General features: G+C 69.1%; 42 protein-coding genes and 2 pseudogenes (2 of these 44 cut by a window edge). 29 read left to right on the forward strand and 15 right to left on the reverse strand.

What is annotated here, in order from left to right; all coding sequences use genetic code 11:
- Together ACFXJL_RS09075 and ACFXJL_RS09080 are read right to left on the reverse strand one after the other, a co-directional pair.
- A protein-coding gene (locus tag ACFXJL_RS09075; protein WP_358877496.1) for an acyl-CoA dehydrogenase family protein crosses the window boundary here: on the reverse strand, positions 1–948 show its 5' portion. 210 nt of this gene lie to the left of the window's left edge; the window shows 948 of its 1,158 coding nt (coding positions 1–948); the start codon lies at positions 946–948; its stop codon lies beyond the left edge, outside the window.
- Between the two features lie 310 nt (positions 949–1,258).
- Entirely contained in the window at positions 1,259–1,729 is a 471-nt protein-coding gene (locus ACFXJL_RS09080) for an ArsI/CadI family heavy metal resistance metalloenzyme (RefSeq protein WP_384690629.1), read from the reverse strand.
- Positions 1,730–1,807: 78 nt separating this feature from the next.
- On the opposite strand from ACFXJL_RS09080, the gene ACFXJL_RS09085 reads away from it, so the two are divergent.
- The 5 genes from ACFXJL_RS09085 to ACFXJL_RS09105 all read left to right on the forward strand — a co-directional run bounded on the left by ACFXJL_RS09085 (position 1,808) and on the right by ACFXJL_RS09105 (position 6,684).
- Positions 1,808–2,206 carry an ArsR/SmtB family transcription factor gene (locus ACFXJL_RS09085; RefSeq protein ID WP_384690632.1) on the forward strand — a complete coding sequence of 133 codons (399 nt, stop codon included), beginning with the start codon at positions 1,808–1,810 and terminating at the stop codon, positions 2,204–2,206.
- Positions 2,203–3,300 carry an ACR3 family arsenite efflux transporter gene (gene arsB, locus ACFXJL_RS09090; RefSeq protein WP_358877499.1) on the forward strand — a complete coding sequence of 366 codons (1,098 nt, stop codon included), beginning with the start codon at positions 2,203–2,205 and terminating at the stop codon, positions 3,298–3,300. Before ACFXJL_RS09085 ends, arsB begins: the two co-directional genes overlap by 4 nt.
- Entirely contained in the window at positions 3,293–3,697 is a 405-nt protein-coding gene (locus ACFXJL_RS09095; RefSeq protein WP_384690635.1) for an arsenate reductase ArsC, read from the forward strand. The genes arsB and ACFXJL_RS09095 overlap by 8 nt, the downstream gene beginning before the upstream one ends.
- A gap of 333 nt (positions 3,698–4,030) precedes the next feature.
- Positions 4,031–5,005 (forward strand): agmatinase, encoded by a 975-nt coding sequence (speB, locus tag ACFXJL_RS09100; protein ID WP_329019256.1) that lies wholly within the window; start codon positions 4,031–4,033, stop codon positions 5,003–5,005.
- Complete coding sequence (locus tag ACFXJL_RS09105) at positions 5,002–6,684, forward strand: thiamine pyrophosphate-binding protein (protein ID WP_384690638.1); 1,683 nt, start codon at positions 5,002–5,004, stop codon at positions 6,682–6,684. The genes speB and ACFXJL_RS09105 overlap by 4 nt, the downstream gene beginning before the upstream one ends.
- A 372-nt stretch (positions 6,685–7,056) precedes the next feature.
- Here the strand turns inward: ACFXJL_RS09105 and ACFXJL_RS09110 are convergent, their stop codons facing one another.
- A complete protein-coding gene (locus ACFXJL_RS09110; RefSeq protein ID WP_384632142.1) occupies positions 7,057–7,707 on the reverse strand; it encodes a response regulator in 651 nt (216 codons plus the stop codon).
- Positions 7,708–7,925: 218 nt separating this feature from the next.
- Positions 7,926–9,113, reverse strand: coding sequence for a sensor histidine kinase (locus ACFXJL_RS09115; protein ID WP_384690641.1), 1,188 nt, complete (start codon positions 9,111–9,113; stop codon positions 7,926–7,928).
- A gap of 108 nt (positions 9,114–9,221) precedes the next feature.
- Between ACFXJL_RS09115 and ACFXJL_RS09120 the strand changes: the two genes are divergently transcribed.
- The 6 genes from ACFXJL_RS09120 (at position 9,222) to ACFXJL_RS09145 (ending at position 18,732) form a co-directional block, all read left to right on the forward strand.
- Positions 9,222–10,151, forward strand: coding sequence for an ABC transporter ATP-binding protein (locus ACFXJL_RS09120; protein ID WP_384690644.1), 930 nt, complete (start codon positions 9,222–9,224; stop codon positions 10,149–10,151).
- A gap of 2 nt (positions 10,152–10,153) precedes the next feature.
- The gene (locus tag ACFXJL_RS09125; protein WP_358877506.1) at positions 10,154–10,933 is read left to right on the forward strand and encodes an ABC transporter permease; all 780 of its coding nucleotides are present in this window, start codon (positions 10,154–10,156) and stop codon (positions 10,931–10,933) included.
- Positions 10,934–11,170: 237 nt separating this feature from the next.
- Positions 11,171–12,136, forward strand: coding sequence for a serine hydrolase (locus ACFXJL_RS09130; RefSeq protein ID WP_384632151.1), 966 nt, complete (start codon positions 11,171–11,173; stop codon positions 12,134–12,136).
- Between the two features lie 190 nt (positions 12,137–12,326).
- Positions 12,327–16,076, forward strand: a complete 3,750-nt coding sequence (locus tag ACFXJL_RS09135; RefSeq protein WP_384690648.1) for an ABC transporter ATP-binding protein — start codon at positions 12,327–12,329, stop codon at positions 16,074–16,076.
- A gap of 287 nt (positions 16,077–16,363) precedes the next feature.
- Positions 16,364–16,879, forward strand: a complete 516-nt coding sequence (locus tag ACFXJL_RS09140; protein ID WP_384690651.1) for a hypothetical protein — start codon at positions 16,364–16,366, stop codon at positions 16,877–16,879.
- A 398-nt stretch (positions 16,880–17,277) separates the two neighbouring features.
- Positions 17,278–18,732 (forward strand): S28 family serine protease, encoded by a 1,455-nt coding sequence (locus tag ACFXJL_RS09145; protein ID WP_384690654.1) that lies wholly within the window; start codon positions 17,278–17,280, stop codon positions 18,730–18,732.
- Between the two features lie 98 nt (positions 18,733–18,830).
- On the opposite strand, the gene ACFXJL_RS09150 is transcribed toward ACFXJL_RS09145, so the two are convergent.
- The 3 genes from ACFXJL_RS09150 to ACFXJL_RS09160 form a co-directional block, all read right to left on the reverse strand.
- Positions 18,831–19,463, reverse strand: a complete 633-nt coding sequence (locus tag ACFXJL_RS09150) for a hypothetical protein (protein WP_384690657.1) — start codon at positions 19,461–19,463, stop codon at positions 18,831–18,833.
- Positions 19,464–19,598: 135 nt separating this feature from the next.
- The gene (locus ACFXJL_RS09155) at positions 19,599–21,446 is read right to left on the reverse strand and encodes a glycoside hydrolase family 3 protein (protein ID WP_358877512.1); all 1,848 of its coding nucleotides are present in this window, start codon (positions 21,444–21,446) and stop codon (positions 19,599–19,601) included.
- Positions 21,447–22,146: 700 nt separating this feature from the next.
- The gene (locus ACFXJL_RS09160) at positions 22,147–23,049 is read right to left on the reverse strand and encodes a LysR substrate-binding domain-containing protein (protein ID WP_384690661.1); all 903 of its coding nucleotides are present in this window, start codon (positions 23,047–23,049) and stop codon (positions 22,147–22,149) included.
- A gap of 134 nt (positions 23,050–23,183) precedes the next feature.
- On the opposite strand from ACFXJL_RS09160, the pseudogene ACFXJL_RS09165 reads away from it, so the two are divergent.
- Positions 23,184–24,125, forward strand: a pseudogene (locus ACFXJL_RS09165) (EamA family transporter); the annotation flags it as partial.
- Here the strand turns inward: ACFXJL_RS09165 and ACFXJL_RS09170 are convergent.
- Together ACFXJL_RS09170 and ACFXJL_RS09175 are read right to left on the reverse strand one after the other, a co-directional pair.
- On the reverse strand, positions 24,016–24,831 hold the full coding sequence (locus ACFXJL_RS09170) for a sugar phosphate isomerase/epimerase family protein (protein ID WP_384690664.1): 816 nt from the start codon (positions 24,829–24,831) through the stop codon (positions 24,016–24,018). The pseudogene ACFXJL_RS09165 and the gene ACFXJL_RS09170 sit on opposite strands and share 110 nt — an antisense overlap.
- A gap of 229 nt (positions 24,832–25,060) precedes the next feature.
- Positions 25,061–26,137, reverse strand: coding sequence for a LacI family DNA-binding transcriptional regulator (locus ACFXJL_RS09175; protein WP_384632162.1), 1,077 nt, complete (start codon positions 26,135–26,137; stop codon positions 25,061–25,063).
- A gap of 307 nt (positions 26,138–26,444) precedes the next feature.
- Between ACFXJL_RS09175 and ACFXJL_RS09180 the strand changes: the two genes are divergently transcribed.
- From ACFXJL_RS09180 to ACFXJL_RS09200, 5 genes are all read left to right on the forward strand, one after another.
- Positions 26,445–27,605 carry a Gfo/Idh/MocA family protein gene (locus ACFXJL_RS09180; RefSeq protein WP_384690667.1) on the forward strand — a complete coding sequence of 387 codons (1,161 nt, stop codon included), beginning with the start codon at positions 26,445–26,447 and terminating at the stop codon, positions 27,603–27,605.
- Complete coding sequence (locus tag ACFXJL_RS09185; RefSeq protein WP_384690670.1) at positions 27,602–28,765, forward strand: dihydrodipicolinate synthase family protein; 1,164 nt, start codon at positions 27,602–27,604, stop codon at positions 28,763–28,765. The genes ACFXJL_RS09180 and ACFXJL_RS09185 overlap by 4 nt, the downstream gene beginning before the upstream one ends.
- 44 nt (positions 28,766–28,809) lie before the next feature.
- Positions 28,810–29,607 (forward strand): sugar phosphate isomerase/epimerase family protein, encoded by a 798-nt coding sequence (locus ACFXJL_RS09190; RefSeq protein ID WP_384690673.1) that lies wholly within the window; start codon positions 28,810–28,812, stop codon positions 29,605–29,607.
- 433 nt (positions 29,608–30,040) lie between these two features.
- A complete protein-coding gene (locus ACFXJL_RS09195; RefSeq protein WP_384690676.1) occupies positions 30,041–32,263 on the forward strand; it encodes an ATP-dependent RecD-like DNA helicase in 2,223 nt (740 codons plus the stop codon).
- A 229-nt stretch (positions 32,264–32,492) separates the two neighbouring features.
- The gene (locus ACFXJL_RS09200) at positions 32,493–33,782 is read left to right on the forward strand and encodes a citrate synthase (protein ID WP_329019206.1); all 1,290 of its coding nucleotides are present in this window, start codon (positions 32,493–32,495) and stop codon (positions 33,780–33,782) included.
- Positions 33,783–35,402: 1,620 nt separating this feature from the next.
- Here ACFXJL_RS09200 and ACFXJL_RS09205 read toward each other — a convergent pair.
- From ACFXJL_RS09205 to ACFXJL_RS09215, 3 genes and pseudogenes are all read right to left on the reverse strand, one after another.
- A pseudogene (locus ACFXJL_RS09205) lies at positions 35,403–35,702 on the reverse strand (heavy metal translocating P-type ATPase); the annotation flags it as partial.
- 1,139 nt (positions 35,703–36,841) lie between these two features.
- A complete protein-coding gene (locus tag ACFXJL_RS09210) occupies positions 36,842–37,159 on the reverse strand; it encodes a cation transporter (RefSeq protein WP_358877520.1) in 318 nt (105 codons plus the stop codon).
- A 181-nt stretch (positions 37,160–37,340) separates the two neighbouring features.
- Complete coding sequence (locus ACFXJL_RS09215) at positions 37,341–38,066, reverse strand: TetR family transcriptional regulator (RefSeq protein ID WP_384691351.1); 726 nt, start codon at positions 38,064–38,066, stop codon at positions 37,341–37,343.
- Between the two features lie 157 nt (positions 38,067–38,223).
- Here ACFXJL_RS09215 and ACFXJL_RS09220 point away from each other — a divergent pair, with 157 nt between their 5' ends.
- Entirely contained in the window at positions 38,224–40,851 is a 2,628-nt protein-coding gene (locus ACFXJL_RS09220; RefSeq protein ID WP_384690679.1) for an MMPL family transporter, read from the forward strand.
- Between the two features lie 150 nt (positions 40,852–41,001).
- Here the strand turns inward: ACFXJL_RS09220 and ACFXJL_RS09225 are convergent, their stop codons facing one another.
- On the reverse strand, positions 41,002–41,199 hold the full coding sequence (locus ACFXJL_RS09225) for a MarR family transcriptional regulator (RefSeq protein ID WP_329019195.1): 198 nt from the start codon (positions 41,197–41,199) through the stop codon (positions 41,002–41,004).
- Positions 41,200–41,408: 209 nt separating this feature from the next.
- Positions 41,409–42,320: a sugar phosphate isomerase/epimerase family protein gene (locus tag ACFXJL_RS09230; protein ID WP_384690682.1), complete on the reverse strand. Its 912-nt coding sequence runs from the start codon at positions 42,318–42,320 to the stop codon at positions 41,409–41,411.
- 130 nt (positions 42,321–42,450) lie between these two features.
- On the opposite strand from ACFXJL_RS09230, the gene iolC reads away from it, so the two are divergent.
- The 11 genes from iolC to ACFXJL_RS09285 all read left to right on the forward strand — a co-directional run bounded on the left by iolC (position 42,451) and on the right by ACFXJL_RS09285 (position 57,419).
- Entirely contained in the window at positions 42,451–43,692 is a 1,242-nt protein-coding gene (gene iolC, locus ACFXJL_RS09235) for a 5-dehydro-2-deoxygluconokinase (RefSeq protein ID WP_384690685.1), read from the forward strand.
- Positions 43,689–44,573, forward strand: a complete 885-nt coding sequence (locus ACFXJL_RS09240) for a deoxyribose-phosphate aldolase (protein ID WP_384690688.1) — start codon at positions 43,689–43,691, stop codon at positions 44,571–44,573. Before iolC ends, ACFXJL_RS09240 begins: the two co-directional genes overlap by 4 nt.
- Before the next feature lie 17 nt (positions 44,574–44,590).
- Positions 44,591–45,523: a 5-deoxy-glucuronate isomerase gene (iolB, locus tag ACFXJL_RS09245; protein WP_384690690.1), complete on the forward strand. Its 933-nt coding sequence runs from the start codon at positions 44,591–44,593 to the stop codon at positions 45,521–45,523.
- A complete protein-coding gene (iolD, locus tag ACFXJL_RS09250; RefSeq protein WP_384690693.1) occupies positions 45,520–47,616 on the forward strand; it encodes a 3D-(3,5/4)-trihydroxycyclohexane-1,2-dione acylhydrolase (decyclizing) in 2,097 nt (698 codons plus the stop codon). Before iolB ends, iolD begins: the two co-directional genes overlap by 4 nt.
- A 42-nt stretch (positions 47,617–47,658) precedes the next feature.
- On the forward strand, positions 47,659–49,161 hold the full coding sequence (locus tag ACFXJL_RS09255) for a CoA-acylating methylmalonate-semialdehyde dehydrogenase (RefSeq protein ID WP_384690696.1): 1,503 nt from the start codon (positions 47,659–47,661) through the stop codon (positions 49,159–49,161).
- Positions 49,162–49,257: 96 nt separating this feature from the next.
- Positions 49,258–49,896, forward strand: coding sequence for a DUF4291 domain-containing protein (locus ACFXJL_RS09260; RefSeq protein ID WP_384690699.1), 639 nt, complete (start codon positions 49,258–49,260; stop codon positions 49,894–49,896).
- 289 nt (positions 49,897–50,185) lie between these two features.
- Complete coding sequence (locus ACFXJL_RS09265; protein WP_384690702.1) at positions 50,186–52,942, forward strand: alpha/beta fold hydrolase; 2,757 nt, start codon at positions 50,186–50,188, stop codon at positions 52,940–52,942.
- Positions 52,939–53,796 (forward strand): ABC transporter permease, encoded by an 858-nt coding sequence (locus tag ACFXJL_RS09270; RefSeq protein ID WP_358877531.1) that lies wholly within the window; start codon positions 52,939–52,941, stop codon positions 53,794–53,796. The genes ACFXJL_RS09265 and ACFXJL_RS09270 overlap by 4 nt, the downstream gene beginning before the upstream one ends.
- A 292-nt stretch (positions 53,797–54,088) precedes the next feature.
- Positions 54,089–55,756, forward strand: coding sequence for a von Willebrand factor type A domain-containing protein (locus tag ACFXJL_RS09275; protein ID WP_384690705.1), 1,668 nt, complete (start codon positions 54,089–54,091; stop codon positions 55,754–55,756).
- A gap of 114 nt (positions 55,757–55,870) precedes the next feature.
- Positions 55,871–56,746 (forward strand): glycosyltransferase, encoded by an 876-nt coding sequence (locus ACFXJL_RS09280; protein WP_358877533.1) that lies wholly within the window; start codon positions 55,871–55,873, stop codon positions 56,744–56,746.
- A gap of 70 nt (positions 56,747–56,816) precedes the next feature.
- Positions 56,817–57,419 (forward strand): hypothetical protein, encoded by a 603-nt coding sequence (locus ACFXJL_RS09285; RefSeq protein ID WP_384690709.1) that lies wholly within the window; start codon positions 56,817–56,819, stop codon positions 57,417–57,419.
- 232 nt (positions 57,420–57,651) lie between these two features.
- Here ACFXJL_RS09285 and ACFXJL_RS09290 read toward each other — a convergent pair whose 3' ends face one another.
- A protein-coding gene (locus ACFXJL_RS09290) for a hypothetical protein (RefSeq protein WP_384690712.1) crosses the window boundary here: on the reverse strand, positions 57,652–57,671 show its 3' portion. Its footprint extends 1,825 nt past the window's final position; 20 of the gene's 1,845 nt are visible here — the last part of the coding sequence; its start codon lies off the right edge, out of view; the stop codon is at positions 57,652–57,654.

Genomic DNA, 57,671 nt, shown 5'->3' on the forward strand with positions numbered 1-57,671 from the left:
TTCGCCTGCGTCATGCGCTTCGAGCGCGCGGTCCACGACGGCTTCGGCCGCGTCCACCTCGGCCTTGCAGGCGGCCAGTTCGAACTTCGTGTTCTGGAAGGAGGCGACCGTCTTGCCGAAGACCGTGCGGTCGGTGACGTACTGCTGGGTGAACCGGATCGCCGCGCTGGCCTGGGCGTAGGCGCCGACCGCGATCGCCAGGCGCTCCTGGGGGAGGTTCTGTCCGAGGTAGGAGAAGCCCTTGTTCTCCTCGCCGAGGAGGTCCTCAGCCGGGACCTTGACGTCGGAGAAGGAGAGTTCGGCCGTGTCGGAGGTCTTCAGGCCGAGCTTGTCGAGCTTGCGGCCGACCGCGTACCCCTCCGCCTTGGTGTCCACCACGAAGAGGGATATGCCGTGGCGGCGGTCCTCGGGGGTGGAGGCTGCCGTACGGGCGCAGACGATCATCTTGTCGGCGTGCACACCACCGGTGATGAAGGTCTTCGAACCGTTGAGAACGTAGTGCGTACCGTCCTCGGAGAGCTTGGCCGTGGTCTTCATCCCGGCCAGGTCGGAGCCGGTGCCGGGCTCGGTCATGGCGATGGCGTACATGGCCGCGCCGCTGACGAAGTCAGGCAACCAGCGCTTCTTCTGCTCGTCGGTGGCATATCCGATGAGGTACGGGAGGCAGAGCGCGACATGGACGCCCGAGCCGCCGAAGGAGACGCCCGCACGGGCCGACTCCTCCGTGATGACGGCCTGGAACTTGAACGATTCCTCACCGGCGCCGCCGTACTCCTCGGGCACCTCGATGCCGAAGATGCCCAGCTCGCCAAGCTTGTAGTAGAAGTCGCGTGGTGCCTGGCCCGCCGCGTACCACTCGTCGTAGACGGGGACGACCTCGGCTTCGATGAAGGCGCGCACGGTCTCCCGGAACGCCTCGTGGTCCTCGTTGTAAACGCTGCGGCGCACTTACGCCTCCCTCGGTGAGATGTCTAAGCGCTTGCTCAGTCGAAGTTACCCGTTGGTTCTCGGGGCTGTCCAGGTCTCCTGGGGCAACCTGCGTCACAGGGGAGGCGGAGGTGGGCGATCCGGTTGGCGGGGTGCGGCGGCTGATCATGTCCGGCCCGGAGGGTTGGCCGTGTTGGCCGTGTTGATCGGGCTGGTCCTGTTGATCGGGCTGGCCGTGTTGGTTGGGTCGGCCGTGTTGGTTGGGTCGGCTTGGGGCGGTGGGAGGTTGGATCGGTCGCCGTCCGGATCGTTCGGGCGGCGACCGGTGGCGTCAGCTGCCGCAGGCGCAGCCCGCCGTGCTGGTCGGCGACGGCGGTGGGGTGCCCTGCTGGGAGGTGGTGGCCTCGTCGAGTACGGGACCCTTGCCCATGCGGTCGGCGTCGGCCTTGACCACGTAGACCTCCCAGGGCTCCTTGCCGGGGCCGTGGACCCAGACCTTGTCCTGGAGGGCGTAGCAGCAGGAGGTGTCGTTCTCCTCGAAGGTGGCGAGCCCGGCGTCCTTGAGTCGTGCGGTGGCGGCGGAGACCAGGTCGCTGGAGGCGACTTCGACGCCGAGGTGGTCCAGGCGGGTGGCCTGGCCCTCCTCGCCCTCGATGAGGACGAGCTTCAGCGGGGGTTCTGCGATGGCGAAGTTGGCGTATCCGGGGCGGCGCTTGGCCGGTTCGGTGCCGAACAGTCGGGAGTAGAACGCCACCGAGGCTTCGAGGTCGGGGACGTTCAGGGCGAGCTGGACGCGTGACATGACGGTCTTCTCTCTTCTTGTATCGAAGTTTCTCGATTCAAGGTTGCATCCTGGATCGATGAACGTCAACATAGAAGTATGTCGAAACAAGAACTTCCGGTGATCGGGCAGAGCGCCACGGGTCCGGAGTGCTGCCCCGGATTGCTCACAGCGCCGCTGGACGAGGAACAGGCCGTGGTCCTGGCGAGGGTGTTCAAAGCACTCGGAGACCCGGTGCGGCTGCGGCTGCTGTCGATGATCGCCTCGCGTGCCGGAGGTGAGGTCTGCGTCTGCGACCTCACGCCTGCGTTCGACCTCTCCCAGCCGACGATCTCCCACCATCTGAAACTGCTGAGGGAGGCCGGACTGATCGCCTCCGAACGGCGCGGGACCTGGGTTTACTACCGACTGCTGCCCGAGATGACCGACACCTTGGCCGGCATCCTCACCCGACCTTCGGGCGAACCGCTCCCCGGTGCCGCCAGGGTCAGCGGATGACCGAGCGGGGGGTGGCTGCCCGGCTGTCCTTCCTCGACCGGTACCTCGCCCTGTGGATCCTCGCCGCGATGGCCGTCGGTCTCGGTCTCGGCCGTCTCGTACCGGGACTCGGCGAGGCGCTGGCGCGGATCACCGTGGCTGGGGTGTCACTCCCGATCGCGCTCGGGCTGCTGGTGATGATGTACCCGGTACTGGCCAAGGTGCGCTACGACCGGGTCGGTACCGTGACCCGCGACCGACCGCTCCTGCTCTCCTCGTTGGCGTTGAACTGGATCGTCGGCCCGGCGTTGATGTTCGCCCTCGCCTGGACCTTCCTCCCCGATCTGCCTGAGTACCGCACCGGATTGATCATCGTCGGGCTCGCCCGTTGCATCGCCATGGTCATCATCTGGAACGACCTCGCGCGGGGCGATCGTGAGGCCGCCGCCGTCCTCGTCGCTCTCAACTCGATCTTCCAGGTGATCGCCTTCGGGCTGCTCGGCTGGTTCTACCTCGACCTGCTGCCCGGCTGGCTCGGGCTCGCGACCACCGGACTGGACGTGTCCTTCTGGGAGATCGCCCGTGCCGTCCTCGTCTTCCTCGGCATCCCGTTGGCCGCGGGGTTCCTCACCCGCCGCATCGGCGAGCGGGCACGTGGCCGCGAGTGGTACGAGACGACCCTCGTGCCCCGCATCGGCCCCTACGCCCTGTACGGCCTGCTGTTCACCATCGTGGTCCTGTTCGCCCTCCAGGGAGACACCATCACCTCCCGGCCCTTGGACGTGGCCCGGATCGCGCTTCCGCTGCTCGTGTACTTCACCCTGATGTGGGGCGGCTCGTTTGCTCTCGGCAAGGTCGTCGGACTGGACTACCCGAGGGCGACGACACTCGCCTTCACCGCCGCGGGGAACAACTTCGAACTCGCCATCGCGGTCGCCATCGCCACCTTCGGGGCGACCTCGGGGCAAGCCCTCGCCGGCGTCGTCGGTCCGCTCATCGAGGTACCGGTCCTCATCGGTCTCGTCCATGTCGCGCTTGCCCTACGCCGCCACTTCCCCGAGCAGTCCACCGAGGGAGAGCCGGCCTTCGGCCTGGGGGGAGCCTCCCGTGGCTGAGCCCAAGCCCTCCGTCCTCTTCGTCTGCGTCCACAACGCGGGACGCTCCCAGATGGCTGCCGCCTTCCTGACCCGTCTTGCCCAAGGGCGGATCGACGTGCGTTCGGCGGGCTCCTCGCCCGCCGAGACGATCAATCCCGCCGTCGTCCTGGCGATGGCCGAGAGGGACATCGACCTCCATGCCGAGGTGCCCAAGATGCTGACTGCGGAGGCGGTCCAGGCATCCGACGTGGTGATCACCATGGGGTGCGGCGACACCTGCCCCGTCTTCCCCGGGAAGAGCTACCTCGATTGGAGCCTCGACGACCCGGCCGGACAGGGTGTAGACGCGGTCCGACCCATTCGGGACGAGATCGAGCGGAGGGTGCGGGCGTTGCTCGATCAACTCCTGCCCTGAAGAACCACTCCTGTCCTGAAGGACGCCCCCTGCCTTGAGGGACAACTCTTGCCCTGAGGACGCCCCGGGCCTGGGCGGTCCGCGTACTGCGCTGTCCGTGCGGGCCTACGCGGACGGGTGGGCGCACTCCCGGGCACTCCTGGGCACTCCTGGGTTCACCGCACAAGGGGCCGCGCTCCGGAGCCCTGCGCAGCTGGATACCCGTGCCCACCGCGTTCCGGGCCTGCGCTGCCCGCCCCCCCCGTACCGCAGGCACACCCTCCGCTTCGGTATTCGAACCCCTGCCCTTAAAGTCGAAAAAGCAACGAAGCGCAGGAAGAAGAGGCAACGAACATGAGCAGCAGCACCGAGCAGCCGCGTGGTCCCATCGACTCGTCCCGCATCCCGCGGTACGCCGGACCCGCGACGTTCGCCAGGCTGCCCCGACTCGACGAGGTCGGCAGCACCGACGTCGCCGTCGTCGGAGTGCCCTTCGACGCCGGAGTCTCCTACCGTCCCGGCGCCCGCTTCGGCGGCAACGCCATCCGTGAGGCATCCCGACTGCTGCGCCCCTACAACCCGGCCCAGGACGCGTCGCCCTTCGCCCTGGCGCAGGTCGCCGACGCGGGCGACATCGCCGCCAACCCCTTCAACATCAACGAGGCCGTCGAAACCATCGAGGCCGCAGCGGACGACCTGCTGGGCACCGGCGCCCGACTGATGACCCTCGGCGGCGACCACACCATCGCCCTGCCGCTGCTGCGCTCGGTCGCCAAGAAGCACGGACCCGTCGCCCTGCTCCACTTCGATGCCCACCTCGACACCTGGGACACCTACTTCGGCGCCGAGTACACCCACGGCACCCCGTTCCGCCGTGCCGTCGAAGAGGGCATCCTCGACACCTCCGCCCTCTCCCACGTCGGCATCCGCGGGCCCCTGTATGGCAGGCAGGACCTGACCGACGACGAGAAGCTCGGCTTCGGCATCGTCACCTCCGCCGACGTCTACCGCCGCGGCGCCGACGAGATCGCCGACCAACTGCGCCAGCGCATCGGCGACCGACCGCTGTACATCTCCATCGACATCGACTGCCTCGACCCCGCGCACGCGCCCGGCACGGGCACCCCCGAGGCGGGCGGCATGACCTCGCGGGAACTCCTGGAGATCCTGCGCGGTCTCGCCTCCTGCAACCTCGTGTCGGCCGACGTCGTGGAGGTCGCGCCCGCCTACGACCACGCCGAGATCACCGCGGTCGCCGCCTCACACACCGCGTACGAACTGACCACGATCATGACGCGGCAGATCGCCGCTGCGAGGGATGGACAGTGACCCACGACCACGACGTCGAACTGAAGCCCACCGCGCGGCAGATCGAGGCAGCGCTGAACCCGCCGCCCGGTCGCACCGGCGGCGACCTCGTCATCGAGACCCTGCGCGGCCTCGGCGCCACCACCGTCTTCGGACTGCCCGGACAGCACGCCCTGGGACTCTTCGACGCACTGCGTCGCTCCTCGCTGAGTTACGTGGGGCTGCGGATCGAGAACAACGCGGGCTTCGCCGCCGACGCCTACGGACGGATCACCGGCGAGGTCGCGCCTCTGCTCCTCTCCACCGGGCCGGGCGCGCTGATGTCGCTCGCCGCGCTCCAGGAAGCCGCCGCAGGCAGCTCCCCGGTACTGGCGATCTCCAGCCAGATTCCCTCCGCAGGGCTCGGCGGCGGGCGCCACGGCTACCTCCATGAACTGCGCGACCAGCAGGCGTCCGCCCGTGACCTGGTGAAATCGGTCCACACCGCCCGCACCGCCTCTCAGATCCCGTCCGCGGTCGCCGCGGCCTGGCAGTCCGCACTCACCGCGCCGCACGGGCCGGTGTGGGTGGAGATTCCGCAGGACGTCCTCCTGGCCGAGACCGTGCTACCGGTGGTCACCGCCGTCGACGCCACCCCCGTCGATCTGCTGCCCCGGCCGGAACTGACGGCCTTGGCCGCACATCTGCTGGCCGGTGCACAGCGCCCTGCGATCATCGCGGGCGGTGGAGTGGTCCGCTCGGACGCGGCCGGGAAGCTGCGCGCGCTCGCCGAGCGGATCAATGCCCCCGTGGTGACCACCTACGGTGGCAAAGGGGCGTTCCCCTGGGCGCACCCGCTGTCCCTCCAGTCCTGGATCGAGGACCGGCACACCACCGACTTCCTGGAGGACGCGGACGTCCTCCTCGTGGTCGGGTCCGGGCTCGGCGAACTCTCCTCGAACTACCACACCTTCGCCCCGCGCGGCCGGATCATCCAGATCGAAGCCGACGCCGGGAAACTGGAGTCCAACCATCCGGCGATCGGCATCCACGCCGACGCCAGGATCGCGCTGTCGGCCCTACTGGAGACGGTGGAAGCCCGCCCGGACGACAAGGCGCCCGAGCGTGTACGGGCGCTTCTCGACCAGGTCGGCGCACGGATCGCCGCGCAGGGCCGGACGCTCGAACAGTCCCTGCTGACCGCCGTCCGTCGGGCCCTGCCCGATGCCGCCCCCAGCTTCTGGGACATGACGATCCTGTCCTACTGGGCCTGGGCCGCCTTCGACGCGCGGCGCCCCAACACCATGCACTCGGCCCAGGGCTCGGGCGGGCTCGGCTATGCCTTCCCCGCGGCGCTCGGCGCCGCCGTCGCCGATCCCACGCGTCCCGTGCTCGCGGTCTCGGGCGACGGCGGCGCGATGTACTCGATCGCCGAACTGGCCACTGCCCAGCAGTACGGGCTTCCCGTCACCTGGCTCATCGTCGATGACGGTGGGTACGGCATCCTCCGCGAGTACATGACGGACGCCTTCGGTGAGGCGTCGGCGACCGAGCTCGCCCGCCCCGACTTCGTGGCACTGGCGGAGTCGTTCGGGGTGCCCGCGATCCGTACGACGCCGGATGCACTCGGCGAGGACCTGGCCAAGGCTCTGAACGAGCCGGGCCCCTCGGTCGTGGTGCTGCCCACCCTGTTGAAGATGTTCGCGCCCACGCATCTGTAAGGGGCGGCTGCCGGGGAGTGCGGGGGCTGCGGGGCCGCGCGTGGTGCTGGGGGCTGCGGGTGGTGCCGGGGTTGCGGGCCCGATCCGCACTCCCGAGCCGCTCGGGTGGGCGGCCCTTCGGGGGGCCTTTTGGGCCAGTGCACGGCTGTACTGCTGCTGCACAGCCTCGGGCCTGACCGGCACCTGCTGCACTGCTCCAAGTTCACTGCTGCTGTCCTGCTGTCCTGCTGTCCTGCTGTCCTGCTGGTGGCTGTCCGGCCGGCGCCCTTGTGTACTGCTGAGGCGAGCCGGTAGCCCTTTGGTGCTGCTGTGCTGCTGTGCTGCTGTGCTGCTGTGCTGCTGTGCTGCTGTGCTGCTGTGCTGCTGTGCTGCTCAGGCCGGGGCCACGAATCCCGACTCATAGGCGGCGATCACTGCCTGAGTACGGTCACGGGCGCCCAACTTGGCCAGTACCGCGCTGACATGGGTCTTCACAGTCTCCGTGCCCACGACGAGTTGCGCGGCGATCTCCGCATTGGACATCCCGCGCGCCATCAACCGGAGCACTGCTGCCTCCCGCTCCGTCAGCGCGGCCCGTTGCATCGTCGCGCGGGCTGTGCTGGTGCCGTACTCGGCCGCCAAGGCGCGCACCGCGGCGGGGAACAGCAGCGACTCGCCCTCCGCAACGAGCCGCACCGCGTTCACGATCTCCACCGGACGCGAGCGCTTCAGCAGAAAGCCGTCGGCGCCGGCGCGCAAAGCCTCGTATACGTACTCGTCGTTCTCGAAGGTGGTGATCACAATGATTTTGGGCGGCTCATCCACCGTGCGCAGGACGGCGCGAGTGGCCTCGATCCCGTCCAGCAGTGGCATCCGGACGTCCATCGCCACCACATCGGGCCTCAACCGCCGCACCAGGGGGATCACCGCGGCGCCGTCAGCTGCCTCGCCGACCACCTCGATATCGGACTGCGCCTCCAGCACGGCACGCAGACCCGCGCGCACAAGCGGTTCATCGTCAACGAGGAGTACGGAGATCGGCACCGGACCAGCCTAAGTGCTGCCCTGCGGACGGCCGTCCGCAGGCATCCGCGTTGGTAGCCAGCTCGCCGCCGCATGGTGCCGGTGCGCACCGCGCTGGTGGCTGGTGGTTGTGCGGGGGCGGGGCGTGTCCTGGTTGTGGCTGGTGGTTGTGCGGAGGTGGGGCGTGTCCTGATCGCAGCTCACGGCTGCACGGTGGCGGTGCACGCCCTGGTCGCGGCTCACCGGCGTACCTCCGCTGCCAGGTCCAGCGGAAGGCGCACCCGGACCCGCCACTCACCCCGGAAGGGGCCGGTCGTGGCATCCCCGCCCAGCAGCGCGGCCCGCTCCCGTATGCCCCGCAGACCGCTGCCACCACTGCGCCCTTGAGTCCCGTCCGCGCTACTCAGCGGATTGAGCACCTCCAACTCCAGCGAGCCATCGGCGACGGCGATCCGGACCCGGGTCCGGACCGGCCCCGCGTGCCTGAGCACATTCGTCAACGCCTCCTGAACGATTCGGTACCCCTCCCGAGACACCGGCCCCGGCACTGCTCCCATCGGGCCGGTCAACTCCGATTCGACCTCGGCGCCCGAAGCGCGGGCGGACTCCAACAGCCGGTCGGTGTCACCGAGCGTCGGACGGCCGCTCACCGGCTGCCCCGACTCGCGCAGCACCACCAGCACCCGTTCCAGATCCTCCAACGCCGCCCTCCCTGTCTCTTCGATCGCGGTCAACGCCCGCTCGGTGAACTCGGCGTTCCCCGTGGCCCTGGCCGCACCCGCCTGCACCACGGCCACCGTCAGCGCATGGCCTATCGAATCGTGCAGCTCGTGGGCGATGCGATTGCGCTCCAACAACTGCTCGGTGCGCTCCTCCAACGCCGCCAACCGCTCGGCCGCCGACGGGCCGAGCAGTTGCAGCGCTACCACGGTGATCAGATGGCCCGTCCCCACGACGGCTGCCATGAGGAGGATGAGCGGCAGGGGCGCGAGCAGCGCGTACCACCAGTGGCCGCCCGGCAGATCCAGGGCGGAGAACCGGGTGGGATCACCTGTCGCCGCCCTGACCAGATCGTTGGTGAGGCCGGGTAGATGCACGGTGAGAAAGCTGATGGCCAACCCCAGGACCAGCCGGATCTCCAGCCAGAGCACCGTGCGCCAACGATCCGGCCAACTCGCTGAAGGCGCCGCGGAGATGCCCGACTCGGAATCCCTGAATCCGTGGCGGGTCAGCAGCAGCCGTGCCTGAAGCCCCTCCGCGAGCCGTACCGCGGGCACCAGGCCGGCGAACGCCAGCAACAGGACGACGAAATAGGGATGCTCGTCGTCGACGAGGATCCACATGCCGATGATCACCACGCTGATGAACAGATGCAGCCAGCGGGTGTAGGTGACCGCCTGCGTCAGCGGGCGAAGAAAGCGGAGCATTTGGCCATCGTGCCAGCGTCCGGGAGCCGATGGCTCCCCCGCACGGGGGAGCCGATCAACACGACCGGGGGAGGCGGCGCCGGTCGCTCGACGGCCAGGCTTACTGCCATGACCAGCATCGATGTACTGAACCTCACCAAGGAGTACGGACCCCGCCGCGCGGTCGACGGGCTGACGTTCAGCGTGCTGCCCGGACGGGTCACCGGCTTCCTCGGTCCCAACGGCGCGGGAAAGTCCACGACCATGCGGCTGGTGCTCGGCCTGGACCGGCCCACCTCCGGCACGGCCACCATCGGCGGACGTACCTATGCATCCCTCGCCGAACCACTGCGGACGGTGGGCGCCCTGCTGGACGCGGGAGCAGCGCTCGGAGCCCGCACCGCACGCGACCACCTGCGCGTCCTCGCGGCTGCTGGCGGACTGCCGGCCGGCCGGGTGGATGAGGTCCTGGACCGGACCGGGATCGCCTCCGTCGCGCGACGCAGGATCAGCACCTTTTCGCTCGGCATGAGACAGCGGCTGGGCATCGCGGGAGCACTGCTCGGTGACCCGCAGGTGCTGATGCTCGATGAGCCCGCCAACGGGCTGGACCCCGAGGGGATCATCTGGATACGCACCCTGCTGCGGGAGTACGCGAACGACGGTCGGGCCGTCTTCATCTCCAGCCATCTGATGAGTGAGACGGCGGCCGTCGCCGACCACCTGGTGGTGCTCGGCAAGGGCAGGCTGCTGGCAGACGCGCCCATCCAGGATTTTCTCGACGAGTGGACGACTCCGAGAGTGCGGCTGCGGACCACGGAGGGGGAGCGGCTGCGCGATGCCCTCGTCCGCAAGGGCTACCAGCCTGCCCAAACCGACGATGGCCGGTGGACGGTCGATGGCGCCCGGGTGGAGGAGATCGGGCCCATCGCCGCCCATGAAGGCATACCGATCCTGGAACTCGCCGGTGAGGAAGACTCCCTGGAATCCGCGTACCTCGCCCTGACCTCGGGAGCAGCCGAGTTCACCACCGACCCGACCGTGCCGCAGGAGGTCTGACCATGTCCACCCTCACCCGTACCGTCGTGCCAGCCCGCTTCTTCTTCATCCCCTCGATGCGCTCCGAGTGGCTGAAGATCGTGTCCATACGAGGGCAGTGGGTGGCGCTGGCTGCGGCGTTCCTGGCGACGCTCGGATTCTCCGTACTGATGAGCGGGTCGTTCACCGCCCAGGACATGGCGGAGCCGGACTTCGACCCCCTGCGCTCTGCCTACTTCGGTCTGAACTTCGGTCAGATCGGCATGATCTCGTTCGGCGCGATCGCGGTTGCGGGGGAGTACAAGACCGGCGCCATCCGACTCTCCCTGGTGGCCGTGCCTCATCGAGGCATCTTCTACGCGGCGAAGCTCGCCGTCATCGGCGCACTGTCCCTGGCGGTGGGTCTGGTCACCAGCCTGACCTGCTTCCTCATCGGACAGAGACTCATGGGCGACCACGGAGTGGGGCTGACCGACCTCGGCGCCCTGCGCTCGGTGGTTGGGTGCGGGCTCTACCTCGCACTGATAGCACTGTTCTCGGCGGGGGCGACCGTCCTGGTGCGCAGTGCACCCGCGGTGATCTGCACACTGATCCCGCTCCTGATGATGGTGTCCTTCATCGTCGGAGACCTGGAGGACGACGGAGGCATCGCCGACTTCCTTCCCGACCGTGCCGGCCAGCAGATCCTTCTTCAGGACCCGTCGGGGCCGCTGAGCCCCTGGGCCGGACTGGGAGTGTTGGTGTTGTGGACCTGCGCGGCCCTCTGTGCGGGCTGGACGAGACTCCACCGCCGAGACGCGTGAGGGGAGTGTGATGCCTGGGGGAGTGTTGAGTGCGTGATAGTCCCTGTCCGAAGCCCCGCTCGGAGCCCCCCGGCACCGCTCCCATCAGGTGTTTCGATCAGTGTGTGTCACCACTCCGCAACTGTTTCCCCCAGCTCCAGATCCCCGTACAACCATCCCCGCCCCCATGAGTCATCAGTGGCGGGTGCACCGACGTAGGCGCGCCCCCATCAGTTTCAGGGGACAGGGGAACTCTCCATGACTCAGAACCGAATAGCCGGCCGCGCCGTGCGTAAGCCGCGTGCAATCGCCGCCGCTCTGGCCGTCACCGTCCTGGCGCCCGCCCTGGTGGGTGTCGGCGCCGCACCAGCGGCAGCCGCTGCACCAGCGGTCTCCTGCGGGTCTGCGAAGGCAGGTCTCGCGGCCAAGCTCAAGAAGGACATCGAGGCGGCGCTCAGGGGCCGCAAGGGCACCATCGCGATCCACTTCAACGACCGTGTCGGAAAGTCCAGCTGCGCCCTGCGTCAGGACCAGAAGTTCGACTCCGCCAGCGTGGTCAAGTCGACCGTCCTCGGTGCACTGCTCCTCGATGCGCAGAACCAGAAGCGATCACTCACCGCGCGTGAGAAGACCCTGGCCACCGCCATGATCACCAAGTCGGACAATGCCTCCACGACCACCTTGTGGAAGCAGCTCGGGCTCACCAAGATCAAGCGCTTCCTGACCGGGGCAGCGATGAAGAACACCGTCCCCGGCGCGAACGGCTACTGGGGGCTTACTCAGATCACCGCCCGTGACCAGGGCATATTGCTCTCCCGATTCACCGTGAAGAACAGCCTGCTCACCGACGCCTCGCGAGCCTATGCACTCAAGCTGATGCACGACGTGGTCCCCTCCCAGCGTTGGGGAACCCCGGCGGGGGCGCCCAGCACCGCCACCGTCCAGCTGAAGAACGGCTGGCTGCCGCGCTCCACGCACGGATGGCGGGTGCACAGCATCGGTGCCTTCACCGGCAAGGGACACGACTACACGATCAGCGTCCTCACTCACGGCAACACGACCATGAATGACGGTGTGAACACCATCCAGGCCGTCTCCCGAGCCATCCACAAGGCGATCAACCCGACCGCGCGCACCACGTTCGTCCTGCCGGCGGTGCCGTACGAGGCCGTCCCCGCAACCCCCGAGCGGGCAGCGAAGGACGCGGTCCCGGCCATCCGCTGACCCCACCGGGCCCAGCCGTACCCGCAGTCCCGGTCGCCGACACGACGGTGGCCGGGACTGTGCCGTGATCACACCCTCCCATCCTTCCTTTCCCGCCCTTCCGCACGGTTCCTTTATTACAACGGGATGAAATCGGCCCCTCCCGGCGTTGGTGTGTCTCGGCGGAACCGAACCAAACGGGAGGCAATCAGTGGCGGCGGCTGAGCAGGGCTGGGTGCGGCGGCTGAGCGGTTACGCCTGGCGCTATCGGCGCAATGTCGTGCTCGCCCTCGGATCCTCACTGGGCGGTATGGCGGTCATGGCCCTCGTACCGCTGATCACCAAGGTCGTCATCGACGACGTGATCGGAGACCAGAGCCGCTCCCTCGCCACCTGGACCGGAATCCTGATCGTCGCGGCGCTCGTCATCTACGTCCTCACCTACATACGCCGCTACTACGGCGGCCGGCTCGCCCTCGACGTCCAGCACGACCTGCGGACCGAGATGTACGCGACCATCACACGCCTCGACGGCCGCCGACAGGACGAACTCTCCACGGGCCAGGTCGTCGGCCGCGCCACCAGCGACCTCCAGCTGATCCAGAGCCTGCTTTTCATGCTCCCGATGACCATCGGGAACATCCTCCTCTTCCTGATCTCCCTGGTGATCATGGCGTGGCTCTCGCTGCCCCTCACCCTGATCGCCCTCGCCGTCGGCCCCGCCCTGTGGTGGATCGCCGGCCGCAGCCGCACCCGCCTCCACCCCGCCACCTGGTACGCGCAGAGCCAGGCCGCCGCCGTCGCCGGAGTGGTGAACGGCGCTGTCGCCGGCGTCCGCGTGGTCAAGGGCTTCGGCCAGGAGGACCAGGAGACCGGCAAGCTCCGCGACGCCAGCCGTCTCCTGTTCGCCGGGCGGCTCCGGACCATCCGGTTGAACTCGCGCTACACCCCGGCCCTCCAGTCCGTGCCCGCACTCGGTCAGGTCGCCATGCTCGCCATGGGCGGCTGGCTCGCCACCCGGGGGGAGATCAGCCTCGGTACGTTCGTCGCCTTCTCCGCCTACCTCGCCCAACTCGTCGGCCCGGTGCGGATGCTCGCCGTCGTCCTCACCGTGGGCCAGCAGGCCCGTGCCGGTGTCGAACGCGTCCTGGAACTCATCGACACCGAACCCACCATCAAAGACGGCACCAAGGAACTCCCCGCGGACGCACCCGCGACCGTCGAGTTCGACGCGGTCACCTTCGGCTACGACCCCGACCGTCCCGTCCTGGACGGGTTCTCCCTGGAGATCCGCGAGGGGGAGACCGTCGCCGTCGTCGGTGCGTCCGGCAGCGGAAAGTCCACCGTCTCCCTCCTGCTGCCGCGCTTCTACGACGTCGGTCAGGGCGCGGTCCTCGTCGGCGGCCACGACGTCCGCGAACTGACCCTCGAATCGCTGCGCGCCGCGATCGGGCTCGTCCCCGAGGACAGCTTCCTCTTCTCCGACACCGTGCGCGCCAACATCGCCTACGGGAAGCCGGACGCCACCGACGACGAGATCCTCGCCGCGGTCCGCGCCGCACAGGCGGAGGGCTTCATCGCCGCCCTGCCCGACGGGTACGACACCAAGGTCGGCGAACACGGGCTGACCCTCTCCGGCGGTCAACGACAGCGCATCGCACTTGCCCGGGCCATCCTCACCGACCCCCGGCTGCTCCTCCTCGACGACGCGACCTCCGCCGTGGACGCCCGCGTCGAGCACGAGATCCACGAAGCGCTCCGCTCGGTCATGGCCGGCCGCACCACCCTGCTCATCGCCCACCGCCGGTCCACGCTCAACCTCGCCGACCGGATCGCCGTCCTCGACGGAGGTCGCCTCGCCGACATCGGCACCCACGACGAGTTGGCCGCACGGTCCGCCCTCTACCGCCGACTGCTCACCGACCCCGACGAACTCGGCGGAGTCTCCCCCGGCCATCTGCCGGCCCTGGAAGCGGAACCACCGCAGGACCTGACCGTACGGGAGGAGCTCGACGCCGAGTTCGACGCCGAGCGGGGCATCACCCCCAGGCTGTGGATACGCGACGAGAGCCCCGGCTCGGACCTGCCCGCCGCAGCCGACGCCACCCCCGAACTACTCGCCCAGGTCGCCGCACTCCCACCGGCGACGGACACCCCCGAGGTGGACGAGGCCCGTGCCCTGCGCCCCGAGCACACCCACGGCGAGGGCCAGGGACTGCGGATGCTGCTCCGGGGCTTCGGCCGGCCCCTGCTGCTGAGCCTGCTCCTGGTCGCGATCGACGCGGGCATGGGGCTGCTGCTGCCGGTACTGATCCGCTACGGCATCGACCAGGGCGTGGAACAGGTGGCGCTCGGCGCGGTCTGGGTCGCCTCCGGACTTGCCCTGCTGAGCGTCCTGGTGCAGTGGGCGGCCCAGATCGGGGAGACCCGGATGACGGGCCGCACCGGTGAACGGGTGCTGTACTCCATCCGTCTGCGGATCTTCGCCCAGCTTCAGCGGCTCGGCCTCGACTTCTACGAGCGCGAGCTGACCGGTCGGATCATGACGCGGATGACCACCGACGTCGACGCGCTCTCCACCTTCCTCCAGACCGGACTGGTCACCGCGTTCATCTCGGTCGTCACCTTCTTCGGCATCATGGTCGTCCTCGTCGTGATCGACGTGCAGCTCGCCATGGTGGTCTTCGTGACTCTGCCGGTGCTGATCATCGGCACCTACTTCTTCCGCAAGCAGAGCGTCAAGGCGTACGAACTGGCCCGTGAGCGGGTCAGCGTCGTCAACTCCGACCTCCAGGAGTCCGTCTCCGGGCTGCGGATCGTGCAGGCGTTCCGCCGTGAGCGCCACGGCAACGAGCGCTATGTCGCGGGCAGCGACAGCTACCGCGAAGCCCGGGTGCGCGGCCAGTGGCTCATCTCCATCTACTTCCCGTTCGTACAGCTCCTCGCGTCCGTCGCCGCCGCGGCGGTACTGATCGTCGGCGCCCATCGCATCGACGCCGGCACCCTCACCACCGGTGCTCTGGTCGCCTATCTGCTCTACATCGACCTGTTCTTCGCACCCGTGCAGCAGCTCTCCCAGGTCTTCGACGGCTACCAGCAGGCGGCCGTGTCGCTGCGGCGCATCCAGGAGCTGCTGGACGAGCCCACGTCCACCGTCCGCGCCGACCGGCCCGCCGAGGTCACCGAACTCCGCGGAGAGATCGCCTTCGAAGACGTCGACTTCGCCTACGGGGACGAGGAAGAGGCCCTCACCGGCATCAATCTGCGGATACCTGCCGGCCAGACCGTTGCCTTCGTCGGGGAGACCGGCGCCGGAAAGTCCACCCTGGTCAAACTGGTGGCCCGGTTCTACGACCCGACCGGAGGTCGCGTCACCGCCGACGGCGCCGATCTACGGGAGCTCGATCTCACCGCGTACCGGCACCGGTTGGGAGTCGTCCCACAGGAGGCGTACCTCTTCGAGGGCACGATCCGGGACGCCATCGCCTACGGCCGTCCCGCTGCCGGTGACGCCGAAGTGGAGGCAGCCGCCCGAGCCGTCGGTGCCCACGACATGATCGCGACTCTGGACGGCGGCTATCTCCACGACGTCTCCGAGCGGGGACGCAATCTCTCCGCCGGGCAGCGGCAGTTGATAGCGCTCGCCCGCGCCGAACTGGTCGACCCTGACGTCCTGCTGCTCGATGAGGCGACCGCGGCACTCGACCTCGCCACCGAAGCGCAGGTCAACCAGGCCACGGACCGGCTCGCCGGTCGTCGCACCACCCTGGTGGTGGCCCATCGGCTCACCACGGCCGCCCGTGCCGACCGCGTGGTGGTCATGGCCGACGGCCGGGTGGCCGAGGACGGCACCCACGAAGAACTCCTGGCCCGCGACGGGCGGTACGCGACCTTGTGGCGGACCTTCATCGGCGCGGACGACCCCGACGATCTGGCGGGTGTCGAAGCCGCGGTGAACTGAGACCCGCCAGGGGCGCACCGGCAGGCTCCGGCCGCAGGCAGGGAGATCCGTCCGCCCCTGGCTGTTTCCTGTCGCCGCTGCCGAAGTCCCCCACTCGGGTTCGCCCCCCGGAGTCCGATGTGGGCGAAGCACAACAACCACAACAACGCAGTGGAGGCACGTCTCCTCCTCGGACGGAGCTGAATTCTCCCCAGGGAACGACGGGTGTGAAGCTGCTGTGGCGCCGACAACCATTCGGCATCGCCAAGCGTCGTACGGAAGTACGGCATCCATAGCTAGGGGGAGTCATGGCGCTCGGCGACTGGGAGACGGACACGGGGCGATCCGCTCGAATACGCAGGACCTCCACGGGGTTCAGGGCCGTGCGGAGGCTGGTGGCGCAACTCCTCGCCCTGGTCATGGTTCTGCTTGGGTTCAGCGCCTTCAGTGCTGGCGGGCAGCGGGCCCAGGCCGCCCCGATGAGTTCCCCCGCCGCCCTCACGGCGCTCGCGCCACCAGGCGGGGCGGTGGCCCGGGCCTCCGGGTGCTCCGGGCGTCCGGCGAAGACGGTGCGCTTCTCCACCGGAGAACTGCGCGTCTACCGGAGCCACCGCTACGCCTGTGCCATCACGATCGCCAAGCGCCCGGGGGTTCGGCGGGCCATGTCCGTGTCGCTCCAGCCGCGGGGCGGACGGGCGGTGGTGGACGAGGGCCGCTACACCCGCAAGGCGGGCCCGGTGACCGTCCATGCGCTGAACCGCTGTGTTCGGGCGACCGGCAGGATCGCCGGGGTCGAACGTTCCACCGGGTGGATCCTCTGCTGACCCGCTGACCCGCTGACCCGCTGACCCGCTGACCCGCTGACCCGCTGACCCGCTGACCCGTTGGCGTCGAGCGGCGGGTCTCGGGCCTCAAGGGCTCGGAGCCCGTTCAACTCATCTACCCCGTACGCCCCATGGACCGCGGCCGGTGCACAGGGATTCGCATGGCGCCCTTCGAAGGTCTGCCGCCGCATGGGCCGCCCACCGTTCGGTGCCCGTTGCCTCACTCTGATCGCACTGATGACGTTCCCTCACCTTTGCCGGTAACTTCCCTGCCACCGGAGGGCATAACGGTTGATTCTCCTGTTCAGGGCCCCTGACGTCGGAAATTGGGTCTGGCGGGTCGGGTGTGACCAGCGCTAGGTTTCGCGGCGACCCACAGAACAATCAGGGGAGGGTTAATGCGCAAGGCGCGCAAGGCGCTGACAGGTCTGGTGTCGCTCGGGATGCTCGTGGGCACCGTGGGCGCGGCGGAGGCGACTTCAGGGGCGGCGAAAGCCGCGGAGTCTTCGTCCACCAGGACTGTGAGCACCGACATCAAGGATCGGATTCTTGCCATACCCGGCATGAGTCTGATCGAGGAGAAGCCCTACCCGGGCTACCGGTTCTTCGTTCTGAACTACACCCAGCCCGTGGACCACCGCAATCCGCGCAAGGGCACCTTCCAGCAGCGGCTCACGCTGCTGCACAAGGACACCACCCGTCCCACGGTGTTCTTCACTTCCGGCTACGGGCTGAGCACGGCTCCGCGCCGCAGTGAGCCCACCGCGATCATCGACGGCAACCAGGTCTCCCTGGAGTACAGGTACTTCACGCCGTCCCGCCCCAACCCGGCTGACTGGTCGAAGCTGGACATCTGGCAGGCCGCCAGCGACCAGCACCGGATCTTCTCCGCGCTGAAGAAGATCTACGACAAGAAGTGGCTCTCCACGGGCGGTTCGAAGGGCGGCATGACCGCCACGTACTTCGAGCGCTTCTACCCGCGCGACATGGACGGCGTCGTCGCCTACGTGGCGCCGAACGACGTGGTGAACAACGAGGACAAGGCGTACGACCGCTTCCTCGCGAACGTCGGCACCAAGGAGTGCCGCGACAAGCTGAACGCGGTCCAGAGCGAAGCCCTCGTCCGCCGCGCACCGCTCGCCGCGAAGTACGCGCAGTACGCGAAGGACAACGGCTACACCTTCAACACGATCGGCTCCCTCGACCGTGCCTTCGAGGCCGTCGTCCTCGACTACACCTGGGCGTTCTGGCAGTACAGCCTGGTCGCCGACTGCGGCTCGATCCCGGTCGCGAAGACGGCGACCGACGACGAGTTGTGGAACACCGTCGACTCGATCTCCGGGTTCTCCTTCTACACGGACCAGGGCCTCGCCCCGTACACGCCGTACTACTACCAGGCGGGTACGGAACTGGGCTCGCCGGACATCAAGCAGCCCCACCTCAAGGGGCTGAGTCGCTACGGCTACCAGCCGCCGCGCAACTTCGTGCCGAAGGACATCCCGATGCGGTTCAAGCCGCACGCGATGAAGGATGTCGACCGGTGGGTGCGCAACAACGCCGACCAGATGATGTTCGTCAACGGTCAGAACGACCCGTGGAGCGCGGAGCCGTTCCGCCTCGGCCGGGGCAGCAGCGACAGCTATGTGTACGTCGCTCCCGGTGCCAACCACGGTGCCAACGTGGCCCGGCTCGCCCCCGAGGACAAGGCCGCGGCCACCGCGTCCATCCTGAAGTGGGCGGGCGTCGCACCGGCTGCCGTCCAGCGCGACGAGTCGCAGGCGAAGCCGCTGGCGCGGTTCGACGCCAAGCTCGACAAGGTGGACATCCAGCGGGAGCCCACCTTGCGCCCGTGAGGTCTAGTAGGTCCCCGGGCCGTGTCCGTCGCTGTCATGTGCGGCGGGCGCGGCCCGTCTTGTGCCCGCCGCGCACAGGACGGGCCGGCACGGTCGGGTCAGATGTGGTGGGCGCAGCCCACCGGTTTGCCGACGCGCAACTGAACATAGAGGTCCGTCGTGTCCGGGCACTGTGAGCGGTGCAGTACGGCCGACTCGATCCGGTACCCGGGTGGGTGCCGACCGGCGCCGTTGCAGGCGGTCTCCTTCACCTGACCGCCGCCCGCCCGGTAGACGCAGTCGCCGACGACGGTGTGCGGGCCGCCTCCGCCTCCCGGGTCGCCCGGGTGCGGCGGTTCCAGGTTGCGCATGCAGGCGTAGCCCTGGCCCACGTCTCCGTCGCCGTCCTCGTCGACGGGGGAGTAGCCGTGTGAGATGTGGAGGACGTAGTCGGTGACCAGCGGGCAGGCCGGGCCGGTCGACTGTCGTCCGCCGTGCCGTGCGATCACCCGTGCCGCGGCCTTCTCGCTGGTACAGGGGACCTCAAGGAAATGCTTGTCGCGTGAGCCGCAGTCGCCGGGGCCCAGGAACACCGTGCCGTAGTCGGGCGCGGTGGTGACGTTCCCTGACTGCCCCTTGACGCGGCTGGTGCCCTCGGCGGGTTGCTGGCAACCGACGATGAGCGCCACCGGTAGGAGTACCAGGGCGCTCATCGTGGACCTGCGTCGGCTCGACCGCAGCCGCTGTGCCATTCGGACCCCCGAACCTTCGACCGTACGGTCGTCGGATCAAGGGTGGCCCGGTCGGGCTTTCGATGCCAGCCGCACCGATCGCCATGGGGCCCGCTGGGGGTTGTGCGTCTAGAGTGCGGGCCCCATCCGTCTACGTCAGTCGTCGTAAGACAGTCCATAACCGACGGGGTAGAGCGCCTGCGCCGGGTTGTCCGCACGCGGGATCGCCGCGGGCAGTCGTCCACCGGGCTCGCCACGACCGGCGAGCACGCGGGCGAGAGTTGGCAGCTCCGCGTCCGCACTGCCGTACGTGGCGAGCGACGCTTTCACACCGCTGAAGTGGGCGATGTCGTACGGGTTGCCGACGGCCACCGTGACCACGGGGACGCCGGTGGCGACGAGCCGCTCGACCAGGACCTTCTGCCGGTTGGTGGCCCCCACGTTCTGGGTGAGCACCACGACGACGTCCTGACCCTGCGCCCCGGCGACCGCCCGGGCGATGTTCGCGTCGTCCCACGTCTCACGGGCCGCGTGGTCGATGGTGACGGTGGTCGGGGCGAAGCCCTGACCCTTCAACTGCTCGGCCAGCACCGGCACACTGCGACGATCCGCGTTGTAGGGGAACGCCGGGCTCTGGCCGGTGACCAGCACCTTGCGCTGCTTGCGCCGGGACAGCGGCAGGAAGTCGCGCTGGTTCACCAACAGGGTCACCGTGCGCTCGGCGATCCGGTCGGCGGTCGCGAGGTGCTTGGAGATGCCGACCGTGCGGTCCACCCCGCGGTGGGTGACGTAGGGGTTGCCGTCGAGCAGCCCCACCTTGTCCTTCATGCGGAGAATGCGCAGGATCGATTCGTCCAGCCGTGCTTCGGTCAGCTCGCCACCGCGCACCGCATTGAGGACGGCGTTCCACGCCAGGTCCAGGTTGGGGACGAAGAGGAGCTGGTCCACACCCGCCTTGAGGGCGAGCACGGGGACGCGGTCGTCGCCGTACTTGGTCCGTACGCCCGTCATGTTGAGGGCGTCGGTGACGATGACCCCGTCGTAGCCGAGTTCTCCACGGAGCACACCGGTGATGATGGGGTGCGAGAGCGTCGCCGGGTCGTTGCTCGGGTCGAGCGCGGGGACCTGGAGGTGCGCGGTCATGATCGATGACACGCCGGCGTCGATGGCCGCCCGGAACGGCGGGGCGTCGATGCGCTCCCATTCCTCCCGGGTGTGGGTGATGATCGGCAGCGAGGTGTGGCTGTCCATCCCCGTGTCGCCGTGGCCCGGGAAGTGCTTCGCGGACGTGGCGATGCCCTTGCGCTCGTAACCGCGTACCTGAGCGGCGGTCAGCCGGCTCACATGACGGGCGTCGGAGCCGAAGGACCGGATGTTGATGATCGGGTTCGCCGGGTTGACGTTGACGTCGGCGACCGGAGCGAAGTTCTGGTGGATTCCCATGGCGGCCAGCTCGACACCGGCGATCTCAGCTGCTGTGCGGGCATCAGAGACCGAACCGTTGGCGCCGAGTGCCATGGGACCGGGGAGCTGGGTGGCCGGCGGGCCGACCCGGGTGTTCGGCCCGTGCTCCTGGTCGATCGAGATGACGACCGGGAGCGTGCCGTTGTCCTTGGCGACCTTCTGGATCGCGTTGGAGAGGTCGACGAGCTGGTGCGGATCGGTGATGTTCCGTGCCCAGCCGAAGTAGATGACTCCGCCGAGGTGGTACTTCTGGATCATCTCGGCGACATTGCTGACGCCGATCTCCCGGAGGTTCTGGTCGATGTCGCGTTGGGACGGGGCAGTGGCGGATGTCCCGTAGAAGTACGGGACGAACAGCTGGCCGACCTTCTGCTCCAGGCTCAGCCCGGCGATGATCTGCTTGAGGCGTTTGGTCTGCGAGTGACGGGCTGCTTCGGCGGCTGCCGCCGGCACGGTCGTGCCTGTCACTGCTGCGACGGTCGCCGCACCGACGGCGGCCGACGCGATGAGCGTGCGTCTGGAGAGGCTTCGGTCCTGCATAGGTGCTCCTTCCGGCCTTGCTTACAAGCGAGTTGAAGGAAACTTCCAGGGGGAAATGGTCAGGCGGAAGATAACTGTCAGGACGAGCGTTCGGCAAGGGAATGGACCCGAGGGGTGTCGGAGGTCCCTGTTGCGTGGATTCGTCTTGGGGGATCAGGGCGGTTTGCCCCCCGGCCCGACACCCGTGTGCCCTCACAGGCGCCCGAGCGCTGCGGCGGAATCGAGGCGGAACTGAGGCGCGCCGAGCCGATCGATCAGAGTGATGCCCAAGGTCGGGGCCTCTCGCAGCCGCGCACGGCGGCATGGAGGAGTCCGCCACCGGTGCCGTCGGGAGGGGACGCACCGGTGGCGGCGGGCCCGACCGGTCGCAGTGCGGCGGGAGAGGGGTAAGCCGGTGATGCGCTCGTACCAAAACGAAAGCGGACCGGCACCGAACTGCGAACCCACCCGGCAGGGCTGGCTGGATAGACGGCAAAGTCCGCGCGGGGGTTGCCTGCTGGATGAGACTCGTTCCGCGCACCGGATGGTGCGCCCGGCCGCCGGGGCCACGAGAGGGGTTCGATCGCGCCCGTTCGCCGAGTCCGCGCCGGAATCGCACAGCAGGCCGCCTGGGCAACGCGGCCCCGCACCTGGCCCCCGCACCTGCCCCCGGAGCGGATCCCCTCACGCATCCCCTCACGCGTCCAAGCGGTGTCCGGTGTCACTCCAGTCGAGCGCAGCGGTCCCGCAGCATCTCCACCGTCGTGGTGATCGCCGGTCGTCGGGCCGCACCCGTCCGCCACAGTGCGTACAGCCGCCGCCTGGGCAGCGGGTCGAGTCGTACCGCCACCACGCCGGGCGGTAGAGCTCCCCGCCCCAGCCGCGGAATCACGGCCACGCCCAACCCAGCCGCCACCAGGGCGAGTTGGGTGTGGTTCTCCTCCGCCTGGTGCACCAGATCGGGTTCATGGCCCGAGGCGCGCAGCGTACGCACCAGCCAGTCGTGGCAGACCGTCCCCGGCGGCTGGCAGATCCAGCGCTCGCCCACCAGGTCCGACTGTCCCGCCTTTCCCTTCGCAGCCAGTGGATGCCCCTCGGGCACCAGCAGATCGCACAGGTCCTCGCCGAGGTAGACCTGCTCCACTCCCTCGGGAGCGGGCCGGGGCGCGATGTCCCAGTCGTGGGCCACGGCCAGATCCGTCATGCCCTTGGCGACCAGATCGATCGACAGATGCGGATCCACCTCGGTCAACCGCACATCCAGGGCGGGATGGCGGTGCGTCAGTCCGGCGAGGACTTCCGGCAGGAGCCCCCGGGCCGCCGATGCGAAGGCGGCGATCGTCAACCGACCGGTCGGAGTCCCACGCCGTTCCTCCAAGGTGGTCTCGGCGCGTTCCACGATCGCCAGTAGCTCCTGCGCTGCCCCGGCGAGGTGGCGTGCCTCGTCCGTGAGGACGATGCCACGCCCCCGGCGCTCCAGCAGGATCGTGCGCGTCTCCCGCTCCAACTTGGTGATCTGCTGCGACACCGCCGAAGGCGTGTACCCGAGTGCGGTCGCGGCAGCCGCGACCGAACCGTGCACCGCGATGGCGTGCAGCGCCCGCAACCGTCCCAGATCGAGCACGGCGCCTCCCTCTCGACTGCCCGACTGCCCGACTGCCCGGCAACACTTCATGCGGAATTCGTAAGCAATGCTCAATTTCACCATGAAGAAATGCGTGCTGGTGCTACATGGTTCGAGTCCCTGATGCTCGCTTCATGCGCCCAGCACACATCTGCCTGGCCGTCGCGATCACTGCGACCTGGGGAGTCAACTTCGTCGTCATCGACATCGGCCTCGACCACTTTCCGCCCCTGCTCTTCTCCGCCCTGCGGTTCGCGGTCGCCGCCGTGCCCGCTGTCTTCCTCGTCGGCCGTCCCACGGTCGCCTGGCGGTGGATCATCGGCGTGGGCCTCGCGCTGGGCGTGGGGAAGTTCGGTCTGCTGTTCCTCGGCATGGACCAGGGGATGCCCGCGGGCCTGTCCTCGCTGGTGCTCCAGGCCCAAGCGGTCTTCACCGCCGTCTTCGCCGCCACCCTCCTGGCGGAGCACCTCGGCAGGGGGCGGATCATCGGCATGGCCATAGCGTTCGGCGGGATCGCCGTCGCCGCCGTCGACGAGGGAGCCTCGGGATCGGTCGCTGCCTTCGCGCTGGTCATCGCCGCCGCTGCGTGCTGGGGCGTGTCCAACGTACTCACCCGCAAGGCGTCCCCACCGCACGCCCTCAACTTCATGGTCTGGGTCAGCGTCGTCCCCGTACTGCCCCTGTTCGCCCTCTCGCTCCTCTTCGAGGGGCCACAGGCGCAGACGGAGGCCCTGCGTTCCCTGGACTGGACCGGCGCGGGAGCGGTGCTGTTCATCGCCTGGGTGTCGACGGTGCTCGGATTCGGAGCCTGGAACTGGCTGCTCCGCCATCACCCCGCCTCGGCCGTGGCCCCGTTCTCCCTGCTGGTCCCCGTCTTCGGCATGTCGTCCGCGGCGCTGTTGCTCGATGAGTCCATCAGCCCGTTGGGCTGGTGCGCCGCCGTACTCCTGGTGACAGGAGTGGCACTCACTTCGCTGTCGGGAAGGTCGGCTGGGCGGGCAGGGAGGACAACAGGCCCTCCAGGTGCTCCCGTCCCGCGACGAGCAGCCCCGGAAGGTTCGCTGCCTGGGGGTGCCAGCGCTTCTCGTACTCCCAGCTCAACCACGTCTGGGGGGTGAGCGTCGCCAGGCACTCGGCGAGCGGGACCACACCCTCGCCCAGGGCGATCGGCGTGAGGTCTTCACGCGAGGCAACATCCTTGACCTGTACGTATCCAAGGAACGGGGCGAGCGCGCCATGGGTGGTGATCGGGTCCTCGCCGGCCAGCCACGGATGCAGCACATCCCAGAGGGCGCCCGCGTGGAGATGGCCGACCGGCCCGAGGACCCGGGACAGGTCCTCGCCCGTGGGGTGCGAGTCATGGGTTTCCAGGAGCAGCTTCACCCCGGCGCCGGCCGCGGTCTCCGCAGCGGCACCGAGCAGCCTGGCTGCCGTTGCATCCGCAATGGAGGAGTCCTGGTCGCCGCCTCCGGGGAAGACCCGGGCGTAGGGTGCGCCGAGGTCCCGGGCCAGCCACAACAGCTCGCCGATCTCCCTCAGTGCCACCGCCTCATCGGCCTCGGCCGCCAGATCGGTGTAGCCGCAGACGGCGAGGATCTGCACTTTGGCCCGCTCGAACTCCTTCACCACGGCAGCCCGCTCGGGCATCTCGATCCCCGGGTGCACCGGCTCGTCGGGCGCCACCCTCAGCTCCACGCCCTGATAGCCGGTGTCGGCAGCGAGGACCGCCACGTCGGCCGTGGGCATGCCCGGCACACCGAGCGTGGAGAACGCGAACTTCACGGACTGTTCCTTTCGTCGGGGCCCGAACCTGCCCTGTGGACTGCCTGCCGGGCCGACGGAACGCCCCGCCGATCCGGTGGGACGGCGGCCGGGACCATTCAGCGTGGACGGCCCGGCGGTGTGCGACGTCCCGTAGTGCGGGTACCCCGCATCCCGCCCGACATCCGCCGCGACCTGCGAGGGTCCCCCGGATGAGTCCGGGCACGGCGGATGCCCGGCAGCCGGACGTTCACCCTCGCGGCCGTGCCGTGGATCCGCGCACCATCAGTTCCGCTTCGACCGTCGCTATCCCGCCCGGGGGAGGAGCCTCTTTCCCCATCGCCAGCCGCCCCGCCCGCGCGCCCGCCTCGAACAACGGAAGTCGTACGGTCGTGAGCGCCGGCACCGCGTCCACCGCGAAGGGCAGGTCGTCGAAGCCCGCCACCGAGACGTCCTCGGGGACACGGAGCCCCCGGTCCCGCAGGGCCGCGCAGACCCCGAGCGCCACCGTGTCGTTGGCGGCCACGACAGCCGTCAACTCCGGATCCCTCCGAAGGAGCTCACGGGCCGCGTCGAAGCCCGAGCTGCGGCCGTAGGTGCTGTGCACGGTGAGTCGTTGCTGATCGCCCGCCACACCCGCAGCCGCCATCGCCTCCCGGTGTCCCTCCAGCCGGTCCCTGGTGGTCGTACGGCCCGGTGGCCCGGCCACATAGCCGATCCTGCGGTGCCCGAGCGCCAGGAGGTGGTCGGTCAGTCGGCGGGCTCCGCCCCGGTTGTCGAAGGCGAGTACGGCCGGGTCGGGATGCTCCCCCGCGCCCGGGTCACCACTGATCGGGGGACGGCCGCAGAGCACCACCCGTGTCCCCGCCCGGCTGAGCTTGCCCAGCTTGGCCGCCATCGCAGCCGTGTGCTGGGGATCCTCCAGCGCGCCACCGGTCAGCACCACCGCTGCGGCACGCTGCCGCTGCAACAGGGTGAGATAGGTGAGCTCCCGCTCGGCGGCGCCACCCGTGTTGCACACGACGGCCAGCTTCTCGCCGCCCCCGCGCCCGACGCTCCCCAACCCGCCGATCTCGCTCTGCACGGCCCCGGCCATGATCCCGAAGAAGGGGTCGGCGATGTCGTTCACCAGGATGCCGACGAGGTCGGACGAGGCCGCGGCCAGGGAGCTGGCCGGGCCGTTGAGCACATAGTCCAGATCGTCCACCGCGCGCAGTACCCGCTCCCGGGTCGAGGCCGCGACCGGGTAGTTGCCGTTGAGGACGCGGGAGACGGTGGCCGGGGAGACCCGGGCCCGCGCCGCGACATCCGCCAGGGTGACTGTCATCGCTTCCCTCCGCGGGAGATCCGCCCCGGGCGCTTGTCCGGGCCGCTGTCGGCAGGCTAGCGTCATATCCGATAGAAAGCGCTTGCTACGACGGGTTGCGGTGAACACGCTCCAGGAGGGTTTCAGCGCCACCTCGCCGTCGCCCCGGGACCCCGGGACCCCGGGACCCCGCAGACACACCGGCGATCCGTCAGGCGGTTCCGTCAGGCGCAGCGCAGGGATATAGGGGAGAAGTCGAACGAGCGCACCGCCGCCCGCCACGGCACCCGGCCATGGGCGGCACCGACTAGCCGCCGGAGGCTGGCACGTGACACGCAGGACCGTACGGATCGCCATGAACGGCGTCACCGGCCGGATGGGATACCGCCAGCACCTGGTGCGCTCCCTCCTCGCCATCCGCGAACAGGGCGGACTCGACCTCGGCGGCGGTGAGACCCTCTGGCCCGAACCGGTCCTGGTGGGGCGCCGCGAGGACGCACTCCGCGCCATCGCCCAACGCCATGGCCTCACCGAATGGAGCACCGACCTCGACGCGGTGCTCGATGCCACCGGAGAGCGACGCGTGGACGTCTACTTCGACGCCCAGGTGACCTCCGCCCGCCCCGCGGCCCTCAAACGGGCCATCGCCACCGGCAAGCACCTCTACGTGGAGAAGCCGACCGCCGGGGACCTCGCCGGAGCCATCGAACTCGCCCGGCTCGCGGACACCGCGGGCGTACGGCACGGCGTCGTCCAGGACAAACTCTTCCTCCCGGGGCTGCGCAAGCTCAAACGGCTGGTCGACGGCGGATTCTTCGGCGAGATCCTGTCCATCCGCGGCGAATTCGGCTACTGGGTCTTCGAAGGCGACTGGCAGCAGGCCCAACGGCCGTCCTGGAACTACCGCGCCGAAGACGGCGGCGGGATCACCCTCGACATGTTCCCCCACTGGGACTACCTGCTGCACGAACTCTTCGGCCGGGTGACCAGCGTCTTCGCCCACACGGCCACCCATGTCCCACAGCGCTGGGACGAGCGCGGCGAGCCTTACCGGGCGAGCGCAGACGACGCGGCGTACGGCATCTTCCAACTCGAAGGGGGCGCGGTCGCCCAGATCAACTCCTCCTGGGCGGTGCGGGTGATGCGCGACGAACTGGTGGAGTTCCAGGTGGACGGAGTCCACGGCTCGGCCGTCGCGGGTCTGCGCCGCTGTCGGGCCCAGCATCGCTCGGCCACCCCCAGACCTGTCTGGAACCCCGATCTGCCCGCCACCGAGTCCTTCCGCGACCAGTGGCAGGAGATCCCCGACAACGAGGAGTACGACAACGCGTTCAAAGCCCAGTGGGAACTGTTCCTCCGCCATGTGGTGCTCGGCGAGCCCTACCACTGGGACCTGCTGGCCGGCGCCCGAGGCGTACAACTCGCGGAACTCGCCGGCAGATCGGCCGCCGAAGGGCGCCGGTTGGACGTTCCGGAGGTGACGCTGTGAGCCTGCTCCTGCCGGACGCCGACGGCGGGCTGCGCCCCTACCGCCCCCGCCTCCACCCCATGGAGTTCCCAGCCCCCGACCGGCCCGGGCCCCGTTCCCGTACGGTCTTCGCCGCGGCCCACACCGTCGCCGACCCCCGCGCGGCCAACGGCCCCGGCTCGCCCGCCGTCGTCGACTGGGACGCGACGCTCGCCTTCCGTCGCCATCTGTGGTCGTACGGACTGGGCGTGGCGGAGGCCATGGACACGGCACAGCGCGGGGCGGGTCTCGACTGGCCGGCCGCTGCGGAGCTGATCAGGCGCTCCGCGGCCGAGGCCGCCGCGGTCGGCGGACAGATCGTCTGCGGGGTCGGAACCGACCAACTCCCTCCGGGGCCGGCGACCCTCGACGCCGTGTACGCCGCCTACGTCGAACAACTCGCCACCGTCGAGGAGTGCGGGGCCCGCGCGGTCCTCCTGGCGTCCCGGGCGCTCGCGGCGTCGGCCCGTGGCCCCGAGGACTACGCCGCCCTCTACGGCGAGTTGCTGCGCCAGGCCCGTGAGCCGGTGGTCCTGCACTGGCTCGGCCCGATGTTCGACCCGGCGCTGCGCGGCTACTGGGGGAGCGATGACCCCGAGGCAGCTGCCGCAGCCCTGGTGGAGATCGTCGCCGCACGGCCCACCGCGGTCGACGGGGTCAAGGTGTCGCTGCTCGATCCTGCCCTGGAGATCGCTCTCCGCCGTCGACTACCGACCGGCGTGCGGTGCTACACCGGGGACGACTTCCACTATCCGGAACTGATCGCGGGGGACGAGAAGGGCTTCAGCGATGCCCTGCTGGGCGTCCTCGACCCCTTGGCGCCACTGGCCGCCGATGCCCTACGCCGGCTGGACGCGGGCGACCCGGCCGGATTCCGCACGGCCCTCGAACCCGCACTGCCGCTCTCCCGGCACCTGTTCGAACCACCGACCCACCACTACAAGACGGGTGTGGTGCTGCTGGCCTGGCTCGCCGGTCACCAGCGCCACTTCAGCATGATCGGAGGCATGCAGTCCGCCCGCTCGCTGCCCCATCTGGCCAGGACGTACGAACTCGCCGACGCACTCGGCCTCTTCCCCGACCCGCAGTCCGCCGAGGCCCGGATGCGTGCACTCCTCGATGTGCACGGGGTCGAAGGGTGAACGCCCCGAGCGCGAGGGGGCTCGACCGGTTCAGCATCAACCAGATGACCGTGAGACAGCTGTCCCTGCCCGAGTTGGCAGCCGTATGCGGACGCTTGGGAGTGCGGGGGGTCGGCCTCTGGCGGGAACCGGTCCGCTCGTACGGGGTCCGGGCCGCGGCCGAGTTGATGAGGTCCGCCGGTCTGACCGTCACCAGCCTCTGCCGGGGAGGCTTCTTCACCGCGGCCGACCGTCGGGGGCGCGACCGTGCCCTCGATGACAACAGGGCCGCGGTCGACGAGGCGGCGGCCCTCGGCACGGAGACCCTGGTGCTGGTCAGCGGCGGACTACCGGAGGGCAGCCGCGACCTCGCCGGAGCCCGTGAACAGGTCGCCGATGCGCTGGGTGCGCTCGCTCCCTACGCGGCGGAACGGGGCGTCAGGCTGGCCATCGAACCGTTGCACCCGATGTACGCGGCGGACCGCTGCGTCATCTCCACCCTGCACCAGGCGCTGGACCTCGCCGGCCGGTTTCCGCCCTCCTGGGTGGGAGTGGTGGTGGACACGTACCACGTCTGGTGGGACGAGTCGGCACCACGGGCGGTGGCCGATGCCGGGGAGCAGGGGCGCATCCACTCCTTCCAACTGGCCGACTGGATCACACCCCTCCCCGCAGGCGTCCTCACGGGGCGCGGCCAACTCGGCGACGGCTCCATCGAGTTGCGGCGCTGGCGGGAGCGGATCGAGGAGGCCGGGTACCGCGGGCCGGTGGAGGTGGAGCTGTTCAACGAGGCGCTCTGGGCGCGGGACGGTGCCGAAGTGGTCGCCGAGACGCTCCACCGCTTCCAGGAACACGTGTGGTGATGCGTCCGCCGAGGAGGTGGTTACCGACGGGCCGGGAAAAATTGTTCTCCCACCGTGCAACCCTTCGGCGCCCATGAGTGTCGTACGTGGTGTCAGGGCTTCCGGGGGGGAATCTGGGGGGATTCTGGAAGTCTTGACGGAGGGGAAAGGGAGGGGCCCGGCCCATGGTCGGGTCCTCCTCGATTTCCGCCCCCCTTCTCCTCCCTTCCCTCGTCTTCCCTTCTCGGGTCTGCCCTCTCCCGCCGGGTCGTTCCTCCGCGGGTCGTTCCTCCGCTGGGTTCGGGTTTCCGCTGTTTCGGGCTTCCGCGCCGGGCACCGCAGCCGCAGCCGTACGGGGCTGCCTCGACCAGGCGGTCGGGTAGGGCAGGGTCGGAATGTTCGGGGTTATCCACAGGCGGGGCGGCTTGTCGGACCGAGACGGTAGCGTCGAGCCATGTCCCAAACGACAGTGCCTCAGCTGGCGGTCGTCGAAGGTGTCCTGGAGCGCGTCACCTACGCCAATGAGGAGAACGGCTACACGGTGGCGCGCGTCGACACCGGTCGCGGCGCAAGTGACCTCCTGACCGTCGTCGGCTCGCTGCTCGGCGCTCAACCCGGTGAATCACTGCGCATGGAGGGCCGCTGGGGCTCGCATCCGCAGTACGGCAAGCAATTCTCCGTTGAGAACTACACGACGATCCTGCCTGCCACCATCCAGGGCATCCGCCGCTATCTCGGCTCCGGGCTGATCAAGGGCATCGGCCCCAAGATCGCCGAGCGGATCGTGGACCACTTCGGAGTGGACACCCTCGATGTCATCGAGCAGGAGCCGAAGCGACTCATCGAGGTTCCGGGACTTGGCCCCAAGCGCACCAAGTTGATCGGTGTGGCCTGGGAGGAGCAGAAGGCGATCAAGGAGGTGATGGTCTTCCTCCAGGGAGTCGGTGTCTCCACCTCCATCGCCGTCCGCATCTACAAGAAGTACGAAGACGCCTCCATCTCCGTGGTGAAGAACCAGCCCTACCGGCTGGCGGCCGATGTGTGGGGCATCGGCTTCCTCACCGCGGACAAGATCGCACAGGCGGTGGGCATACCCCACGACAGCCCGGAGCGGGTCAAGGCCGGCCTTCAGTACGCCCTGTCCCAATCCACCGACCAGGGGCACTGCTTCCTGCCCGAGGACCGATTGATCTCCGACGCAGTCAAACTGCTCCAGGTGGACATCGGGCTGGTGATCGAATGCCTCGCGGAGCTGGCCGCCGACGAGGAAGGAGTCGTCAGGGAACTGGTGCCTGCGCCGGATGGAGGAGACCCGCTGACCGCGGTCTTTCTGGTGCCGTTCCACCGGGCGGAAATCTCGCTCTCGGCCCAACTCCAACGGCTGCTCGGCGCGGCGGACGACAGACTGCCCGCCTTCCAGGACGTCGATTGGGACAAGGCGCTTGGCTGGCTGGCGGAGCGGACCGGTGTGGAACTCGCCCCCGAGCAGCAGGCCGCCGTTCAGCTCGCGCTCACCAGCCGAGTGGCGGTTCTGACCGGTGGTCCCGGCTGCGGCAAGTCCTTCACCGTACGGTCGGTGGTGGAGCTCGCCCGTGCCAAGAAGGCGAAGGTGGTGCTGGCCGCGCCCACGGGCCGGGCGGCCAAGCGGCTTTCCGAGCTCACCGGTGCCGAGGCGTCCACCGTGCATCGACTGCTGGAGTTGAAGCCGGGCGGGGATGCCGCATATGACCGGGACCGTCCCCTGGACGCGGATCTGGTGGTGGTGGACGAGGCTTCGATGCTCGATCTGCTCCTGGCCAACAAGCTGGTTAAAGCGGTCGCTCCCGGTGCGCATCTGCTGCTGGTGGGGGATGTGGACCAGCTGCCGAGCGTGGGCGCGGGAGAGGTCCTGCGTGACCTCCTCGCCGATGGCGGGCCCATTCCCAGTGTGCGACTCACCCAGATCTTCCGGCAGGCCCAGCAATCAGGTGTGGTCACCAATGCCCATCGCATCAATTCGGGTCTACCGCCCCTCACTTCCGGCTTGACGGACTTCTTCCTGTTCGTCGAAGAGGAGACCGAGGACGCCGGCAGGCTCACTGTCGATGTTGCCGCGCGAAGAATTCCAGCCAAATTCGGCCTGGATCCTCGGCGAGATGTTCAGGTTCTTGCCCCTATGCACCGCGGTCCAGCGGGTGCCGGCACGCTCAACGGCCTTCTACAGCAGGCAATTACGCCCGCCCGCCCGGATGTGGCCGAGAAGCGCTTCGGCGGGAGAATTTTTCGGGTCGGCGACAAGGTCACGCAGATTCGCAACAATTATGAGAAGGGAAAGAACGGCGTCTTTAATGGAACGGTGGGCGTCGTCACCTCCCTTCACCTGGACGATCAGCGGCTCACGGTGCTGACAGATGAGGACGAGGAGGTTCCGTATGAGTTCGACGAGCTCGATGAGCTGGCCCATGCGTATGCGGTCACCATTCATCGTTCGCAGGGCAGCGAATATCCGGCCGTGGTGATCCCGGTCACCACCGGGGCGTGGATGATGCTCCAGCGCAACCTCCTCTACACGGCTGTCACCCGGGCCAAGAAGCTCGTTGTCCTCGTCGGCTCCCGCAAAGCGCTCGGACAGGCGGTCCGGACAGTTTCCGCAGGCAGACGGTTCACCGCGCTGGACCACCGGTTGAGCCGCGGTTGAGCGGGGCACACTCGCCCGCTCGGGGGAAGCGCTTTGGTACCGGGGTGGGAAATGCCACCTCGACTTCCGGTTTCCGGTCTGACGGGGCAGGATGGGCAGGCTTGGCGGCACTCAGTGCCGCCAAAGGGTCAATCGGTCGACCCCGAGTGCACTCTGCTGAGCCAAGTGGGGGATGGTAGAGACAGTCAGGGCACCTCGAAGAAGAGGCACTACGTCGGTGAGGGATGACGTGAGCGACAACTCTGTAGTACTGCGGTACGGCGACGGCGAGTACACCTACCCGGTGGCTGAGAGCACCGTCGGTGACAAGGGCTTCGACATCGGCAAGCTCCGAGCCCAAACCGGTCTGGTGACCCTGGACAGCGGCTATGGCAACACGGCCGCCTATAAATCCTCGATCACCTACCTCGACGGCGAAGAGGGAATCCTCCGCTATCGCGGATACCCCATCGAGCAGCTGGCGGAGCGCTCCAGCTTCCTCGAAGTGGCGTACCTGCTGATCAACGGTGAGCTTCCCACCGTCGACGAGCTGGCCGAGTTCCGTGGCGAGATCACCCAGCACACTCTGCTCCACGAAGACGTCAAGCGGTTCTTCGACGGCTTCCCACGAGACGCCCACCCCATGGCCATGCTCTCCTCGGTGGTCAGCGCGCTGTCGACGTTCTACCAGGACAGCCACAACCCGTTCGACGAGAAGCAGCGCCACCTGTCCACGATCCGGCTGCTCGCCAAGCTGCCCACGATCGCGGCGTACGCGTACAAGAAGTCGATCGGCCACCCCTTCGTCTACCCGCGCAACGACCTCGGGTACGTCGAGAACTTCCTGCGGATGACCTTCTCGGTCCCCGCACAGGAGTACGACCTCGACCCCGTCGTGGTCGCGGCCCTCGACAAGCTGCTGATCCTGCACGCGGACCACGAGCAGAACTGTTCGACGTCCACGGTCCGCCTGGTCGGCTCCTCCCAGGCGAACATGTTCGCCTCGATCTCCGCCGGCATCTCGGCGCTCTGGGGCCCGCTGCACGGTGGCGCCAACCAGTCCGTGCTGGAGATGCTGGAGGGCATCAAGACGTCCGGCGGCAACGTCGACTCCTTCATCAACAAGGTGAAGAACAAGGAGGACGGCGTCCGTCTGATGGGCTTCGGCCACCGGGTCTACAAGAACTTCGACCCGCGTGCCCAGATCATCAAGGCCGCCGCCCACGACGTCCTCTCCGCGCTCGGCAAGTCCGACGAGCTGCTCGACATCGCGCTCAAGCTCGAAGAGCACGCGCTCTCCGACAGCTACTTCGTGGAGCGCAAGCTCTACCCGAACGTCGACTTCTACACCGGTCTGATCTACCGGGCCATGGGCTTCCCGACCGAGATGTTCACCGTGCTGTTCGCGATCGGGCGGCTGCCCGGATGGATCGCGCAGTGGCACGAGATGATCAAGGAGCCGGGTTCGCGGATCGGCCGTCCGCGGCAGATCTACACGGGTGTCGTCGAGCGCGACTTCGTGCCCGTCGAGGCCCGCTGAGCCCGACCCGACCTAGGGCCGCCGACGCCCTGGATTGGCGTCGAGCTCACCCGAGTCCTTCGGGGCTCGACCAACGGGGTCGCCGCGGGCTGAGGCTCTGCGGTCCCCAGTTCCGTACGGCTGCCCTGTGGACGGGCGTCCCGGCAGCCGTACGGTCCAGCGTCCCCGCTGCCGGAGTGCCCACGGGCACTCCGGCAGCGGTGTTTTCGGCGTACCTCGCCTGTGGAGCAGCCACCGCGAGTTGTGCTGGCTGCTCCACAGGCTCTGTGGGTTGTGCACAGCGCGTTCCCCGCGCAGCCGGGGCGCGATGGGCGCTCGGCACTGCGTGCCGCTGTGACGGCCGGCCGGCCGGCCGGCCGTCTGGCGAGCCGAGGTCGAACCGGGCCCTGGCACACACTGTCTCTCTCGTGCGGACGCCTTCTCCGCCCCCTTTTTGAAGCCCTTGAAGCCCTTGAAGCCCTCGTGCCCCGTGCGGCCTCGATGTGCTCCCTCGGTGGCTTCTGGCGGCGGTGTTGCGGCCCTTGGAGCGGGCACCTCGTATGGACCGGGTGGACTGCGCCCCCGTTGGGCACCCAGGCAGACGCTCCCCGACGCATTCCCCAGGGTGGTGCCACACCTTGTCGACCGGGACGGCGGACGGCACCGGGAACACCCGTAGAGGGCCGTTGCACCCGTCCGCTGGGGCCATGTCCACCACGGGGTGGTGGCGCGCAGGGAATGAGGACTGTGCCGCTTCGGCCGTCCCTGAGGGCCTTGCGGGTTGGGGCCCGGTAACGATCACTGTGTGTCGTCGCATCGCGATACCCTGGCGGCTGATTCTGGCTGGTCCGGCAGCCCGTGCGCCCTGCTCCGGCGAACGTCCAACCCCCTCCGTACGGACCGCGATGGCCAGGCTCGGGAGCCTTGGGGCACCGGTGTCGAAGTGCCCGACTTCAGTTCGTGCGTACCGAGGGCGTCGGCGTGTGGCGGCGTGTGGCGGGCGTGTGCCGGTGGTCCCCGCAGCTCGGTCGTCAGAGTGGAGGCGTGCCGATGTGCCCCGAGTGGTGGGTGGCACCGGCGCCACCCACGGGCCGGCCGCCGAGGGACACCAGATGGTGCTTGACGCGCCTGAGACCGCAAGACTGAGCCCGAATGGGCCCTTCCAGGCCCTGAGCGGCCCTGTGGGGCTCTTGTGGCCCCCAGTTGGGCTCCTGGCGTTCCACGCTCGGGCGACGCCGTAGAAGACGAAAGCGCCCCGCTGCCGATCCCCCCACGGGTCGACGAGCGGGGCGCTTCCCATATCCCCGGAGCGGATTCCCCCCACGGGATCCGGCCGGGTGTCTCTGCTGCTTGGGGGACCTCCGAGACGGATTCCCCCCACGGGATCCGATCGGGTGTCCCTGCCGCAGCAGAAGCTCCACACGCGGTCTGCCGGGGTACGTACGCACGGGAGGGCCGCTCAAAGCTCCCCGGGCACGTGCCCCGGCCAACGCTTGCCTGGAATGTCCCCCAAGACATCCCACGAACGTCCCCCAAGACGTTCCTGGCATCGCCCATTTAGACTCATGCGGAGCCTCAATGGTTACCCCTCAATATCTGTGATCTAGGTCTCTTTGTGAAGGTCTTGTGCCTCACATGAGCTCAGTTGAACGACCGTAGACGCAGGGCGTTCGTGACCACAAAAACGGATGAAGCGGCCATGGCAAACCCAACGATCATGGGTGTGAACTGGCCGGATGCCGCAAGAGGTAGTGCGGCTACGTTATCGCCAAAGGCCCGAAAAAGATTCCCTTTGGTGGTCCTGAGTGTCCGACGCGCGAGACGGATCGCGTCCGCGGCCACCCGTAGATCTCCCCGGATGAGAGTGAGATCACTCGCCCTGGCCGCGCCATCGGCGCCCGTTTTTGGCCTCGGAGCCGGATCCGAGGTGGCGAGCACACCCGTGTCGCAGGTGTTGCCCTCGACGATTGCCCCGCCACATCGTGGCCCGGACTCGTCCTGCGACCTCTGCTCTTGTCCTCGGCGGCGCCGGAGCATGCGCCTCGTCGATGTCGGGCACGGCCGTCTCGGCACTCGGTCGTGGCGAGGAAGGTGGCCGGTCGGTACTGATGGGTACTGATCGGTACTGGGCGGCACTGGTCGGGGCGGGTCGGGTGGAAACAAGACGGTTTCCGTGCGCGACCCCGCCGCGGTGGTGTCACGGGCTCTGGCTTCTCGGAGCGGAGACTTCAGGGCGCCCAGCGAGTTGTCATCACAGGGCGCCTAGACGGTCGTACGGCCCTTGAGGGGGGAAGAATCATCCCCTGTCCCGTTCGGGGTGGCCACAGGCGTCAGGGGTCTCTCAGGCAGCCGTATGCCGGCGTCTGTGGGCAGTGGTGCCATCCGGTCGGCAGCCATCGGCTGCGTCCATGGAGTGGGACGCTTCGGTGGGTGCCCTCCATGGACCTCGCTGGCCAGGGACGGACGGCCCTTTGGCGGCTGGTGCGACGAGCTGCTGCCGATGTGCGGTCGGATCGCCCGAAACGCGGATTCCGTCGTCCGGCGGGCTCCTCGATGAGCGAATGGCAAGTGCGGCACTGCGTGCCTTGCTGAAGTCATCCGTGGGGTGGGTCTTCGGCATACGTCCGAGAGGGACGAATGCCACCATGCCGCCGGTCTCTCCACGGGAACGCCGGCGAAGATCGTCCGCGAGGTCTGAGGGGGTGGCCCCGACGCATTTCCGCCATGTCGACGGGGTGCAGGAGCGCTGCTCAGAGTGACCGTCGGAAGACTGTGAGTCCTGTGCGGGAGGCGGGCCGTCCGCGCTGGTTGCGTCATCGGGTCAGTGCGGAAGTGAGCCTGGGTGCGGTGGTGGCCGTCGAGCCGTACCCAACCAGTGCGAACTGATCGGATACGGCTCGACGCCTGGGCTGTCCTCGTCCGCCTGGTGCGTGGACGGGGTGGGCATCCGGCCGGGCCGGGACGGTTCGCGGCAGGGGGCGGATTCCTCCCGCTGCCCATCGTGGACCGGGCTCGGGGGCCGCCCGTGCGTGGCTTGGCATGGCGACGGGTACGGACCGGACCGGACCCGCGCCCCGGGCTCAGGCCCTGCCAACCAACTCGTACCCGGCCTCGTCCACGGCATCGCGGACGGCCGACTCGTCGAGGGCGGCCTCGGAGACGACGGTCACCAGACCGGTCGCGGCGACGGCCTTGACGGAGGTGACACCGGCGATGGCGGAGACCTCCGTGGAGATCGCACCTTCGCAGTGGCCGCAGGTCATTCCGGCGACCTGGTAGACCGTGGTCACGGCGCCCTCGGTTGCGGCGTCGGCCGAGTCGGTGCCGCAAGCACTGCCACCGCAGCAGCTGGAGGCGGGGGCGTTCTCGATGATCTCGATCTCGGTCTTCGCGGTCATGTCGTTCTCCTCGCGGGCAGTGGGGATGCGCCTGTCGCGGCACACCAGAGACGTAGCAGGGGCTCCCGAGACGGTCGGGATCCTCTGATGCTCAATATACTATACCCCTAGGGGGTATGAAACTCCCGCTTGTGGACTCCGTGGCGTGCCGCTTGTGGACTCCGTGGCGCGCGGCCGTTCGTCAGGACGCCCCCTCGGTGGCGCTGCGGGTCAGTGGGCAGTCCTCGCCCTCGGGGAACAGTGGGTCCAGGTAGCGGTACAGGACCGTCTTGATCTCCAGGGTGTAAGCCTGCCGCTCCTCGCCCTCGTGGGTGAGGACGAGATCGAGGCCCGCTTTGAAGATGGTGAGCGCGGTGTTGGCGATGCGGGACAGCTCTGCCGGCGAAAGGTCGGGCAGATAGACGGCGAACACCTCTTCGATCCGGGCCAGCAGGCTCAGATGGATGGCGTTGAACTCCTGGGCGATCTGGCCGGGCGCGTCATGGCCGTGGATCAGGACCGCGAAGGCCGGATTGTCGTAGTTGAAGGCGAAGAGCGGATCGAGGACCTCGTCCAGGAGCGTGTCGAGGGGGAGTGGCTGCCCCGCTGCGATGAGTGCCGTGCCGTGTGACTCGCGCCAGCGCTCCAGGAGTCGACCGCCCAGTTCGATGGCGATCGCTTCCTTGTTGGGGAAGAACTGGTACAGCGTGCCGGGGGAGACGCCGGCCTCACGCGCAATGGCGTTGGTCGTGGCTGCGGTGTATCCGGACGTCGTGAAGACGGTCGCTGCGGCATCGAGGAGTTGGGCGATCCGGCGCTCTCCGCGCGCCTGGCGGCGGCGCGGTTTGGCGGTCGCGGGTGCGGACTCCTGAGTGGGTGCGTTTTCTGGAGCTACTGCCTCCGGTTTTGTCGTGTCCGGCACTGATATCCCCAGCTTCCTGGCGCGGTTGACAAACGCGAGTGGTCGCTCGCATTCTTTGTCAATGCGAGCGATTGCTCGTGTTTGCCAAGTCTATGGCAATGGTCGCCTCATGCTGCCTGCTCGCATGCCTGCACATGGGCCACGGTGAAGGGGACACCGCACCATGTCCGAAGTCAACAGCCCGCCCCCGGCCCCGCCCCGGGCACGGCGGCCGGTCGGAGGGTGGACCCGATTCGTCACCGCGCGACCACGACTCGCCCTGTTCGCGGCGCTGGTCCTCACCGTGCTCGCCGTCTTCGCTGGCAGTGGAGTGGCGGACCGGATGGGAAGCGGCGGGTGGACCGATCCGGCTGCCGAGTCGTCGTACGCGACCAAGGCGCTGGAGCGCGAGTTTCCGGCCTCGCAGCCCAATCTGCTGCTGCTGGTCGACAGCGGGCGGGCGGGGGTGGACAGTCTGGCGGTCGCCGCCGAAGGGCGGCGGTTGACCGAGCGCCTGGCAGCGGAAAAGGGGATCACGGGCGTCGGGTCCTACTGGCAGAGCCCTTCGCCGGCTCTGCGCTCGGAGGACGGACGGCAAGCCCTCGTCGCGGCGCGGGTGCTGGGTGATGAGAAGACCAAGGCCGAGGTCCTTCAGCGGATAGCCCCGGAGTATCGGGGAGCGCACGGCCCGGTGGAGGTCTCCCTCGGAGGGCCAGTCGCCGTGGAGCATGAGATGACCACGATCATTCAGGAAGATCTCCTGCTGGCCGAGGCCATCGCCCTACCGGTGACCCTGATCCTTCTGGTCATGGTCTTCGGAAGCGCGGTCGCGGCAGCGCTGCCCCTGCTGGTCGGGATCGTCGCGATCCTGGGCACCAATGCCCTGCTGAGGGGGCTCACGGAGTTCACGGACGTCTCGGTCTTCGCCATGAACCTCACCACGGCCTTGGGGTTGGGGCTGGCCATTGACTACGCGTTGTTCATCGTGCGCCGATTCCGGGAGGAACTGGCCAGTGGCCTTGAGGTCCGTGATGCCGTGGGGGCGACCCTGCGCACGGCCGGGCGAACCGTTCTCTTCTCGGCCCTCACGGTGGCGGTGTCCTTGGCGGCCATGTTGGTGTTTCCGCAGTACTTCCTCCGCTCGTTCGCCTATGCGGGAGTGGCGGTGGTCCTCCTGGCTGCTGGCGCGGCTCTGGTCCTACTGCCCGCTGCACTGATGCTTCTGGGGCATCGGATTAACGCCCTGGACCTGCGAGCGGCCTTCCGTCGCCGCCGAGCCCGCCGAGCCCTCGGGGGCGTCGAGCATGTCGAACATCAGGGGGAGCAGTCCTCGGGGTCTGCCGGGCCGCGGAGCGCGGAGCAGTCGGGCCCGGGCCATCACCCGCGGCCGGAAGTGTCCACCACCAAGCCGCCAGCGACACTGATATCGCCGTCGCCGTCGCCGTCGCCGTCGCCGTCGCCAACGACACCGATACCGATACCGCTGGCGACAGCCGCGCCCACACCCATACCGATGTCGGCCGCTCGGGACGGGGCTGCACAGGACGGGGCTGGGCAGCCCGGAGAGCGGGGAGGGTGGACCCGACTCGCGGATCTGGTGATGCGAAGGGCACCGCTGTTCGCCTTCACCACCATTGCGGCGCTCCTCCTTTTGGGGCTCCCCTTCCTGGACGTGAAGTTCGGTACGCCGGACGATCGGCAACTCCCCAAGAGTGCCGAGTCCCGGGTGGTTCAGGAGGAGATTCGCGAGCGATTCACCGGTAGTCCCGACGGGGCCATCGAGATCTTCGCGGGGCCGCTCACCGATGGGGGAGAGGGGGACGAGAAGGGGAGCGCGGATGTCACATCCGCCACGTCCGCGGAGTACCGCGACCGTATAGCCGCCCTCCCGGGAGTGCTGCGGGTGGACGGGCCGGCCGTGTCCGGTAGTGCGGCCTACTTCACCATTCAGCCCAAGGGTGAGGCCGTGGGCGAAAGTGCTCAGCAGTTGGTCCATGACCTGCGGGAGGTGCCCGCGCCGTTCGAGACCTCGGTGACGGGCAGGGCTGCCGTTCTGGAGGACTCCAAGGCGGCCATCGCGGACAAGTTGCTGTTGGCGCTGGGGATCATTGCCGTGGCCACCTTGGTTCTGGTCTTCCTGCTGACCGGCAGTGTGCTGATCCCCCTTCAGGCGGTCGTGCTCAATGCCCTGAGTCTCACCGCCATGTTCGGTGCGGTCGTCTGGATCTTCCAGGACGGCAATCTCTCCGGGCTACTGGGCTTCACTCCGACCGGAGACATCGAAACCAATCTGCCAGTGCTGATGTTCTGCATCGCTTTCGGTCTCTCGATGGACTACGGCGTCTTTCTGCTCTCCCGCATCAAGGAGGAGTACGACCACTCGGGCAACCATGAACACGCGGTGCGCTTCGGACTCCAACGCACGGGAGGACTGATCACCGCAGCGGCCGTGATCCTCGCGGTGGTGATGTTCGCCATCGGCACTTCACGGGTCACCAACACGAAGATGCTCGGTCTCGGTATCGCCCTTGCAGTGCTGATGGACGCCATGGTGGTGCGCAGTCTGCTGGTGCCGTCGGTGATGAAGCTGATGGGCGCGTGGAGTTGGTGGGCGCCTGCGCCGCTGCGACGGTTCCACCAGCGGTTCGGTCTCAGCGAAGGCGACGCGGCGGCTTCGGTCGCTCTCGATGACGGACACGCGGCTGATGCGGGCGCCGCTGGGCGAGGAGCGATCCAGAACACCGGCGCAGACCAGAACACCGGCGCAGACCAGGGGTCCGGCTCCGCCACGCCTGATCGGGCCAAGGTCTGACGGCGAGGGAGTAGGCGCCACAGCTGGTACGGGGGGCGGTGCGACCGGCACGGAGGGCGCCACTCGCAGGAGAGCGCAAGCACGGGGCGAGGAGGGGAAAAAGCGGGCAGTCCCGCACACCAGATGGTGTGCGGGACTGCCCGGCAGGAGTCAGTTGGCGCGACCTCTGTTTCCTGGGCGGTTGGCGACCCATACGCGAATGGTCTCGGCGTACCAGTAGGGCTTGCCGGCCTGGACCAGATCGGGCGGCGGGAGTTGTCCGTGCTTGCGGTAGGAGCGGACCGTGTCGGGCTGTACCCGGATGTGAGCAGCGATCTCCTTGTAGGACCAGAGACTCTTGTCCGTCATGTGGCACCTCCCTGCGTGCACGACAGCGGCGACCTGGGGGCCGTCGGGGGAGCCGTCGTGCGGATGCTGGCGATCATGAGAGTGCGCCTGCTCGACGGCCCCCCGGAACAGGGAAGACGCGTCTGTCGACCCCCCGTGACGGAAAACCCGCGTAATGGAGATATGTGTGATCAGAGGGCGACAACGGTGACAGATGTGATGAGTGGGCCTCAGGCGCCGCAAGTGCGCAGGAAGCGACGGGTCCGACGGGCAATGGGAAGTGGCTTGTCAGGAGGGCAGGGGTACATGTCCTGCTCGACGATCGCGAAGAGTTCTACGCCCAGCGCGTCGGCTGCTGCCAGTACGGGTTCCAGGGCAGGAACGCCTGCCGGTGGTTCGCACATCACTCCCCGTGCGACGGCCGGACCGAAGGGCAATTGACCGGCGATCACCTCCGCGAGGATCCGAGGGTCCACCTGCTTGAGGTGGAGATAGCCGATCCGTTCGCCGTACGTCTCGATCAGGGCGACGCTGTCCCCGCCGCAGTAGGCGTAGTGGCCCGTGTCCAGGCAGAGCGAGACCAGATCCGGATCGGTGGCGTCCAGAAAGCGGCTGACGCTCTCCTCGCCGTCGATATGAGTGTCCGCATGGGGATGGACCACGATCTTCAGCCCGTAGCGCTCACGCACCTCACGGCCGAGGCGTTCGGTCTGGACGGTCAGATCACGCCATTGACGGGCGGTCAGAGTGCTGTCCTCCACGACCCGCCCGGTCCTGTCGTCCCTCCAGAACGCGGGGATGACCACCAGATGCTCGGCGCCCATGGCCTGAGTGAGTGCGGCGATGTCGGAGACGTGCGCCCAGGTCGCGTCCCAGACGTCGGTGCCACGGTGGAGGGCGGTGAAGACCGTCCCCGCCGACACTGTGAGACCCCGCCGCATGGTTTCTTCATGCAAGAGGCCGGGATCAGTGGGGAGATAGCCGTACGGGCCGAGTTCGATCCACTCATAGCCGGCCTGGGCGACCTCGTCGAGGAACCGTTGCCACGGCACCTGGAGGGGGTCGTCGGGGAACCACACCCCCCAGGAGTCGGGGGCCGAGCCGACCCGGATGCGGTTCAGTGCGGGGACGGGGGAGCTCATACGGCCGAGCCTTACGGCCGCCCCGAAAGAGTGTCAAGTCAACGTCCGAATGTCCGGACAAAATGTTGACAGTATTCGATGGACGGCACTAGACCTGGGGGGACCCGGGCAGCGAGGCGAAGGGACCCGCATGTCGCAGCCGCACCAACCGGAGTCCTTCGACGTCATCACCATGGGACGCATCGGGGTGGATCTCTATCCCCTGCGCACCGGTGTGCCCCTGGCCCGGGTCGATGTGTTCGGCAAGTTCCTCGGCGGCTCGGCGACCAACGTCGCCGTCGCTGCCGCACGGCTCGGGCGGAACACCGCGGTGATCACCCGCACCGGCGCCGATGCCTTCGGTGACTACCTTCATGAGGCACTCGCCGATTTCGGTGTCGATGACCGATGGGTGACCCCCGTACCGGGACTTCCCACCCCCGTCACCTTCTGTGAGATCTTCCCCCCGGACGACTTCCCCCTCTGGTTCTACCGACAGCCCAAGGCACCCGACCTGGAGATCGCACTCCAGGACCTCGACCTTGAGGCGATTCGCTCGGCGCGGGTCTTCTGGACGACCGGTACGGGACTGTGCGAGGAGCCCAGCAGGGCCACCACGCTCGCGGCGCTCGCCCATCGCGACCGTGCCGGGACCACCGTGTTCGACCTCGACTGGCGGCCCATGTTCTGGGCAGACCCCACGGCGGCCCGCGCCCTCTACCGACGAGCACTCGCCGTGGCCACCGTCGCCGTCGGCAATCTCGACGAGTGCGAGATCGCCACCGGCGAGCGAGAACCTGAGGCAGCCGCCAGGGCACTGCTCGCAGCGGGAGTGGACCTCGCCGTCGTCAAACAGGGCCCCGCGGGAGTCCTCGCCCTGCACCGGGACGGCACCCGCGTCGAGGTGCCTCCGGTGCCCGTGGACGTGGTCAACGGGCTGGGCGCGGGGGACGCGTTCGGCGGGGCCCTCTGCCATGGGCTGCTCGCCGGCTGGGACCTGGAGCGCGTGATGCGCTACGGCAACGCCGCCGGCGCCATCGTCGCCGCGAGGCTCGCCTGCTCCACCGCCATGCCGTTTGCGACGGAAGTCGACCAGGTGATGTCCGGTGGACCCGTCCCGCCTTCGCCCACCCCGCCCCCGGTCGCTCCCCCATCTCCGGCCGTTCCCCCATCTCCGGCCGCTCCCGCGTCTCCGGCCGTTCCCCAACACCCATCCGTTCCCCAACACCCATCCGCACAGCCATCGCCCCCGCAGCCCTCCCCGCGACCGTCCCCCGAAGGGCCGACGGCCCCACCCCCGGCATCCCGAGTCCGGCCCGCCCCGGAGCTGCGATCCTCCGAGGCACCCCCGGTCGAGCCGCGCCGAGCCGATGGCCCCGGAGGGCACCCATGAGCCGTGTCGACATCACCGAGTTGACCGGAATCCGGACCAGGCACCCCGAGGCCGTGGCCGAGGCCGCTGCGAGCCGACGCAGACGGACCCGTCTCATCGGTCCGAGCGGACGGTTGATGATCATCGCGGCCGATCATCCGGCCCGTGGAGCGCTCGCTGTAGGGGCCAGCCCGCTGGCCATGGCCAACCGCTTCGACCTGCTGGAACGGCTCTGCCTCGCCCTCTCCCGCCCCGGTGTGGACGGCGTCCTCGCCACCGCGGACATCCTTGACGACCTGCTTCTGCTCGGGGCACTGCACGACAAGGTCGTCATGGGGTCCATGAACCGCGGCGGACTCGCCGGCGCAGTCTTCGAACTGGACGACCGCTTCACCGGACATCGCCCACAGGACCTCACCCGCCTCGGCTTCGACGCGGGCAAACTGCTGCTGCGCATCGACTACCAGGACCCGGCGTCCCTCGACACCCTGCACTCCGCCGCCCGCGTCGTCGACGAGATGGCCGCCCACCGACTGCCCGTCTTCGTCGAGCCCTTCATCTGCCACCGGACCGACGGACGTCTCCGCACCGACCTCAGCGCCGGAGCGATCACCCGGTCCATCGCCATCGCCTCCGGTCTCGCCGGGACCTCCGCGTACACCTGGCTCAAGGTTCCGGTGACGGACGACCCTGAGGCGATGGCGAGCGTCATGGAGACTTCCACCCTGCCCGCGGTCATCCTCGGCGGTGACATCGGCACCGACCAGGACGGCGTCTACGCGACCTGGCACAGGGCCCTGCGACTGCCCACCGTCCAGGGCCTCGTCGTGGGACGTTCACTGCTCTATCCGGCGGACGGAGACGTGGCCGCCGCCGTCGATACCGCCGTAGGGCTGTTGTAGGGGGGTACGGAGAGAACATGAGCGCCGATCACACGCACACCGTGCCGCCCGAGCCGAGGTCTCACCTCCCGGCGGGCAGTGCGCGCAGCGGGCCCTATGCCCTGCGCATCGACCCCGCCCGCGCGGGGTGGGCCCATGCCGCCCTGAGGGTTCTGGAACTGCCCCCCGGTGGCACCCACTCCCTGGACACGGGCGATTGCGAGTGGATCGTCCTGCCCCTGAGCGGCGGCTGCACCGTACATGCAGAAGGAGAGTTCTTCGAACTGCGCGGAAGGGAAGGTGTATTTGGCGGAGCGACGGACTTCGCCTATCTGCCGCGTGATTCGCACGCACAGATCGCCTCCGGTGCGGGAGGCCGCTTCGCCCTGGCAGGAGCGAAGTGCGAGCGACGACTCCCCGCTCGCTACGGCCCCGCGCCGGAGGTACCGGTCGAACTCCGCGGTTCGGGTGGCTGCTCGCGCCAGGTCAACAACTTCGCCGCCGCGGGCGTCTTCGACTGCGATCGCCTCATCGCCGTGGAGGTGATCACCCCTGGTGGCAACTGGTCGTCCTATCCGCCGCACAAGCACGACGAGCACGTGCCCGGGGTGGAGTCCGAGTTGGAGGAGATCTACTACTTCGAGATCGACCGGGGCGGTACGGGCTTCCACCAGGTCTCGCCGTCCCGCCCCGGGGGTACGGAGTTGCTCGTCGAAGTCCGCGGCGGTGACGCCGTCCTCGTGCCCGACGGATGGCACGGTCCGTCCATCGCCGCTCCCGGGCGGGACATGTACTACCTCAATGTGATGGCGGGGCCCGGCCCGCGGGAGTGGCTCATCCGCGACCACCCCGACCACGGCTGGATCCGTGACACCTGGCCGGACCAGCCGATGGACCCCCGACTCCCGCTCCGACCCGGCTCGCGCTCCGACGCACCGAGGCACCCGGGACCGGCCGAGGAGCAGGGATGACCTGCCGTCGTCTCACCGTCGCCCAGGCACTGATCACCTTCCTCAGCCGCCAGTACACCGAGCGCGACGGGCGCCGACAGCGGCTCATCAGCGCCACCTGGGGCATCTTCGGTCATGGAAACGTGGCGGGGATCGGTCAAGCCCTGCTGGAATCCGGCACCGGCCCCCACCCGACGGCGCCCGAGTCCGGCACCGGCCCCCACCCAACGGCGCCCGAGTCCGGCGCCGAACCGCACCCGCACGCCGACCAGTCCGCAGCACATCCGTACGGCGTCGAGGCCGAGCCGCACCCACACCGCACCAGCAGCGGATCGCACCTGCACGGCGCGGCCAGTGAAATGCATGGCCACGGCGGAGACACCGGCGGCGGGCGTCCTGCCATGCCGTTCTTCCAAGGCCGCAATGAGCAGGCGATGGTTCATGCCGCCGTCGGCTACGCGCGGCAGTCCCGTCGGCTCTCCGCCCACGCGGTCACCACCTCCATCGGCCCCGGCGCCACCAATCTGGTCACCGGTGCGGCGCTCGCCACCATCAACCGCCTTCCCGTACTCCTACTCCCCGGCGACGTCTTCGCCACCCGCCCGGCAGACCCGGTTCTGCAACAGCTCGAAACCCCCCATGCGGGAGACCTGTCCGTCAACGACACCCTCCGACCCGTCTCGCGCTACTTCGACCGCATCACCCGCCCCGAAGCCCTGATCCCGGCCGCGCTCCAGGCCATGCGCACCCTCGCCGACCCGGCGGAGACGGGTGCGGTCACCCTCGCCCTCCCTCAGGACGTGCAGACCGAGGCGTACGACTGGCCCGAGGAGTTCTTCGCACAGCGGATCTGGCGGGTGGACCGGTGCCGCCCCGATCGCGATGCGCTCGACGAGGCCCGCCGGCTCCTGGCCGCGGCCCGTCGCCCACTCCTCGTCGCCGGCGGCGGAGTTCACCACAGCGAGGCCGAGGCAGCGCTGCGAGCGTTCGCCGATGCCACAGGCATTCCCGTCGCCTCCACCCAGGCCGGAAAGGGGTCCCTCCCTCACGACCACCCCTGTGACATCGGCGGCATCGGCCACACCGGTACCGCGGTCGCCGCGGAGGCGGCCCGTACCGCGGATGTCGTGATCGGGGTCGGCACCCGCTGGTCCGACTTCACCACCGCGTCCTCCACCCTGTTCCAGAACCCCTCCGTTCGATTCCTCAACATCAACGTCACGTCCTTCGACGCCCACAAGATGGCCGGCCTCTCCCTCGTCGCGGACGCCCGCGAAGCCCTGACCGATCTCGCCGATCTCGCCGAAGCCGCACCGAAGCGGGTCTCGCAGGCGTACGAGGAGGAGTACCGCGCGGGCAAGGAGCGCTGGGAGCAGCGGGTGGACCTCGCCTATCGCGCGGACGACCCCCACGCCCGCCCCACCCAGACACAGGTGCTCGGCCTGCTCGATGCCCTCGTCGACCAGGACGACATCGTCATCAACGCCGCCGGTTCGCTCCCCGGGGACCTCCACAAGCTGTGGCGCGCCCGGTCCGCCGACCAGTACCACGTCGAGTACGGGTACTCCTGCATGGGATACGAGATCCCCGCGGCCATCGGTGTCCGGCTGGCCGCGCCAGGGCGGCCCGTCTGGGCCCTCGTCGGCGACGGCACCTATCTGATGAACCCCACGGAGATCGTCACCGCGGTCCAGGAGAACGTCCCCATCAAGGTGGTCATCGTCCAGAACCACGGATACGCGTCGATCGGTGGACTCTCAGCGGCCGTCGGCGCCGAACGGTTCGCCACGGCCTACCGTCACCGCGGCCCTGACGGCACGTACTCCGGAGCGCCGCTCCCCGTCGATCTGGCCGCCAACGCAGCCTCGCTCGGACTACGCGTGATCCGCGCCACCACCGTGGCTGAACTGCGGCGCGCGCTCGTCGAGGCCCGGGCGGCGGACGTTCCCACAGGTGTCTATGTCGAGACCGAAACCGCAGACACTGTGTCGAGCGCGCCCCCGGCACAGGCGTGGTGGGATGTTCCCGTGGCAGAGATCGCGACCCGGCAGTCGGCGGTCGAGGCCCGGGAGGAGTACGAGCGGCGCACCGCCGACCGACGCCGCCAGCTGTGAGACATCCGCAGACGTGCCGGCACTTGTGAAGGAGCCTTTCTCATGACGAAGAACATCCACCACTGGATCGGTGGAAAGACCGTCGAGGGAACGTCGGGCAACTGGGGTCCGGTCACCGACCCGGCGACCGGCGCCGTGGCAGCCCAGGTCGCGCTGGCTTCGACCGACGAGGTCGGTGCCGCCGTCGCCGCGGCCAAGGAAGCGTTCGCCACCTGGGGCACGTCGTCCCTCTCCCAGCGCACGGCGATCCTCTTCCGCTACCGGGCGCTGCTTGACGCGCGCCGTGATGACATCGCGGCCCTGATCACCGCCGAGCACGGCAAGGTCCACTCCGATGCGCTGGGCGAGGTCGCCCGTGGCATGGAGATCGTCGAGCTGGCCTGTGGCATCACCACCCAGCTGAAGGGCGAGCTGTCCACCCAGGTGTCGAACCGGGTCGATGTGTCCGCCATCCGCCAGCCCCTCGGCGTCGTCGCGGGCATCACCCCGTTCAACTTCCCCGCAATGGTCCCCATGTGGATGTTCCCGCTGGCGGTCGCCTGTGGAAACACCTTCATCCTGAAGCCCAGCGAGAAGGACCCCTCCGCGGCGAACTTCCTCGCCGAACTGGCCACCGAGGCGGGGCTACCCGACGGTGTCCTCAATGTGGTCCACGGCGACAAGGTGGCCGTCGACGCACTCCTGCACCACCCGGACGTATCGGCGGTTTCCTTCGTCGGCTCCACCCCGATCGCCCGTTACATCCACACCACCGCCTCCGCCAACGGCAAGCGGGTGCAGGCGCTCGGCGGTGCGAAGAACCACATGCTGGTCCTCCCGGACGCCGACCTGGACGCTGCGGCCGACGCCGCGGTCTCGGCCGCCTACGGTTCGGCGGGCGAGCGCTGCATGGCCATCTCCGCGGTCGTCGCCCTCGACTCCATCGCCGATGAACTGGTCGAGAAGATCCGCGAGCGCGCCGAGAAGATCAAGATCGGCCCGGGCAACGACCCCACGTCCGAGATGGGTCCGCTGATCACCAAGGTGCACCGCGACAAGGTCGCCTCCTACGTCACCGGTGCCGCCGCCCAGGGAGCCGAGGTCGTCCTCGACGGCACCGGTTACACGGTCGAGGGCTTCGAGGACGGTCACTGGATCGGCATCTCCCTCCTCGACAAGGTCTCCACCGACTCCGACGCCTACCGCGACGAGATCTTCGGCCCGGTGCTGTGCGTCCTGCGCGCGGAGACCTACGAAGAGGGCCTGGCCCTCATCAACGCCTCGCAGTACGGCAACGGCACCGCGATCTTCACCCGCGACGGCGGTGCGGCCCGCCGCTTCCAGATGGAGGTCCAGGCCGGCATGGTCGGCGTGAACGTTCCGATTCCGGTTCCCGTCGGCTACCACTCCTTCGGTGGCTGGAAGGACTCCCTCTTCGGCGACCACCACATCTACGGCAACGACGGTGTGCACTTCTACACCCGCGGCAAGGTCGTCACCACCCGCTGGCCCGACCCGGCCGACGCCCCCTCGGGCGTGGACCTCGGCTTCCCGCGCAACCACTGACACACCGCGCAACCACTGACACACCGCGCACCGGGCGCGTGGCCGCAGCGTTAATCCGCTCGCGTCGGCCACGCGCCCGACCGCATTCTGGTCCCCATGCAGGAGACGAACCCACCGCAGCGCGCGATCCGCGCGCTGCACACCGACACCACCATCACCGTGTACCAGGCGTACGCCCCGGGACTCGGTCTTCCGGCGGCGCGCGACGGCCGATTTCCAGCAGCCTGGAAGCGAACCAGGATGACCTGGATCAAGCCGTCGTTCCTCTGGATGATGTACCGCTGTGGCTGGGGTCTGAAGGAGGGCCAGGAGACCGTGCTCGCGGTGGAGATCACCCGCGAGGGCTTCGACTGGGCACTGCGGAACTCCTGTCTGTCCCACTACGACCGGGGGCTCCACACGGACCGGGCCCAGTGGCGGCGGGAGCTGAAGCGCTCGCCGGCGCGGGTGCAGTGGGACCCCGAGCGGGATCTGCGCCTCCAACCGCTGCCGTACCGCTCGCTGCAACTGGGGCTTGCGGGGGAGGCGTCCCGCCGGTACGCGGACGAATGGACGGTGTCCATCCGCGATGTGACCGACCTGGCGCACGAGATCCATGCACGGGTGAAGAACGACGACCTGGCCGCAGCCGCCGCACTCCTGCCGGACGAGCGCCCGTACCCGACCGATGAGGCCCCCGGCCAGGCGAAACCTGCTCAGCGCGTCGGCGAGGCAAAGACACGGACCAACGCGTAGCAGCCGGCAGCACATCGCGCCCGCGCCCAGCCGCGGCAGCCCGGCACGAGACCACTCAGCGCGATCTGCGAAGTCGGCCGAAGGAGATCCGGACGAGCGGGTCCACGGCTCGGGCGCTGATCGCCCGGCGGTCAACCCCCGCCAGGAGGAACGCCCCCCTCCCGTCCCCGTCAGGGATGCGTACCGCACCTGGTGTACGGCCTGGTCCACGCCTACTCCCCGAGGAGACCGGGCACCTCCGTCTGGCGGCAGCCGAGAGCTCACAGCTGTTCCGCTTAGGGTTTCAACCATGCAGACCCGACTTCTCCGGCTCCGCCCGCCCGGCCGATGGCTCGCGGGCGCCGCAGCCATCGCCGTACTCGCAGGAGCGGGCACCTGGACCGCGGTCGCCGATGACGGCGCCCCGACCGTGCGCCGTGAGGACCGCGTGCACTCCATGCCCGGGGCGAAGATCGACACCTCGTACTTCACCGCGGGCAGCACCAAGGACCGACGCCCGGCCGTGCTCCTCGGGCACGGCTTCGGCGGCAGCAAGGACGATGTGCGTGCCCAGGCCGAAGGGCTGGCCCGGGACGGTTACGCCGTACTGACCTGGTCGGCCCGCGGCTTCGGCGAATCGGCCGGGCGGATCGGTCTCAACGATCCCGCCTTCGAGGTCAAGGACGTCTCCCGGCTGATCGACTGGTTGGCCAAGCGTCCCGAGGTTCGGCTCGACGCCGACGGCGATCCCCGGGTCGGTGCGGCGGGAGCCTCCTACGGTGGGGCGATCTCCCTGCTGGCCGCGGGGCACGACCCCCGGGTGGACGCCATCGCCCCCTCCATCACCTACTGGAACCTCGCCGACGCCCTCTTCCCGAACGGGGTCTTCAAGAAGCTCTGGGCCGGCATCTTCTTCTCCACCGGTTCGGCGAGTGCCCCCGGCATCGCGCCGAGGACCGAGCAGCCGAGGACCGAGCAGCCGAGCGCCCCCGCCCAGCCGAACGCAGGTGCCGCCGCGGGCCCGACCCCGGTGAACCCCGCCGGTTGCGGCCGGTTCCAGCCCGAACTGTGTGCCATGTACGAACGGGTCGCCACGGCCGGAGTGCCCGACACCGCCGCCCGTGATCTGCTGGAGAGCCGTAGCCCCTCCGCGGTGGGCGACCGCATCAAGGTCCCCACCCTGATCATGCAGGGGCAGGCCGACTCGCTGTTCCCCCTCTCCCACGCCGACGCCATGGCCCGCACGATCAGTGGCAACGGCGCACCGGTCTCCGTGGACTGGATCTCCGGCGGCCACGACGGCGGCGACGGCGAGTCCGCGCGTCTCCAAGGGCGGGTCAACGCATGGTTCGACCGCTACCTCAAGGAGGACGAGAGCGCCGACACCGGCCCGGCCTTCCGGGTCAGCCGCACCGGAGGCGTCGACTCCACCGATGGGCAGGCACTGCTCCGCGGGGCGAGCGGGGACCGCTACCCGGGGCTGGAGAACGGCACCAGGGCCATCGCCCTGAACGGCCGTGAGCAGACCTTCTCCAATCCGGCGGGCGCCTCACCACCCGCCATCTCCGCCGTCCCCGGGCTCAGCGGTGGGCTCGGTCAGTTCTCCTCCTTCGGCGTCGGTCTCTCCCTGGACTTCCCCGGTCAGAACGCGCGCTTCGAATCCCGACCCCTCCAGCAGGGGGTACGGATCACCGGCTCGCCCACGGTCCGCGTCAAGGTGGCCTCCTCCACCGGTACGGCCGTCCTGTTCGGCAAGGTGTACGACGTCGGGCCGGACGGCCGCCAGCAGGTACTGCCCTCCCAACTCGTCGCCCCGATCCGCATCGACGGCGCCCGAGCGGGCAAAGAGGTGGAGTTGACCCTGCCCGCCGTGGACCATCAGGTCGATGCCGGACACCGGCTGCGCCTGGTCCTGAGCGCGACCGACCTCGGCTACGCATCACCGGCCGCACCGGCCTCCTACACGGTCGGCCTCGCCGGCGGCGGTACCAGCGCCCTCGCCGTGCCCACGGCACCGGACGTCAAGACCGAGGCCGCCGGGTTGCCCTGGTGGACCTGGGGCCTTCCGCTCGCGGCGGTCGTGATCGCGGCCGGTCTGCTGTTCACGGCACGACGCAGGGCCGTCGCCCCGGCACCGGACCCCGCCCGCGCCGATGTCCCCCTGGAGATCACCGACCTGTCCAAGCGGTACGCCAAGTCGGCCGACCGCTACGCCGTCCGGGACCTCTCGTTCCGGGTGGAGAAGGGCCAGGTACTGGGCCTGCTCGGGCCGAACGGTGCGGGCAAGACCACGACCCTGCGGATGTTGATGGGCCTCATCCGGCCCGACTCCGGCGAGATCCGCGTCTTCGGACACGCCATTCGCCCGGGCGCGCCGGTGCTCTCCCGCGTCGGTGCGTTCGTCGAGGGCGCCGGATTCCTGCCGCACCTGTCAGGACGCGACAACTTGGAGCTCTACTGGCGGGCCACCGGCCGGCCCGCTGAGGACGCCCACATCGAGGAGGCCCTGGAGATCGCCGGGCTCGGTGACGCACTCGCCCGAGCGGTGCGTACCTACTCTCAGGGCATGCGGCAGCGGCTCGCGATCGCCCAGGCCATGCTGGGGATGCCGGACCTCCTCATCCTTGACGAGCCGACGAACGGACTCGACCCACCACAGATCCGTGAGATGAGGGACGTGATGATCCGGTACGCGGCCGGCGGCCGAACCGTGATCGTGTCCAGCCATCTCCTGTCCGAGGTCGAGCAGTCCTGCACCCATCTGGTCGTGATGGACCGCGGCCGGCTGGTGCAGGCCGGACCGGTCGCGGAGATCACGGGGGAGAGCGACACCCTGCTCGTCACGACCGCCGTCCAGATCTCGGACCCCGTGGTCGAGAAGATCGGCGCGCTCGGCGGGATCGCCTCCGCCACCCGCACCGACGAGGGACTCCTGATCAGGCTCGACGGCGCCACGCCGACGGACATGATCGGCGAACTGGTCCGTCTGGACGTGCCGCTGACCGGTGTCGGTCCGCACCGCCGCCTGGAGGACGCCTTCCTCACCCTGATCGGAGGTCCCGCATGAGTACGCTGATCGATTCGGCCCCCGGCTACCGCGCCCGGCGCACCCTGCCCCTTCGGGTGGAGGCGGTACGCCAGTTGAAGCGGCGACGGACCATGGTCATGGCGGGGATCCTCGCCGCGCTGCCGCTGGTCCTGATCGCGGCCTTCGCGATCGGAGGCTCGCCGGACGGCGGCGAGAACGACCGCATCACCCTCATGGACACGGCCACCGCATCGGGCGCCAACTTCGCGGCCACCTGTCTGTTCGCCTCGGCTGGCTTCCTGCTGGTCGTACCGGTGGCCTTGTTCCACGGCGACACGGTGGCCTCGGAGGCCAACTGGTCCTCCCTGCGCTATCTGCTGGCCGCCCCCGTGCCCCGTACCCGTCTGCTGTGGTCCAAGCTGGCGGTCGCGCTCGGCTTCAGTGCGGCGGCGATGGTCATGCTCCCGGTGATCGCCTTGGCCACGGGCACCCTCGCCTACGGTTGGGGGCCGCTCAAGCTGCCCACTGGGGGCTCCCTCGACGCGGGGGAGACGCTGCCCCGGCTGGCGCTGGTCGTGGCGTTCATCTTCGTCTCCCAACTGGTCACGGCAGGACTCGCGTTCTGGCTCTCCACCAAGACCGATGCCCCGCTGGGAGCGGTCGGCGGAGCGGTGGGCCTCACCATCGTCGGCAATGTGCTGGACGCGGTCACCGCCCTCGGCTCCTGGCGCGACGTACTGCCCGCGCACTGGCAGTTCGCGTGGATAGACGCGCTGCAACCCCAGTTGGAGTGGAGCGGCATGGTCAAGGGCGCTGCTGTCTCGGTGAGTTACGCCCTCGTGCTCTTCGCGCTGGCCTTCCGCAACTTCTCCCGGAAGGACATCGTGTCGTAGGACCGCGGTCGGCTTCTGCCGGCTGCCATGACGAGCCGCCTTCGGTGCACCCGGGGGCGGCTCGTCCCGTACGGGCTGGTGTAGGGGTCCGGACCGTACGTTCCGTGGTCGAACCGTCTCCGTGACGCCGTCGCTCATAGGGCACCCCCGCATCCTGTAGCGGGCCGAAGCCGCAACACCCGGGATTCCCGCCCGTTGCCGCATCGAGACGGTTCCGCAACACCCCTGGCGAGTCCGAACCGCCGCACCGGACGTCACATCCCCAAGCGCCAACCACACGGGGGAGATCCGGATGAAGCTCGGCACAGTCCAGCCCACCAGCACCAGCAGGAGGGCGGGCGTACGCACCAGGACCTACCGGGCGGCGGTCGCCGCCGTCCTCGCCGGCGGGGTGCTGCTGACCGCCGCGTGCAGCGATGGCGGCGACGGCCAACGCAACTCCACCTATGACGCGTCCGACGAACGGGAACGACGCGAGGGCGGGAGCGCAGCCCAGCGGAACCCCACGGCCGCGCCACCGGCCGCCAACCCGCCCGCCGCAGGTCGCAAGGACGGCCAGGACGGCTTGCGCGCGGACGACACGGCCGAGAAGCTCGCGCCCCCGGCCGACTACCTCTCCACGTTCGCCCTCGACGTGGACACCGCCTCGTACGGATACGCCCGCCGCACCCTGGAGAACGGAGAGCGCCCCACCCCGGGGGACGTCCGGCCCGAGGAGTTCATCAACAGCTTTCGGCAGGACTACCCCCAGCCCGGGGGCAACGGCTTCTCCGTGACCCTCGACGGCGCCCGCCCCACCGCGGGCGCGGGCGAGATCCGGGGCGAGATCGGCGGGCAGGAAGCCGGCGAGGGGGACTGGTCCCTGGTGCGGGTCGGACTCGCCACCCGTGCGGCCGACCGCGCGGGCAAACGTCCGCCGGCCGCCCTCACCTTCGTCATCGACATCTCCGGTTCGATGGCCGGAGAGGGCCGGCTCGACCTGGTCCGGGAGTCGCTGCGGACGCTCACGGACGAACTGCGTGACGACGACTCCATCGCCGTGGTGACCTTCAGCGCCAAGGCCGAGACCCGGCTGCGCATGACCCGGCTCGGCGGCAACCGCGAACGCATCCACGACGTCATCGACGACCTGCGCCCGACCGACTCCACCAACCTCTCCGCAGGCGTGCGCACCGGCTATGCGGAGGCCGTCGAGGGCAAGCGCAGCGGCGCCACCAACCGGGTCGTCCTCCTTTCCGACGCCCTCGCCAACACCGGGGAGACCGACGCGGACCGCATCCTCGACCGGATCGACGACGCCCGGCGCGACCACGGCATCACCCTCTTCGGAGTGGGAGTCGGCAGCGAGTACGGGGACGCCCTGATGGAACGGCTCACGAACAAGGGCGACGGCCACACCACCTATGTGTCCAGCAACGAGGAGGCCCGGACGGTCTTCCGTGACCAACTGCCCTCCCATGTGGAACTGCGCGCCAGGGACGCCAAGGCCCAGGTGGTCTTCGACCAGCAGAACGTGCAGCAGTTCCGGCTGGTCGGCTACGAGAACCGGGCCGTCGCCGATGAGGACTTCCGCGACGACGGGGTGGACGGCGGCGAAGTGGGACCCGGTCACACGGTGACCGCGCTGTACGCCGTCAGGCTCAAGGAGGGCGCCCGCGGCCATGTGGCCACGGCAACCGTCCGCTGGCTCGACCCCAAGACCCGCGCCCCGTACGAGAAGTCGGGTTCGATCGAGGTCGCCGGTGTGGACGGCTCGCTCTGGCAGGGCGCGTCGAACCGGTTCCAGATCACCGCGGTCGCCGCCTACTTCGCCGAGTCCCTCCGCGGAGGTTCCCTGCCGGGTGCTCCCGGCTGGGACGAGTTGCGGAAGCGGGCGACGACGCTCGCGGACATCACCGAGGACCCTGCCGTGACGGAGTTGGCCGAGGCGATCCGCCGGGCCCAGCGCCTCGCCGACTGAGCCGGGCCCGGGAGACGCATCCGCCCCCTCCCCGCTGTGCGGGGAGGGGCTGGATCGTACGGGTGGCGCAAGCGGCTAGCATCGGTGCAGCCACCAGGATCGGAGAGTACGACTGTGCGTCAGCTGCGCGTGGGCGTCGCCATTTTGACCATGGGCAACAGGCCGGCGGAACTCGCCGCCCTGCTCGACTCCGTGGCCTCTCAAGACCTACCCGCCACCAGGGTCGTCGTGGTCGCCAACGGCGTCGCACCACCACCGCTGCCCGAGTCGGTCACCGCCGTCGCCCTGCCCGAGAACGCCGGGGTCACCGGAGGGCGCAATGCGGCCCTGGCGCGACTCAAGGAGTTCGGCGACGTGGACATCGTCGTCGACCTCGACGACGACGGGCTGTTGATCAGCACGGATGTCTTCAGCCGGCTGGTGGCGGCCTTCGCCGACGACCCCCGATTGGGTGTCGTCAGCTTCCGCATCGCCGATGAGCGCAATCGCACCCAGCGTCGTCACGTGCCCCGGCTGCGCGCGTCGGACCCGATGCGCGGCGGCTATGTCACCACCTTCCTCGGCGGTGGCCACGGACTGTCGATGCCGATGCTCGACGAGATCGGCGGCTGGCCGGACGAGTTCTTCTACGCCCACGAGGAAACCGATCTTGCCTGGCGGGCCCTGGACGCGGACTGGAAGGTGCTCTACGAACCGCAACTCGTACTTCAGCACCCCTGGACCGCGCCCACCCGGCACGCCGTCTACCACCGGATGATCGCGAGGAACCGGGTCTGGCTGGCCAAGCGCCATCTGCCGGCCCCGCTGGTGCCCACCTACCTCGCGGTCTGGACGGCCCTGACGCTCGTGCGGAGCCGCTCGTTGTCGGGACTGCGGCCCTGGTTCGCGGGATTCGCCGAAGGCGTGCGGACACCGTGCGGCCGGCGCAGGCCGATGCGCTGGCGCACGGTCTGGCGGATGACGACGCTCGGCCGACCCCCGGTCATCTAGCGTCTGATCAGGTGCCGTTCGCCCTGGGGCCGTCGGCCTGCATGGATCGGATGCCCCGATCATGGAGCACATGACACACGGCATCTCCGTGCCCGGGCCGCCATCGCGTCCCGGGCCTCCTCATCTGGTCGGCTTGACCGAAACGGCTGACCGTCCCCGCACGATGACCGAAGGCTTCTGGGCAGGGCTGCTGGAGACCGGTTGGGCGGCGAGGCTGCGATCCGGCGACGGCCGGACCCGATTCCGGTTGCACTACTACGGGGAGCTCTTCGACGGGCTGATCGTCGGTGACGACTTGCCCGCGCTGGTGTACGCGGTCCCCGAGTCGGGGCAGCGGATCCTGCTGTTCGACGGCGCGGTGCACGGCCATGACGCGATGTTCTGTGACACCTGGGACGAGGACGAGCTGCGCACCCGCCGTGCCGACCGGCTGTATGTCGATGCCGATGGCGAGGACACCTTCGAGCTGGTGGTCTGGGTCGGCTACAACATCGACTGGGAGGACGAGCGAGAGTCCTTCGTGGACGCTGACGATCCCGACTCCGTCACGCTTGTCGATGGTCGTCGTCTTCCGTTCGAGGTTGCTCGGCACGCCGCCTTCGACGCCATCTCCATCACCGCCACCAACGCGCGGGGCCGGGCCACCGACACCGTCTCGGAGGAGCTGGCCTGAGCAGTGCCCACGGCGGACAGGTTCCCGTCGGCTCCTGGTGGGCCGAACCACTCCGTACGTGGTGACCAGGTGCGTTCTGTCCAGCGGGGTACGCACCCTGCCGACCAACGCCCGTGCAGCGGGGTCGACAGGGCGAACGTTGTCCGGTGCGGCACGAGCAACAGGGCGGCAGGGGACCAGGAACCGTATCGAGTGGGCCGCCGGGCCACGTGCCGGATGTGACCTAGTTGACCTAGTCCGGCATCAGGGCGA

The sequence above is a fragment of the Streptomyces sp. NPDC059256 genome (genome assembly GCF_042753785.1).
Lineage (GTDB): Bacteria > Actinomycetota > Actinomycetes > Streptomycetales > Streptomycetaceae > Streptomyces.

Coding starts and splice junctions, on each gene's coding strand:
- ACFXJL_RS09150 (WP_384690657.1), bottom strand. CDS start 19,463: ATGGCACAGCGGCTGCGGTCGAGCCGACGCAGGTCCACGATGAGCGCC.
- ACFXJL_RS09120 (WP_384690644.1), top strand. CDS start 9,222: ATGACCAGCATCGATGTACTGAACCTCACCAAGGAGTACGGACCCCGC.
- ACFXJL_RS09285 (WP_384690709.1), top strand. CDS start 56,817: ATGACACACGGCATCTCCGTGCCCGGGCCGCCATCGCGTCCCGGGCCT.
- arsB (WP_358877499.1), top strand. CDS start 2,203: ATGACCGAGCGGGGGGTGGCTGCCCGGCTGTCCTTCCTCGACCGGTAC.
- ACFXJL_RS09155 (WP_358877512.1), bottom strand. CDS start 21,446: ATGCAGGACCGAAGCCTCTCCAGACGCACGCTCATCGCGTCGGCCGCC.
- speB (WP_329019256.1), top strand. CDS start 4,031: ATGAGCAGCAGCACCGAGCAGCCGCGTGGTCCCATCGACTCGTCCCGC.
- ACFXJL_RS09230 (WP_384690682.1), bottom strand. CDS start 42,320: ATGAGCTCCCCCGTCCCCGCACTGAACCGCATCCGGGTCGGCTCGGCC.
- ACFXJL_RS09140 (WP_384690651.1), top strand. CDS start 16,364: ATGGCGCTCGGCGACTGGGAGACGGACACGGGGCGATCCGCTCGAATA.
- ACFXJL_RS09225 (WP_329019195.1), bottom strand. CDS start 41,199: ATGACGGACAAGAGTCTCTGGTCCTACAAGGAGATCGCTGCTCACATC.
- ACFXJL_RS09130 (WP_384632151.1), top strand. CDS start 11,171: ATGACTCAGAACCGAATAGCCGGCCGCGCCGTGCGTAAGCCGCGTGCA.
- ACFXJL_RS09240 (WP_384690688.1), top strand. CDS start 43,689: ATGAGCCGTGTCGACATCACCGAGTTGACCGGAATCCGGACCAGGCAC.
- ACFXJL_RS09175 (WP_384632162.1), bottom strand. CDS start 26,137: ATGACAGTCACCCTGGCGGATGTCGCGGCGCGGGCCCGGGTCTCCCCG.
- ACFXJL_RS09210 (WP_358877520.1), bottom strand. CDS start 37,159: ATGACCGCGAAGACCGAGATCGAGATCATCGAGAACGCCCCCGCCTCC.
- iolD (WP_384690693.1), top strand. CDS start 45,520: ATGACCTGCCGTCGTCTCACCGTCGCCCAGGCACTGATCACCTTCCTC.
- iolB (WP_384690690.1), top strand. CDS start 44,591: ATGAGCGCCGATCACACGCACACCGTGCCGCCCGAGCCGAGGTCTCAC.
- ACFXJL_RS09080 (WP_384690629.1), bottom strand. CDS start 1,729: ATGTCACGCGTCCAGCTCGCCCTGAACGTCCCCGACCTCGAAGCCTCG.
- ACFXJL_RS09220 (WP_384690679.1), top strand. CDS start 38,224: ATGTCCGAAGTCAACAGCCCGCCCCCGGCCCCGCCCCGGGCACGGCGG.
- iolC (WP_384690685.1), top strand. CDS start 42,451: ATGTCGCAGCCGCACCAACCGGAGTCCTTCGACGTCATCACCATGGGA.
- ACFXJL_RS09270 (WP_358877531.1), top strand. CDS start 52,939: ATGAGTACGCTGATCGATTCGGCCCCCGGCTACCGCGCCCGGCGCACC.
- ACFXJL_RS09260 (WP_384690699.1), top strand. CDS start 49,258: ATGCAGGAGACGAACCCACCGCAGCGCGCGATCCGCGCGCTGCACACC.
- ACFXJL_RS09125 (WP_358877506.1), top strand. CDS start 10,154: ATGTCCACCCTCACCCGTACCGTCGTGCCAGCCCGCTTCTTCTTCATC.
- ACFXJL_RS09195 (WP_384690676.1), top strand. CDS start 30,041: ATGTCCCAAACGACAGTGCCTCAGCTGGCGGTCGTCGAAGGTGTCCTG.
- ACFXJL_RS09190 (WP_384690673.1), top strand. CDS start 28,810: ATGACCGTGAGACAGCTGTCCCTGCCCGAGTTGGCAGCCGTATGCGGA.
- ACFXJL_RS09265 (WP_384690702.1), top strand. CDS start 50,186: ATGCAGACCCGACTTCTCCGGCTCCGCCCGCCCGGCCGATGGCTCGCG.
- ACFXJL_RS09275 (WP_384690705.1), top strand. CDS start 54,089: ATGAAGCTCGGCACAGTCCAGCCCACCAGCACCAGCAGGAGGGCGGGC.
- ACFXJL_RS09085 (WP_384690632.1), top strand. CDS start 1,808: ATGTCGAAACAAGAACTTCCGGTGATCGGGCAGAGCGCCACGGGTCCG.
- ACFXJL_RS09145 (WP_384690654.1), top strand. CDS start 17,278: ATGCGCAAGGCGCGCAAGGCGCTGACAGGTCTGGTGTCGCTCGGGATG.
- ACFXJL_RS09115 (WP_384690641.1), bottom strand. CDS start 9,113: ATGCTCCGCTTTCTTCGCCCGCTGACGCAGGCGGTCACCTACACCCGC.
- ACFXJL_RS09255 (WP_384690696.1), top strand. CDS start 47,659: ATGACGAAGAACATCCACCACTGGATCGGTGGAAAGACCGTCGAGGGA.